This is a genomic window from Bradyrhizobium sp. BRP22, from assembly GCF_020194175.1.
GTDB lineage: Bacteria > Pseudomonadota > Alphaproteobacteria > Rhizobiales > Xanthobacteraceae > Bradyrhizobium.
This window is the reverse complement of sequence record NZ_JADYVX010000008.1, coordinates 57,672-115,342: the sequence shown is the minus strand read 5'-3', so window position 1 is coordinate 115,342 and position 57,671 is coordinate 57,672. Positions and strand designations below refer to the sequence as shown.

Here is a 57,671-nt window from a genome sequence, read left to right as displayed (position 1 = left end):
ATGCCATAGGCGCGAGCGAGAAACGCGATGCCGATCAGCAGCGTGCCGAGAATGACGACAATGGCCGTCAATGTACGGTGGCCGTATTTAATGGTCGGCTCATGAAAAGCGGTCATGCCGTTGGACACAGCCTCCACTCCCGTCATCGCCGTGCAGCCGCTTGCGAAGGCGCGCAGCAGCAACCAGAGACTCGCGGTTTCGATTGCTTCTCCCATTGGGGGCGGCGGGACAGCCGGCTGCGGCGATCCGCCGGAGGTCATGACTTTGTACACTCCGACAGCGAGAATGATGCCGAAGCTGACCACGAACAGATAAGTCGGCAAGGCAAACATCCGGCCAGCATCGAGCGTGCCGCGGAGGTTCACTATCGTCACGAGCGCAAGAATACCGAGACACAATGGGAGAATGTAGGCGTGCAAGGTCGGCACCGCCGAAACCAGAGCGCCAACTCCCGCGGCGATGCCGACGGCAACGTTCAAGACGTAGTCGACCATCAGAGCCGCCGCGGCGAGCAGACTAGGATTGGTGCCAAGGTTGTCCTTGGCAACGACATACGCACCACCGTTGTTCGGGTAGGCCCGGATGGTTTGCCAGTACGAGGCAAACAAGATCGCAAGGAGCACGACGATCGGCGCCATGACCCAGCCGACAAAGGACGTCGCGGCTGCGCCAAGCGGAATGAGGATTGTAAGGGCTGCTTCAGGACCGTAGGCAGAGGAGCCAAGACCATCGAGCCCCATTGCGGGAAGGCCCTCAAGGGCCCCGATCTTACGCTCCTTCAACTCCCGGTTGGCCAAGCGTCGTCCGAGAAGAAGATCAAACGCTCTCACACTCACGACCCCGGCCAACAAGATACATCACATCACCATTCTTCAGCCTACCCACTTCCGAGGAAGCAGCCGCAATCAACGGTAGGCCCGCGGCCCGCCGTATCCGCATGCTCGGGCGCTTCAAAACCAAGGCTTGTAAATTCCGTTAGTTCCTAATGGGTGGAAGATCGATCCGCGCCGGAGTTGCGCGGCAAAAACCGCATCGAGACGGGGGATATCCGGATCACCTTTCGTCGCGATCTTCTTCAAGCCCAGCGCCATTGACCAGCCGCGCGGATACTCCCAGGAACGGGCGAAACGCTGGTGTGTTGAGCTCCCATTATGAGAGGAGAGTCGCATGGCATACGAAGAACGCGAGACACGAGATCTAATCGGTAGCGACAAGGTCGAAGGAACCGCCGTCTATGGCGCCGAGAACCAGCGCATTGGCTCGATCGAACGGGTGATGATCGACAAGATCAGCGGCCATGTGGCTTATGCGGTGCTGGGGTTTGGAGGCTTTCTCGGAATTGGAGACGATCACTACCCGCTTCCATGGCAATCGCTTAAGTATGACACCGGCCTTGGCGGTTACGTCACGGGCATAACTGAAGACCAATTGAGAGGCGCACCTAAGTACAGCAGCGAGAGCAGCTGGAATTGGTCAAACCCCTCGGTCGCACGATCGATCGATGACTATTACGGCCGCATCCCGGCTCCGTGAACCCTGGAAATCAGGACGTTCCAACGGCAGAGCCTCAAGGGCACGGCTGGCTTGAAGAGTCGACAACGGACTGTCGGTTGGTTCGAGAGCGACCATATGCGTTCGTGCGGTGTTGTGCCGCGGGGAGGAGGACATGAGGCTGAGTTTTAGGACGCCTCTGGGGCTATGCCTCTTCATCGCAGCGCTGGTCGCTATCGTATTTCTTCGTGCCAAAGTGCGGGACGATGATGATCCAATGGCGCAGCCTTACGGCGACTGGCCGAGGATGCCGCCATGAGCGGCACCCTCAACGAAGAACGCTCGGCGAGGTCTAGGCCTCCATCTCAGCGTCCAATCCGTTTGCGTCTCTCGTCTACCAGTTCACGAAATTGCTCTTCCGTCAGATTGCCCGCGCCGACGATCTGATAGCGACTTTGCGGATCCTGAATCTGGCTGTGGCGGTCTTCGTTCTGCGGGCGCCGCCATTCTTCAGGATTGCTCCCATCATCGCCGCCGCCGAAGCCGAGGAATTCGACCATGATGAGCGACGGCTGCGCCTCAGTAGATCCCTGTTGAGGCGTCTTGGCCTGTTGCGCCGCCGCGCCAGCGGTGTTGGACGCACTCAATGCGCCGCTGACGTTCGGCGCCTGCACTGTCGGAATGCCGGTCGCGGAGCCCTGCACCTGAATATTGCCGGCATTGATGATCTGCAGCGCGGCAAGGTTGACGTTGCCCGAGACGCGAATACCCGCCTCGCCAGCGTCAATCGTGCCCAATGGCGCAATCAGATCGATGTCGCCTGGCCGTACCTCAGGGATCGGGTTCAGCGTGGCAATGCCGGCGCCTGAGCTCGGCGCCACCGGTGAGAGCGCCACACGACCGTACTTGTCGTAGACGCGCCGCGCTGGGGTGTACAGCACGGTGGTCTTGGCACCACGACCGGCGTTGATGTCGCCTTCGGCAGACCAGGCAAGGATATCGCCGCCGAAGGTCGTCATGATGCGCGAGAGGCCGAGCAGGATGCTGCCTTTCGTGTAGATCTGGATATCGCCGGAGCCCTGGGTCATCACCCCGGCGGCTGCCGGCGGCATCTGGCCCTCCACGCCAATGATGACCTGCCCGGCCGGCGCGACCAGCTGGATATCGCCACCGAAATTCGTTCGCGCGCCGGAGCCACCGAACATGATGATATCGCCCGCCCGGTCGATGGGCCTGCCGCTCTCGTCCCTTTCGGGAAACAGGGTCGCGATCATCTGGCGGCCGCGCAGGTAGGAACCGTGGCGCGTGCTCGATTGATCGTTGTATTCACGTCCGCCCTCACGCAACTCGGCGAAGTAGATCTGGCGCAGAAAGATGTTTTGCTGATCGGCGGTGAGTGTCGCGAAGAAGGCCAGTGCCTCCTCGGTCGTTCCCAAGAAGCCGTAATACTCCGAGAGCCACGCTGCAAGCTCGGCTGTGTAGACCTTGGCCACTTTGCCGGGCTGGTCGGCGAGCGGCAATCCGCTTTGCGCCAGGTTGGCTGGGTTCAGATAGTGCGCAGCAAGCGCAGCGTAGTCCGGCCCGGCGCCGCCGACGCCGGCCTGCACGACGATCCCGGCGCCAGGCCGCAGATCTCCCGGCACCAGAGGTCCGATGCTTGTCAGCGAACCATAGTCAGCCTGATAGACGTTGTGCCCGGCGGAGACGAGCAGCGTGCCGGGCCCAGCGATCTGATAGTTGGCGAAAATAATGTCGCGGCCGGCCGACACGATCGACACGTCAATGTCACGGTTGTTCAGGATCACTCCACCGGTGTTGAAGATGTCACGCCCGGCGCGCAACCAGGTTTGCTTGCCGGCGACGTGATAGGTAGTCTGACCCGCTTGCGTCTCGCTGTGGCCGGATTGGAAATTGGCGATGTCGCCCGTGACGGCGTAGAAGCGCATCGGCTCCGGGTCGTCGACATGCAGATTGCTGAACGGTGTCCCGACTCTCATGCCGACGTAACCCGGGACCTGGACGTATTTGTCACCCTGGCCATTGATGGAATTCCAGGCAAGGAATTCCAATTGCCCAGCCGGCGAGGGCAAGAGATCGATCGTGCCGGAAAGCAGGATGCTGCCACCTGCCGCTATCACGGAGAGCGAGGGAACGACCTCCTTCGAGGAAGGATTCTGCCCAGCCGGGTTGATGTCACCACCCGCCGAAAGCAGCGTTGCGCGCGTCGCATCCGTCCAGAGATCCCGGACAGCAAAAACATCGGCGACGAGATCGATCCGGCTGCTGGCCGTGACCGAACCGTCGCCGAGGTTGAAAGTCAACCTGCCATACATGGCCGACTTGTAAGACGCGAGCGGGTCGATCGGACGCGGATCGCCAGACCGCGGCAAGGGGAAGCCGGATTCGGGGATGCCATGGGATGCCGCAACGACGGTGCCGACTTTGCCGGCGCGCAAATCGATATCACCGCGAAGGTTGGTGAGGTCACCATACAATCTCTCGTCGAAGCTCAGATTCATTCCCGGATTGAGGCGGCCGGCGATGTCCACCGTCAATGTGCCGCCACCGCTGCGGACGACCGCTCCACTGGGGTCGACGCGCGCGCTGCTGCCGATCGCCGCCGACAGCCCTGTCGAGCTCATGACGAACGCATCGCCGATGCTGGTCTCTCCCGCGTCTCCACCGGCACGCAAGACCACATTGCCGCCGCCGAGCGCGCCGATACCAGCAAAAGCGCGCATCACGAGCGTCTCGGAGCCGATATCGTAAGTCCCGAAATTGATGCCCGAGCTTCCGTGCTGGCTCCACGACCAGTTTTCGACGTCGGAGGACAGCACAAGATCGTTCCAACTGTACTGGTTCAAGACCACACGACCGCTGAGCCCTCCTCTCGCTGTCAGCAACACGTCGCCGCCATGCTCGGTGAAGTAGATCCCGGTTGGGTTTAGCGCTGCCTCGTAGGCCGCATAGCCCGAGCCGAGCACGGTACCGTCGCTGCGGGTCTCGCGTGCCAGTCCGGCGACAGCGGTGCCGGCCGTATAGACGCCGAACAGCGATTCCTGACGGTAGTCGCCGGCGGCCAGCAGTTCGAGATAGCCGGTACCGGTGCGCAATACGCTCGGTGCTTCCTGAGCGCCGTCAATCCCGGTGCCGTGGGGATCCTTGAGCGCGAGGTTGCCGGCAGAGAGCATCGACTGGACCGCACGGGTGTCGGCAGCGCCAAGATCGGCGCCGGCCACGTAGCGCATCGACCAGGAGAGCGAGCCCGGCGCCAGCATCGGCGCCAGCGCCCACATCTTGCCCTGCCGGGCCGACGTATAGGTAATGTTCGCCTGGCTCGGGTCACCTGGAACCGACAAGATCGTGCCGGCAGAGATGTAAACCGTACCCCACAGCACGCCATCCCAGATCGGATCACCGGAATTGTAGACATAGAAATCATCGCGGATTTGGCCTGAGACCACGACCGGCTTAGCTCCAGGGAAAATAAAGCCATTCCAGCCCAGGGACTCGTCATACGGCGTCGTGAAAACGACGTCCTGGACGATCGGTTGGCCGCCGACGAGCGTGACCGTCTCGCCGGGGAAGCGGCCATCGTCGGGTGTCGCAAGCGGCGGCGCGAAACCATCGCTGATGCTGCCGTTGATATTGAGATTACCGCCCGCGCGCATCACCACGACGCCGGGCTCGCCCGAGCCTCGCCGCGCGGGATCAGCATTCGGACCGTAACGATAGCCGGAGAGATCGAGATCGCCGATGACGGTGATGTCGCCCGTAGCCGTCAGCTCGACGCCGGGCCGCAAATGGAAGGCATCGCCATAGGCCGTGAGGCCAGACAGCCTGCGCAGCAACGCATTGTTGGCCGAGGCTGCATTGATAAAGGCGGTGCTATCGCGGTGGATGGCATCGAGCAGGCTCTGGTTGACGACTCCGTCGGCCAGTTCGTAGCGGCGGAAACCATTGACCGCGATGCTGGCGGCGCCCCGGATGTTGAGCGGACCGGCAGCGTCGATCGCGATGTCGTTGGCGCCGGCACCCGTGCCGCCGGCCCCGCCGCGGCGCGGCGCGTTGATTTCGAGCTGCCCGCGCGCCACTGCATCGGCTGAACGCAACTCGATAGTGGCGCCTGCCGCAAGCCGCACCGCCCCTTGCGCAGACGTCAGCTCCACATGACCTCGGTTCGACGCTTCGATCGGCGCGCCGTGGCCGTCGACCTGCATCACGGAGCCGTGCGCGTCGAGAACAGCCGTGGAAGAAAGCACCAGATCGGCGCGCGCGGCCAGACGGATGATGCCGACTTTCTTGCCGCTGGCGTCGATCCGGCCGTTGACCGTGAGACTGCCACCATCAACGGAAATGTTCACCTCGCTGGCACGCACCTCATCGCCGATCACGAGGTTGCCAGCCTTGGTGACGAAACTGCGTGAGCCGAAGAAGCCACCATCATTCAATGTGGCGTTCAAGCCTGAAAAGTCAGCGAGAGTATGGGCGCGGCCATCGAAGCCGCCGGACTGGTAGCCATCCGTGCTGGTCCCGCGGAACGTGCCGCCAAGGACGAGCGCGCCATTCGCACCCAAGGCGACAGCCTCGATGGAGCCGGCCTGATTGCGAACCGCGGATACGTCGAGGACGGACCCGGCATGCTGTGTGATTGCGCCCCCGGCGCTCTCCATCACTAGATCGCCGCCCCAACTGTATTTGGTCACGTCGAAGAAGGTCACGGCGCGGCCAGACAGGTCGAGCGTCGCCCGTCCGCCCAGCGTAATATCGCCCGCAGCACTGAGCTGCAGCCGGCCGCTCGGCAATGCAACCGCGGTGTCGATCGTGATTGCGCCACCGTCGAAGCGAAGCTCGCCGCCCAGAGCGTTGACGGTCGCGGTGTTTGCGGCCCCGCCCCCCGGCACGCGCGCCACGATGACGCCGCCTGCGGTGTAAGACATGAATCCGCCGGCTTCCGCAGTCAGCAGCGGCGTTGCGATATTCAGATCACCGCCGGCATAGGTCTGCGCATTGGTGCCGGTGTGGTGGACCGAGAGTGTGCCACGGTCCTTCGCGGTGATGCGGTTCGAGGCCGCCATGTTGACGGTCGCGAAGCCGAACGCAAGACGGTCGAGTGCGGTATCGTTCTGGTTGCGCGCATAGGGATCGTAGCCGAACATGATGTCGCGCGCGTCCACCGTGAGCGTACCATGGCCTGTCCCCGGGCCACCGGGCCGCACCGCACCCGGCGGCAAACTGACGAACGGATTTGCGGACGTGCCCACGCCGGAGGACACGCCGTTCCAGATCAGCGTGTCGACCGCAAGCGTGGCGGCATCAGTCTGGCCACCCCAGCCATAAATGGCGGGCGTATTGAGCACCAGCACGGTGTTGCCGCCGTCCCGGCTGCGAGCGTCGAGTGTTACATCGCCGAAGAAATTGAGGGAGGAGCCGACTGTCAACGTCAGACGCTCGACCTTGGCAAGCGCCGAGTCGCCGGGTGTGAGCAGCCGATCGAGTGTAGATTGAGTCAATAGCCAGCCGGAACCGAGCGCGCCAGCGGCGCTGGCGGCAGCAAGGGACGCGTCCGTTCCAACATTGATCTCCGGCAGGCTGAGTGTGAGATAGCGCGCATTGAGCGCGACGTCGGCGCCGAGATTGAGTGCGCGGCTCGACGAGACCGCGATGGTGCCGAGCGTGCGAAGCGCTGCACCATCTTCAATCGTGACCGTACCCGTCGCGCTTGTCACCGGCGGCAGGAAATTCAGCCATCCATTGGCGACGGAGAGAATGGCATTGGCCGCGGCAATGCTTCCGTTGATCGAATTGGCGAAAATATAACCGTCGCTCGAGTCGAGGACATTGATGCTACCGCGGGTGGTGTCGAGCACGGCGCCATCTTGGACCTCGATGGTGTTCTTCGCCAGAATGAGGATCTGGCCGGCCTGCAGAACCGCGCCGGGGCGGACATAGACATTGTTCGCACTGGCGGAGAAAAATGTGCGCGCGCCCTGGCTGGTCGTATCCCCGGCGCCGGAATAATAGGTATATTGGCCACCGATCAGCAGCGTGCCGCCATTGAAGCGCGAGAGATCCTCGGCGTCGATCGACGCCATGCCGGGCGTTGCGGCAGCCCCCTCGGCCCTGAGCTCGATCGAGCCGGTTCCAACGACAGCGACAATGCCGGCATGGCCGTCTTTAGCGGGATCAAAGAGCGCAGTACCGTCGAAAGACAGAACATCACCCGAGGTGGCCCCGAGGTCGAGCTTGAGAACCTGGCCGTCGATGGGCAGGCGCGGCCGCGCCAAACCGAACGTCGCCGCATTGGCGATGACGAAATCGCTGTAGCTCGTCTCGTTGTAGTGAGAATAGGTCCGCACGCTGCTGGCCGGAGTAAGAACGATCTGGCGTGGCACGGCGGAGCGGTAGGCAGTATTGGCGATGCTGAGCGTAGCGGTGGTCACATACGAACCATTGCCCAAGGCTGCCGTCCCAAACGTGGCGGTGGTGCCTGCGCCGATCTCGACACGGTATGCGCCCGGAAGCAGGGCATAGGTCGACGGCAACAGTGTATACGTGCCCGCCGGCAGACTGCCGGTCGGCTGCGTTAGCGTGATTTGCTGGCCGACCAGCGGATCCCCCGCCCCGTTGTCGGGCGCTTGCGGCGCATAGCTACCGGCATAACTCGGGACAAGGGCGTAAACGCGATTTGATGACTTGCTATACGAGTTTGCGGGGTTGGCATTGACGAGCGGCGTCTCGCGCACATCTACCGAGCCGCCTCGCCCGCTGACGAACCCCGCGCCGGTGAGTTCTCCGCCACCGGAGAGGTCGAGCACCGAGCCAAGCTCGGCGACGATGCGATTGCCTTTCAGCGTGAGGCCCCGAACCTGCTGTCCTGCCGGGCCGACTGAACCGAGATCGTCGAAAACCACATCGGTCCCGTTATGTTTGTAGGACAGACCATCGGTGGTTCCGCCATACGGCACGATGAGGCCGGCCGCGCTGGTTGAGGTGATGCTGCCGCTACGCAGGGTGACGGTAATGGCAGGCTGGGTCGTATAGGGATCGGTACTGAAACATCCTGCGCAGAGTGCCGCAACATCGCCCAACACGACGCTTCCCAGCGGCGCGCGCACAATACCGCCCTGGTCGATTGTCGTCGCTATCAGGCCCAACACGCCAAAGACAGATTGGGGAAGCGCCGGCTTGGTGCCATTGCCACGAATGGTCAAAGTGCCTTCCGAATTGCGGACGATGCTCTGGAAATGCTTCGTCATGCCGGCGGCGATGGTGGCGGTGGCACCCGTGGTCGGATAGAGCTGCGCCGCCTCGATCGCGATATCCCCGCCGCTGCCAAGAGCTCCGCTGCCGAAGCGAACATCGCCACGGCCGAGGAGTTCGATTGAATCAAATCCGGGACCATCGATCGTGTGGTCGATGAACGGAGCCGGGTATGTACCCGTCTGATATTTTCCGAAGACGCCGGAGAAGACCCGATTGCGGATATCAATCAGATCGGCAGACACCGTAAGCGTGCCACGGTTGGTATCCGACGGCTGCCAGATGCCCGAGATCCCCGGATACGCCACGCCGGACTGGATCTCAATGTCTGTCGCGCCGTCCAGAAGGACATAGGGAGCCGACAGCGAAACACGCGCATCCGGAGTCGAGGGCGCTACCGACAATTCGCCGCGATAAAAGGCGAGGCTCTGGCGTGTGGACAGGCTGACATTGCCTTCAAAGCGGAAAATATCCCGGCTCCAAAGTGCGAGACTGTCGAAACCGCCTTCGCCCACTTGCGACATACTCACATATGCTTTGCCGTCGACGAGCGCGGCATCCGTGGCGCGCGAGTGGAGACCCGGTGGCAAGGGACTCGCAGTGCGGTCCTGGGTGATCGTGAAGATGCGCGGACCGGTCGCGGTCGCGGCATTGAAGTACAAGGGTGTTTCAAGGGCGAGAGTAAGCGTACCGCCGGCGGCGCCGACGCCGCCAGACGCCGCACGCATCGTGCCGTCGATATAAAGTCCGGTCTGCGAGGCAATCAGGATCGAGCCGCCATTGCTTGCCGCATAGACGGATTGCCAGACCGTAGTCTCATCACGGCCGCCCAACAGATCGATCGCCGCGTGCGTGCCGGACGCATCAAGCACGGCGCCCGGACGGATGATGACAAGCGACTGGGTGGCCGGCAGCGTACCCTTGCTGTCGCGCGTGAGCGACGCAATACCGATATTGATCGAGCCGCCATCGCGGACGATGCCGTAGCGGCGTCCTTGCGTATCGACACCGCTGACGGGCCGCGCGGCAACATCGAGCACCGCGTGATCGCCGATCCAGATCGACTCCCCGGCAAATCCGGTCTGTTGATAGTCCGCTGAGCCGAAATCACTGCCGATGGTGATCGTGCCGCCCGCTGCGGTGATCGCGCTGTCGATCGTCGTTTGCCGCAACGCGTTCAACGTGACCGAATGGCCGTCGTCCACCTTGACCACCGAACCCGCGGCAAGCACCATGCCTTCCGCCGACGTCAAGGACAGGTCGGCACCATCGCGCTGCGTGAAGCTGCCCTTGGCTGGGTTATCAAGGTAGAGGGGTGGTGTCCAAACCTCCATCGCAGTCGATGGATCTGTGCCGGTCGGCGCACTGAAGCTGGCCGATGACAGTCGATAGACCGGCATCCTGACATGGAGTTGCGCGCTGGGCGCGACGAGCAGACCTGTATTGCTACGGATGTCATACTTGGAAAACCCGGTCTGCAGCAGGTCCGGCTCGATATACTGAATCGGAGCCACTGCCACCGATCTGCCCATGACCGCACCGGCACGGATAATTGTCCCGGCAGAAAAGACTACGTCCACAGGCGCGGGGTTGCCGGCGCCCACCACCACCGTCGTCGGAACAATGGGCATCCCGTTGGGAAAGACGTTGGCCGGCACGATATAGTCCAGCGGGAAGAACTGCGTGCCATTGATAAAGCTTATCGTCGATCCAGCCCGGATCACAGGCTGGCTTTGCGCACTCACACCCACATACCCCCTACCCACGACGTAAATGGAGTAGCTGACCGTTGGCGATAGTGAGGGCGGAGGAGTCCAATCAGCCGCAAGGGTCAGAGGCGTCGTGATGTACGGAGCGGCGCCGACCGGCTGTCCGGGAGATGCCACCGTGAAGGTGCGGCTATAGTCGGCCGGCAGGATCTCGCCGGCGCGGACGCGGAATTCCCCCAGTGCCTTGAGATCGATCGGCGCCGTCTCGCCGGCGCTCAGTACGCCATTCGTCTCCAACACCTTGCCGCCGAGCACGATGGACGCGCCTGATCCCAGCGTCAGCGTCCCGCCTCCTTCGACGCCGTAGCCGCGAATGTCGCCGTCCAGCGTGAGCCTGCCGACCTTGGGCGCTACGCCGGTGACGACGGTGTCGGCTCGGAGCGTGACGTTTCCGCCGTGTCCACCCTTGGATTTGCCATTGGACAGGACAGCGCCGCCGGACGACACGTCGATCAGGCTGCTGGCGGCGACGATCACGTCGCCCGAAGACACCAGGTGAACGTCGCCGCCGTCGATGAAAGCCTGTTTGCCCTCGCTCGCTGGATCGTTGCTCGCATTCACCCACAGTCCGCGCGTATCGAGCGTCGCGCCCTGCGCAATGGTGATGGTCGAGGTGCCGCCGGATGTCAGCGCTTGCGTCAGCGTCCCACCGACAGGCAAGCGCGATGAAAAATGGTTGGTCGCTGTAATCTCGCCACTGCGGGCGGTGACATCGGCTTTGATGTCCACGATCGGCGCGGTCAGCGCGACCAAACCGCCATCCGCAACCGATAAGTGCGCGTCAATCGTGATCTTGCCGCCGGTCGCGAAATCGATGGCGCCGAGCCCCTGCCGGCTCAGGTATTCGGCATCGAACCACGCGGTGTCCGTGCGGTCTGCCGGCGGCGAGACGGCTGCCAGATCGGCGATCAGGACGTTCGTGTTGTAGACACCTGTGCGGCCAAGCGCCGTATACTGGCCGAGCGCGAGTGTCCCGGCCAACGGCGCGGTGTTCTGTGAAAACTTGTAGCCATCAGTGACGCCGTCGGGACGCGCCTCGGTCTGGCGTCGGCCGTGGACCACATCGGCCACAATTGTGCCCGCGAAGATCGATGTCGGCGTCGACAGAACGAGGCTGCCGGCATCGCGCCCCACCGTGTAGCCGTCTTCCCAGCGGACGCTGACCCCGCCTCTACCGAGCGGATTGGTCCAGGTCTCGGTGACGTTCCAACGCTCGTGCTTCCGCGTGAAGCCGCCCGCTACGCCGTCAAGCAGCATATCCGCGCGCGCGGTGCCGATGCTGTAGATTCCGCCGTCGGCACCATGGAAATTCGTCGTACGGATATAGCCTCTTTGATACGTGACGGCGCCGCCGGAGATGTTGAAGATGGAGCCCGACTGCGCCGTCACTTCCGCTGCAGAAAGCGTGATGGTCCCGCCAAGCGCGGTCCACTCCCCGATCGTGTGAGCGGTGTTGTTGAGATAGCCCGAGACTTCGAGCAGCCCGCCTGGCGTGTAGTACCGATCGGACGCGTAGCCGCCGGCTCCCGCCGGCACCAGCACCAGATCGCGCAGGTCGATCCACACATTGGCATTCATCAGCTTGCCGCTGTCACGATTGACGGGCGCGTCACGGAGCTCGTTACCCTGGACATTCACCTGGATGTTGTTCGCCGACATCGGCAGCAGCGCGGTGCGCACACCGGAGACGTCAATGGTGGCGCCAGTTTCGGTGACGATGCGCTGGCCCGCCGAAACGGCAACCTGCCCGCCCTGCGCCATCGTGACCGAGCCGCCCTTGAAGAAGACGTTGCCGCCGGTGACGATCTCGACACGCGACTGGTCCTGTCGATCCGCCAGCTTGGCAAGGTTGTCGAACTGCCCGAAATTCGCTTGCGCACGGAGGCGGTCCTGCGTTGCCGATGCCGCGATCAACGCATCGCGCTGGCTGTTGAGCGCGGTCTGGTCACTATCGAGTTCCGGCAGGATAGTGGTGACACTGGTACCGCCGAAGCTGATGCTGCCATTTCCGTCGGCCGCCGAATTCAGAAGATGAATAGTGCCTCGCATATTGACGGAGGTGGTCGAGACCAGAGTCCCGTCTTGTGCAATGATGCGCCCGGCCAGCGTGATGTCGCCCTGCTGGCTGAAGATCAGGCCCGCGTTGATGACGCTGCCGCCCGTGCCGCTGCCGGAAATCACCGGCGCTATCTCGCTGCCCCGGGTGGTGGAGAATTGATTGGCATCGGTGCCGTAGCCGGGCCGCAGGATGAAGTCGTTGCCGGCCGCGAGCAGCGCCTGCCCTTTCGGCGTCGAGATCGACCCTGCGTTTTGGACGTTGCTGCCCAGCAGCATGACGAAGCCGCCGCCTTCGGTCACCGATTCTGGCGCGCGCGTGGTCAGCTCGGCACCGGCCTCGACTGTTACCGATCCGGTCGCGCCAGTGAAGCTCGGCAGATAGACGCCCGAGGCCTGCTGCGAGTAGACGCCGCGATTCAGGAACTGGTCATCGGTGACGTTGGCGGTCGCGGCGATCAGCGCGCCCACATTCACCTGCGAGGTGCCGCCGAAGACAATGCCGTTGCGGTTGATGATGTAGACTTGTCCATCGGCCTTGATCTGCCCGGCGATCTGCGAGGGACGCGCGCTCGGGTCGACCACGCGGTTGAGCGCCGTCCACGAGCTGTTGCCCTGCTGATCGAAATTGACCGTGGTCTCCTTCCCGACATTGAACGTGGTCCAGTTGAGGATCGCCTTCTGCTGGGTCTGCCTGATGTCGACCTGCGTGCGGCCATTCACCTGCGCCTGCGTCGGCAACTGCGCGCCGGTCCAAACGCCGGGCAACGTACCGGCGCCCGGCGCGACGACCAGGCCACCAGGGGCAAGCCCGTTCGGGATTGCGCTTTGCGTCTGCGAGGCGAAATTGCGCGCGGCACTCTGGGCGGCCTGGATCGCCTGGATCGCCCGTGTGGCGCGTTGCAGGGCATCGCTCGCCTGCTGCGCCGCCTTTGCCGCGTCCTGCGACGCCGCTTGCGCGGCCGCGGCCGCCGCCGCGGACGGCGACGAGCCGCCGAGCGGGCGGGCGTCGGCTCCGGCCATGGCCCCGAGAAGAGCAGCGGCGCTGACGCCGGCAAGCAGTGCTGAATGAGCGCGGGTTCGGCGGTGACGAAGTCGAAAGGCCGTGATCTCGACAGGCATGGACACGCTTTCTCAGGCAATCATTTTCGGCGGGGACAACATGCGGATGCCCCTCTCGATTCCTGGATCCTCGTAAGGGCCCAAATCTGCAAAAAAAGTTGAAGGGTTTATCCGAGCAGCAGAATGCCCCCCGGCAGCGCGGTCGCGCGGGCACCGAATACCTCCTCGATCAGCGAAACGACGCGGCCGATGTTCTCGATCCTGAGCCTCGCGTTGAACAGGCGACGCCCCAGGTCCTTGTTCATCAAGATGATTCGCCCCGGTCGATATCGATTGACCTCCGCAATCACCTCGTCGATCGGCGTGGACTGGAAGATGACGATCCCATCTCGCCAGGCCGAAACCGTGGCAGGATCGACTGTGACGACTTGGCCCACCCTTTCGCTGGAATAAGCGATCTGCTGTCCGGGCGAGAGCGACAGCGCAGACATGCCCCGCTCGACCCGCACATCGCCTGTCACACAGGTGACACAAGCGACCCGGTGGTCGACCCGCACATTGAAACGTGCCGCTGTGGCGGCGATACGGGCACCAGCTGCGAGGACCGTGAAAGGATCGGCAGCGTCGGATCTGGTGGAGATCATCGCCTCGCCGGCTACGATCTCAGCCTCCGTGCCATCAGCGCGCAGCGACAGGCTGGTCCGCGTGTTCAGATCGATGGTGGCGCGATCCGTCAGCGAGATCTCGCGCTGCTCGCCGATTGCGGTCCTGTAGTCGGCAGCAAACTCAGACCATGACGGCCACAATCCGAGTGGAGGCCGGACAACGGGAATGGCGGCGCCGGCCGCAGAGGCCGCAAGCGCACCCCCCAGAAAGGCACGGCGCCCGATGCCAGCTTTCGGGGCTGCATCGTGGGCGGGCAAAGTCCGGTCGGCGGTCGCGTCGGCGGCCAGATCCTTGCCGACCGGCCCCAGCGATTTCCATGTGCGGCTGATCCGCCCGAACGCCTCACCGTGGGCAGGACTGCGGGCAATCCACTGTTTGAGCGCAGCAAGGTCCGCCCGGTTCGCCCGCCCTTCCGCGAACCGCATCACCCACTCATAAGCCTCCTCGTCGATCGACGGGACGCCGGACTGCGGAGCGCGAGAGCTATCCATGGCCATCCGCCGGTTCATCTGTTCGTTGGGCTCCCTCCCTATGAGATCCCTCGGACGGCCCCGAACTGAATCGGGAAACGACATTCCGCTTCAAGCGCTCGGCGCAATGCAGAACGGCCTGCTTGAGCTCCAAGGCGACTAGACGCTCGGAAATATCGTGCTTTGTCGCGACGTCACGGATCGACAAACCTTCAAGCCGCACCGCAAACAAGATATCCAGCCGGCGTGGCGTGAGCTCCTTGGCCGCCTGCGCCAGCAAGGCCCATTCGGCTCGGCCTTCCGTCACCTCTGCAGGTCCAGGCGCTTCATCAACCAGATCGAGTTCCTCGATCGCCTGGTCAAGCGTGACAACATCGCGCTCCCGGCGCAGGCGCTTGAGCGCGATATTATACGCGATCCGAAAGATATAGGATTGCGGCCGGAGCACCGGCCCAATGGGCGCGGCGCGTTCGAGGCTGATCCAGGCCTCCTGGAGAGAATCGCCCGCGAGTTCGATCGATCCGAGGCGCTTTGTCAGCCGCAGTTTCAGATCGTCGTAGCCTAGGAGAAACGCGCGGCGCAAAAGCGCGCGGCTCAGCTCAGTCATGCCCGCGAGCCCCTCGCATTGCGCCACTCACGTCCCGACACTAATTGATGGCCTGCCGCCGGCTGGTCGGACGGCATCCAGCATGCTCGCGGCTTGACGGAGGAAAGATCACCATCGCGAGTGGCTGAGGCAGCCCGGCCGGCACCGCCTGCCCGACGTCGAGGCCCTGCAGCCCTGCCAGAAGAACGCGTTGGCGGTCGGCCGAGAGTTCGGGATTCCACAGCTGCGCACTAAAAACGCGCCCCGACCGATCGAGCCAGAAGCTCATCATGATCTCTCCCTCGTCGGGCTTCGCCTCATCGGTTTTGCACAGAGCTTCCGTGACGCGGGCCTGAACGATGGCGAGATAAGGCTCGAAGCGGCCAAGCGCTGCAGTCTGTGAGACGCCAAGGTCGCGCGGCGTCTTGATGATGCTGATTGCATCGCCGTATCGTGACGCCTTGGGAACGTAGCCCGTACCACGCAATATCGCTTCCAGGGCACCAATCGGGGCGAACTCCCCTTTGATCGCAGTCGAGCGCTGACCGAGGGCGAGCGAGCCGTCGTAAAACACCTCAACACCGGTAGTCGCGCCGTAGGCCACCAGGGCTTCGGCGAGCGGCTGGGCTGGAATATCAAATTGGACCTTCGCGTGCGGAGACAACGGCTCGGCGTGAAGAGCCGAGCTAGCCGCCCCCCACGCCAACGCCGTAAGCAACAGATATAGAGCACCCCGCCCACGCAAGATATCGACAGCCGGTGTCACGGAACTATCCAAGCCACGGCTTGGAGCACTTCGGCGAGGGCTCAACCGTTTGAAGCATCACTGCTGCCCGACATACGCACCAGGCAGCAACATCAGCTTCACGAAGGTCTCCGCCAACTGACAATCGATTATGCGCCAGCAGATCCCCACGCCCACCTTCGAAAAACCCTAGTGACCGAAGATAACAGTTTCACGACAGCATGAGACGCGCGCCCCACGTAGGGCCGTAGCGCTCGGTGTTGTTCTCCACACCCCCGCTTTGACCAGAGTGCTCACCGCGCCAGGCGCCGTTTCTCCGGGCGTCGCCGGCAGCACTGTTGAGCACAATGCAAAAAGATGGGTTCGAAGATGCAGGAACTGCTCCAATCGCCGTCACGAGGGGGAAATTGGCGACGATTTCCGAATGGAAGAATTGGTTTACCGCAGGACGTCCCGCGTCAGGCGGCTTCGTCCCGCAGGTGATACCAGCCATAGAGCATCCGCTGGCCGAGGCGACGAAACGGCGCGAATGGATGGCCCGGCAGTGGCGAGGTGAAGATCGGCAGATCCTGGCCGGTGAATGTCTTCCCGGCGATCATCTGCGCCATGCGCCGGCCCGCCTGCGCCGAATAGGAAACGCCATTCCCGCCATAGCCGAGCGCGTAGACGAGCGCCTGCTTCGGGTCGGGGCGGAAAATACGTGGCATCATGTCGTGGCTGACATCGACCCAGCCCCACCATGAGTAATCGATTTCGATGCCGCGCAGCGATGGAAATTTCCGATTAAGCCCGTCGATGAGAAGGTGAAGGTGCTTTGGATGGGTGGCGTCGGCGCCGGTAATGGCGCTGCGGCTGCCGATCTGAATGCGATTGTCCGGCAGCAGGCGATAGTAGAAGCGCAGCGTTCTTGTGTCGGTGATGACCTGCCTGGTGCGAAAGCCGGTGGCTTCCAGTTCTGCGGCGGTCAGTGGCCGGGTAACGATCGAATTGGACAGGATCGGCATGCAGCGGCGCTGCAGCACCGGCGTCAGTCCGAGCGAGGTGTAGGCGCCCGTCGCGATCGCCACCGCGCGCGCCTGGACCGTGCCGTCCGGCGTCTTCAGGAAAAATCTTCCACCGCGCGGCTCGATGTGGAGAACGGGGCTTGCCGGATGTACGCTCGCTCCGAGTTCGCGGGCCATCTTGAGATAGCCGAATGCAAGTTTTGCCGGATGGACGCCGATGCCGCGCGGCTCGTGAACCGCGCCGACCGCTTCCGCATCAGCGACGAAATCGCGGCGCACCTCCTCCCGCGAAAGCACACGCGTCGCGTCACCGAAAACGTCGTTCAGGACTTTCGATTCGGCAGCAATCTTTTCCAGGCTGCGCCGGCGGTGCGCGACATAGAGATGCCCACCCGGTTGCGGCTCGCAATCGATCGGGCTCTGGCGAACCAATTCTTCGAATGTCGCAAACCCGTCCTCGATTTCGGCATGCATGCGGCGGGCGACGTCCACACCCCAGCGCGCGATCCACTGCGAGCGCGTCAGCCGGCCCGCAGCATTTTGTGCCTGGCCTCCATTGCGCGTGCTGCACCCCCAGGCGACGCGATTGGCCTCCAGCACGGTGGCCTTGATGCCGAATTCGCGGGCGAGAAAGATGGCGCAGGCAAGGCCGGTGTAGCCCGATCCGATGATCGCGACGTCGGCGTCGGTATCGGCGACGATCGGCCCGTCGGTTTCAGGCGGAACTCCGGCGGTCGCGATCCAGTACGTCGGCGCGTAATCCCGATTGCGCCCCGGACCGTCAGAGACCAAAGGATCATAGTGCGGATCATAGGCCACCGCGGGCGCGGCCATCTGCACGTTCATCGCTGTACTGCCTCGTCCGGCGCACGCGCAGGCAGCAGCGGCCGATCCTTGCGGAACGCGCTCTTGGCACAAATTCTGTCACCGCGGAAAGCGAACAGGTCGCAGCCTTCCGCTTCAATGCGCTGACCGTCCTTGGTGGTCGCGCGAAAGATCCATTCGGAAATGCCGCGATCGCCGAATACGGCGTGACGCGTGCACTGCCAGCTCACGTCGGGCATGCTCGTCCACGTACTCTCGAACGCGGCGCGGACCTCACTCGCCCCGCTCAGACGGCGGCCGCAGATATCGGGACCCGCGGCGGCATCGAATGCGATATCGTCCGTCATACAGGCCATGACGGCGGCACCATCGTGGCGGTTGAAGGCCGCGAACAATTCTTCAAGAAGATTTCGCCTGAGAGCTTCGAGCGTCGACATGCGGTTTTCCTGCGGGCCGGCAGACGCCAAGGCTTTGGCGTCAGGTGGCTCGCTCGCAGACTGTCGCAACCGAGACGGCGCCCTTAGAACCAGATCGGGCAATTCTCTGTGACCAGAACTGGCCTGATGTTACGGCCCCGGCTGGCTCCTTCGGGTGGCGCCGCATTCAAGCAGTCTGCGCTGACGAGCATCTCGACGCGAAACGCTCCAATTGAAAAGCGCTCGGCACCGGTGCGCGGTGATGGAAGGGCATGTTTGATCTCGCTGCGCGCCTGAGCGATCTGGCCGCGTCGGCTTCGCTGACGCCGGCTGTCCTCATGGCAACCGCGTTTTCCGTCTTGGCCGCGGCTTTGTTGCGCGGATTTACAGGCTTCGGTTTTGCACTGGCGGCAGTCCCCCTGCTCGGCATGTTCATGCCGCCATCGCAATCCGTCCCGATCGCGATCTGCCTGCAATTCATGGGCAGCGCACTGGACTTTCCGCGCGCCCGTCAGGATGGCCATTGGCCGTCGCTGCGCTGGCTGATCGTCGGCGCGGCCGCCGGATCGCCTGTCGGCGCGTTGGCTCTGAGCGTCGTACCTGCGTCGGTGGCACGCATCCTGATTGCGACCATCACCATTGCGGCTGTGATCGCGCTCAACGGAGGCGCCCGCGTCACGCAGACGCCGTCGAAGGCGATGACGATGCTGGTCGGCCTAATCTGCGGGCTTTTCAACGGACTGGCGGCAATGCCGGGCCCGCCTGTCGTCATGTACTATATGTCGGCCCCGTTCGGCCGCGTGGCGACGCGGGCTTCGCTCATGGTGTTTTTCCTGGCCACCTCAATCGCCGCGCTGATCAGCACCGCCCTGGTCGGCTTGCTCGACCAGCGGACCCTGTTTCTTTCGCTGTTGGCGCTGCCGATCATGCTTGCAGGCACCTGGATCGGCGAGCAGGCTTTCCGGCGCGGCAGCGACGCGCTGCACCGCCAGGTCTCGATCGCAAGCCTCGGGCTGATCGCAATCGGCAGCGCGATCAAGGGCGTGAGCGAATTGATGTGACGCCGCTCAGCGTCCGGCGACCACCGATCCAAGGCACTCCATACCGGGCTCGATCCGGTCGGTGCGGATCGATGAGAAACCGAGCCGGAAACAGTGGCGGGTTGCCGCCTCGTGCATCGAAAAGACATCGCCGGGCTCGATTACGACTCCTCTCGCACGGGCTTTTTCGGCAAGCTGCGTGGTGTCGGTGCCTTCGGGACAGGAAACCCAGTAGTTCGTACTGCCGGCTGCGCGCGTCCAACTGCAGTTCGGGAGGAATTGCGGCAGCATCCGGTCGAGCAGTTTCGCGCGCTCCAGCAGCACGCGGGCGACCTGTTGCAGGTGTGAACGGTAATGACCGAGGCCGATGAACAGTGCCGCGACGCGCTGATTATTCAGAGGCGGATGGCGAAGCATGAGGCGCCGGAGCGCCCGCAACTCGCGGATAACGGGCGCGGGCGCCACGACGTATCCGAGCCGCAGGCCGGGCGCCAGCGCCTTCGACAGGCTCCCGACATAGAGCACGCTCTGGTCGACATCGAGACTCATCAGCGGCGGCAGGCTGCTGACCTCGGGGATCAATTCGCTCTCGTAATCGTCCTCGATCAGCAGGATGTCCCGCGCCTTGGCGATCCTGAGCAGTTCGCGACGCCGCTCGAGCGACATGGACACGGCGGTCGGACATTGATGACTGGCGGTGACATAAGCGAGCCTGCATCGCTCGAATACCTCATCGGGAACCAGTCCCTGCTCGTCGATGCGTAGCGGCACCACATTTGACGTGAGCATGCCGAAAATATTGCGGGCGTCCGGATAGCCGGGATCTTCCATCCCGACAGGCGTGTCTGCAACGACGAACAGCTTGGCGATGAGATACAGCGCGTGCTGGGCTCCGATCGTCATCATGATCTCGTCGGAACGGGCACGGATGCCGCGGCGCGGAAGCACCTGGCATTGCAACTGCTCGATCAGGGCAGGATCATCGCCATCGATCATATCCCTTGCCCAATTATTGATTTCAGGAACGCTCAGCGCGGCCCGCGCGCTTTCACGCCAGTCGTTGGTCGGAAACAGGCTCGGATCGAACTGACCGAAAATGAATGGATAGGGATAGCTCTGCCAATCGAGCGGCTTGATGATGTTGCGAAACTGCGAGGGGCGCAGCGCAAAGCGTTCGGTCCAACGGCTCTCATCGCTGCCTGCCGCGGGGAGCCCATTGCTTCGCACTTGCTCAATCTGCTTGGGCAGGCCCGCGACGAAGTAGCCGCTGCGTTCCCGTGACACCAGGAAGTTCTGATCCACGAGCTGCTCATAGGCGATGACAATCGTGTTCCGCGATACCTTGAGCAGCGCGGCAAGATCGCGGCTCGACGGCATGCGGACGCCGAGCGGCAGGCGACCATCTTCGATGGCGGTCACGATCATTTGCCGTATCTGGAGCTGCAGGAATGCGCCGGACCGGTCCAGGCCCTGAAACAATGAATTCCAGAACAGAATATCGCTCGGCGGCAGGACGTTGACCTGTCCCGTCGCCTCACGTCGACGCAATGGCACCAACTTACCCATTGAAATCCCTTGCGGAAACCTCCGCAGTTGACCTGCAGTTGCGCCAAAAAGGAAGCAAAATCCACGCCATGGCGGGACCTGACGGCGACGATGCATGCCCTGGCCCCATTTGTGCATGGCATCTGGCGCTTATCTGAATCCGCCCTGCGCATCAGGCTCGCAGCATCGAGCTTGGGAGTGCAAGAGTGAGCCAGGACACCGTCGTCTTCGCGGCGCGCAAGATCGTGACCATGAATCCATCACGGCCGTTCGCAACCCATGTTGCGGTGGGCGACGGACGTATCGTGGCGGTCGGCGACAAGGCCGAGATCGCGCAGTTCGCCAAAGGCGCGGCGTTCGACGACCGTTTTGCCGACAAGGTCCTGCTTCCCGGCTTCGTGGAAGGCCATAGCCACATCATGGAAGGGATGATGTGGTCCTTGCCCTATGTCGGTGCCGGCGATCGCCGCTCGCCGGAGGGAAAACTGGTTGCCGGCGTCGGCTCGATCGATGCCATTGTCGCGCGGCTGAAGGAAGCGGACGCCGCCATTGGCGACGCCACCGCGCCGCTGTTCGCCTGGGGATTTGACCCGCTGCACATTGGCGGCCGCATGCTCACTCGGCAGGATCTCGACCGGGTCTCGACGACGCGGCCCGTCATGGTGATCCATGCCAGCTTCCACATCAGCAATGTCAACACCATCGTTCTGGAGCAGGCCGACCTGCTCCGCGCAACCGACATTTCCGGCGTGGTTGCCGGCGCCGATGGGCTGGCGAGCGGAGAACTGCAGGGCATTGCCGCGCGCTTTCGCGTTTTCCGCGCGCTCGGCGGCAATCCGTTATCCGGAAATCTGACGCTCGCCGACGTCATGCGCTATGCCAATTCGGCCTGCGTGCAGGGCGTGACCACGATCACCGACCTCCACAACGATCTGGTCGACCGGACCGTCGATCTCTACCGTGCAGCGACGACGCAACCCGATTTCGGCATCCGGCTGGTGCCGGCGCTCGCCTCGGTCTCGCATTCGCCCGAACAGGCCATCGCCAAGATCGCGGCCTTGCGCGAAAGCAACAACGACAAGCTCCACTATGGTATCGTCAAGCTCGTGGTCGACGGATCGATCCAGGGCTTCACCGCACGATTGCGCTGGCCGGGCTATCACAACGGCGCGCCCAACGGCCTTTGGTACATCGCCCCCGAACAACTGCCGCAGCTTGTCGAGGCCTATCACAGGGCGGGCATTCAGCTGCACATCCATACCAATGGCGATGAAGCGACCGAGCTGGCGCTGGACGCGATCGAGGCCGCTCAGACCGCGATGCCGCGTCCCGATCACCGCCACACCCTGCAGCACTGCCAGATGGCGGACGCTGCGCTGTTCCGCCGCATGAAGGCGCTCGGCGTCTGCGCCAACCTGTTCGCCAACCATCTCTATTACTGGGGTGATGCACATTACGAGTTGACGATGGGACCCGAGCGCGCCTCGCGGCTGGACGCGACGGGAATGGCACAACGGATCGGCGTGCCTTTCGCGATCCATTCCGACGCGCCGGTGACACCGCTCGGGCCGTTGTTCACTGCCTGGTGCGCTGTGAACCGCGTATCGTCTTCGGGACGCGAGCTCGGCTGCGAGACCGAGGCGCTTACGGTCGAGCAGGCGCTTGCGGCGATCACGATCGGACCTGCCTACACGCTGAAGCTCGACGGCATGATCGGCAGCATCGAGTGCGGCAAATATGCGGATTTCGCCGTTCTGGAGGACGACCCGCTTACGGTTGCGCCGGAGAAGCTGAAGGACGTCGCGGTCTGGGGAACGGTCGTGGGCGGCACAGTGAGAAAGGCCCCGCACGCATGAGGCGAGCGGCGCCCATTCCTGTCACAGTGATCGGCGGTTTCCTCGGCGCCGGCAAGACCACCTTCCTCAATCGGCTGCTCGCGACCGCGACCGCACGCTATGCCGTTCTGGTCAACGACTTCGGCGAGATCAATGTGGATGCCACGCTGATCGAACGTCATGACGGCACCACCTTGTCACTGTCTAATGGCTGTGTCTGCTGCAGCATCGGCTCGGGATTCCTCGAAACGCTCGGCTCGCTGCTGGACGGCGGCGAGCCATTCGAGCGCATCATCGTCGAAGCGAGCGGCGTCGGCGATCCCTGGCGGATTGCCGAAATCGCGCTGGTCGAGCCCGACCTGCGGCTCGACGGCGTCATCGTCCTCGCCGATGCAACGCGGATCACAGAACTGATCCATGATCGACGCGTCGGAGACACGGTCCGAGGTCAGTTCGCCAAGTGCGATGTCGTTTTGCTCAGCAAGAGTGACGTCGCAGACGAAGCTGCGCTGCAAGCGGCCCGAAGCGCAATCCAGACCGTTCGGCCGGATGTCGCCATCGAAGTCCTCTCCCGCAACACAACATCTGACCCGTTGCTGATCGCCAGAAGCCGAAGTTCGCGTTTCCGCGCCGAGGGCGTGGAGGAAGACTCGCTCGATCACGAAAAGAACTTCAAGCGCTGGACCTACCGACGGGACGGCGCGTTCGACCGGAGCCGGCTGGCCGCAGCAATCGAAGCACTGCCGCCGCAGCTATTGCGCCTCAAAGGCGCGTGTCGCGTCTCGGGCGAGGTCGCGCCGCTGGTATTTCAGATGGTCTCGAGCGACTGGTCATTGTTGCCCGCAGCCGGTGAAGATCTCGACCCGGCACCGATTGCGCTTGTCGGAATAGGAACGCCCGACCTGCCCTCCGACGCCGATCTCGAAGCCATACTCGATGGCGCGCTCGCGCGCTCGTTCGTCTCATGAGCCGCGAGGCAACCATATTTCTCATGGCACCGCAGAAGTGCCAGCTCTCGAATAGTCAACCATGAAAGCGGATTTAGCCATGTCGATCAGAAGATATCTTTTGCTTGGAGCGATAGGACTATTTGCGATCTGCACCACCCCTCACCGCTCGATCGCGCAGACGGCCGGCAGCAACGCGGTGGTGATCGCGACCACGCAAGTCCCCCGGCACTTCAACGGCGCGGTGCAATCCGGCCTCGCCACCGCCATGCCGAGCTCGCAGATCTTCGCAAGCCCTCTGCGCTATGACGATAAGTGGAATCCGCAGCCCTATCTCGCCCAATCCTGGGACGTCGCGCCGAACGGCCTGTCGGTGACGCTGCATCTGGTCAAGAACGCCGTATTCCATGACGGTCAACCGGTGACGTCCGAAGACGTCGCATTCTCGATCATGGCGATCAAGGCCAATCACCCGTTCCAGACAATGCTGGCGGCGGTTGAAAACGTCGACACTCCTGATCCGTCTACGGCGGTGATCCGGTTGTCGCATCCGAGCCCATCGCTGCTGCTCGCGATGTCGCCGGCATTGATGCCGATCCTTCCCAAGCACGTCTATGGTGACGGTCAGGACTTGAAGGCCCATCCCGCCAACCTCAAGCCGATCGGCTCCGGACCGTTCAAGCTGACGGAATACAAGCAGGGCGAGTACTACACGCTGGAGAAGTTCGACAAGTTCTTCATGGCGGGGCGGCCCAAACTGGACAAGATCGTGGTCCGCATCGTCTCCGACCCCAATGCCGCGCTGGTGTCGATGGAACGGGGCGATGCCAACATTCTGCCGTTCGTCGCCGGCGTCCGTGATATCGACCGCCTGCAGAAGGCCGCCAACGTCTTCGTGACGGACAAGGGCTTTGCCGGCGTCGGGCCGCTCAACTGGCTCGCTTTCAACACCAGGAAAAAGCCGCTCGATGATGTGCGGGTCCGCCAGGCGATCGCTTATGCGGCAAACCGCGAGTTCATCGTCGGCAAGCTGATGAGCGGCAAGGCCGCTCCCGCAACCGGACCGATCGCACCGGGATCCCCGCTCGAAGAGAAGGCCGTCGAGACCTACAAGGCGGATTATGCCAAAGCCGCCGAACTGCTCGACGCGACCGGCCACCCAAAAAGCGCCGATGGTTCGCGCTTCTCGCTCACGATCGATTATATTCCGGGAGCAGACGAACAGCAGCGCAACATCGCCGAATATCTTCGTTCCCAGTTGAAGCGCGTCGGCATCAATCTGGAAGTCAGGGCGGCGCCGGATTTCCCAACCTGGGCGCAGCGCGTGTCCAACTATGACTTCGACCTGACGATGGACACCGTGTTTAACTGGGGAGACCCGGTGATCGGCGTCAACCGGACCTATCTCAGCTCCAACATCCGCAAGGGCATCATCTGGTCCAACACGCAGCAATACAGCAATCCAAAGGTCGATGAACTGCTGCAGGCCGCCGCGGTGGAAACGTCTCCCGAAAAGCGGAAGGAGCTCTACTCGGAATTCCAGAAGATCGTGGTGAAGGACGTGCCGATCTATTTCATCAACGCCACGCCCTATTATAACGCCTTCAGCAAGGGCCTGGGCGGGCTGCCGACCTCGATCTGGGGCATGATGTCTCCTCTGGACGAGGTGCATTGGGAAATACCGCCCAAGACCTGAAGCCCGTAACTTGACACTCTTTCGGTGCGACCTGACTTATGGCCTTCGCGACTCATTTCCTCCGACAGATCGTGAACGCCCTGGCTCTGCTGCTCGCGGTGCTGGTGCTCAACTTCTGCCTGATCCATCTCGCCCCGGGTGACCCGGTGCAGGTCATCGCCGGGGAGATGGGTGGCGCATCAGCCGAAGTCGTGGCCGCCTTGCGGGCCAAATACGGGCTCGACCACAGCCTGCCGGAGCAACTCGCTACCTACCTGGGTAAGGTGGCGACCGGCGATTTCGGCTACTCTTATTATTTCAACCAGCCAGTGCTGGAGCTGATCGCACAGCGGCTGCCAGCGACGCTTTATCTCGCACTCTGCGCGCTGATCCTGGCGGTTCTCATTGGCACCTTGCTCGGCGTGATCAGCGCTCGCCGCCCGAACGGCATGCTCAGTCATGCCGTCACCTTGTTTTCGCTGGCCGGCTATGCGGCGCCGATCTTCTGGACCGGCTTGATGCTGCTATTGCTGTTCGGATCGATTTGGCCGGTGCTTCCCGTCGCGGGCATGAGCGACGTCGCACATCCCCGCCAGGGACTTGCCTATGCCATCGATGTCATGCGCCATCTGGTGTTACCTTCGCTGACGCTGGCGCTGGTGTTCATAGCGCAATACAGCCGGCTGGCGCGGGTCAACATGATCGACGCTCTGTCCGCAGACTATGTGCGTACCGCGCGCGCGAAAGGCCTGCCCGAATGGATTGTCATCGGCAAGCACGCCTTGCGGAACACGCTCATTCCGATCGTGACCGTCGTCGGACACCAGTTCGGTAATCTGTTCGCAGGCGCAGTCCTGGTCGAAACCGTGTTCAGCTGGCCGGGCATGGGACGCCTGGTATTCGATTCCATCTTGCGGCGCGACTATCCGACCCTCATGGCGGTGCTTTTCTTCTCGGCGGTGATGGTGATGGTTGCCAACATCGTCACCGACCTTGTCTACCGCCTCATCGATCCGCGCATTCGAACGGGACAATCATGACGACGATCGAGACGTCGACGCCTCTCGCCGTCGAATCCTCAAGCCCGCCGGTACGCCCCTCGGCATCGCCCGGACGCGTGGCATTCCGGCAGTTCCTGCGCAGCCCCTCGGGCGTGTGCGGGGCGTGCCTGCTCATCCTGATCGTGCTGGGGACCGCGATCGGCCCGGTTGTGTATCCGGTCGACCCGCTCGATCTGGTTGGCGGTCCCTTCACGGCGCCGTCAGCGGACGCATGGCTCGGCACTGACTATCTCGGCCGCGACGTGCTGGCCGGCTTGATCTACGGCGGACGCGCAAGCCTCGCCGTCGGTGCGGTGGCTGCGTTGATCACGATTGCGATCGGTTTGACGGTTGGCGCGTTGAGCGGTTTCTTCGGCGGCGCGATCGATGCCGCCCTGGTGAAGATCACCGAGTTCTTCCAGATCCTGCCGCCACTCTTGTTTGCGATGGTGCTCGTCACCCTGTTCGGACAAAAGCTCACGACAATTACTCTCGCCATCGGCGCGGTCAGTTGGACCTCGGCGGCTCGCCTCACTCGGGCCGAGTTCATGCGGCTGCGCAATCTGGATTTCGTCAAGGCCTCGCGCGCGGCCGGCGCCGGCGACGCCTATCTGATCCTGCGCGTACTGCTGCCGAACGCCCTGCCTCCCGTCATCGTCTCGGCGACGCTCGCCATCGGCGTCGCGATCCTGTTCGAAGGAGGCCTGAGCTTCCTGGGCCTTGGCGATCCCAACACCATGAGTTGGGGATTAATGCTCGGCCAGAACCGCAACTATGTGCTCGACGCCTGGTGGGCGGTGATCTTTCCCGGCGCCGCGATTTTTCTCGCGGTGCTGTCGATCAGTCTGGTCGGCGACGGCGTGAACGACGCCATCAACCCACGTCTGCGCCGGAGAATGTGATGAGCACGTTGCTCAAGGTGGAAAATCTCAGCGTCGGCATGCGCGGCAGCACCGGTGTAGTGGTGCCCGTGCTCGAGAACCTGTCGTTTGCGGTCGAGGCGGGGCGGACGATGGCGCTGGTCGGGGAGTCGGGCTGCGGCAAGAGCATGACGGCGCTGGCCATCATGCGGCTATTGCCGGAGGATTTCGTGGTCACGAGCGGCCGGATCCTCCTGGAGGGCGAGGACATCCTGTCGGCATCGCCCAAGCGGATGCGCAGCTTGCGCGGCAATGGCATTTCGATGATTTTCCAGGAGCCGATGACCGCGCTCAATCCGCTGTTCACGGTCGGCGATCAGATCGGCGAAGTATTGCGCTGGCACAGCGGCGTGGGCCTGGCCGAAGCGGAGCAGCAAGCCATTGCCTTGCTCCGCGCGGTGCAGATTCCCGCTCCCGAGCAGCGTGTGAAGGCCTATCCGCATCAGCTCTCGGGCGGTATGCGCCAGCGCGTGATGATCGCAATGGCGCTCGCCGGCCGGCCGAAGCTGCTGATCGCCGATGAGCCCACCACAGCGCTGGACGTGACCGTGCAGGCGCAGATCTTCGACTTGCTGGCCGATCTGCAGAAGGAAACCAAAACGGCTATCGTCCTCATCACCCACGATCTCGGCGCCGTTGCAGAACTCGCCGACGATATCTCGGTGCTTTATGCGGGGCGCTGCATCGAATCCGGTGACGCCGACAGCGTGGTGAGCCATCCGTGCCATCCCTACACCAGGGGTTTGCTGGACTGCGTGCCGCAGCTCAAGCTGGGACCGCGACCGCCGCAAGCCTGGTCAGACCTCGCCGAGATCGCAGGAATGGTGCCGCCGTTGGGCGCGCGGGGACCGGACTGTGCCTTCCTGGCAAGATGCCGGGAGGCAAGCGAGCTTTGCAGGTCGCGTCTGCAACCGGCGCTGGAGCCGATTACAGATGACCATGCCGTGTCCTGCTGGCGAAAATCGGAGCTGGCTGCATGACGACACTCCAAGCCGCCGCGCCGCCTGATTCGTCGGAGTTTGTCCTCAACGTGAACGATCTCGTCGTTCATTTCGAGGCCGGCAGAAAGCGCCCTCTGCAAGCCCCCTCGTTCGTACATGCCGTCGACGGTGTCAGCTTCCGCGTCAGGCGCGGCACCAGCTTCGGCATTGTCGGCGAGAGCGGTTCCGGAAAGTCCACGACGGCGCAAGCGATCATGAGGCTCGTTCCCGCGACCTCCGGCCAGATCGTATTCGGCGAACGAAACATCCTGGACTTGACGGGTAAAGGCCTGCGCGAGGTGCGCAAGCATCTGCAGATCGTGTTCCAGGATCCATTCTCCGCGCTTAATCCACGACGGCGCGCCGGCGAGCAAATCCGCGAGCCACTCGATCTGTTGGGAATCGGCACGCCCGGCGAACGCGACGAGCGGGTGCGCAGGCTGCTTGCCGAGGTCGGGCTTCCGCCGAACGCGGCCAATCTCTTCCCTCACCAATTCTCGGGCGGCCAGCGCCAACGGCTGTGCATCGCCCGCGCGCTCGCACCGGAACCCGATCTGATCGTCTGCGATGAAGCAGTATCCGCACTCGACGTCGCCATCCAGGCTCAGATCCTCAACCTGCTGAAGCGGCTGCAGCGCGAACGGCAGCTGACCTATATCTTCATCTCGCATGATCTCGGCGTGATCCAGCAATTCTGCGATGAGATTGCGGTGATGTATCTTGGCAAGATCGTCGAACAGGCGCCTGCCGCAACCATCTTTGCCGAACCGCGCCACCCCTACACGTGGTCGCTCATTGCGGCCGCCGCCCCGCCCGGCCCGACCCGGGAGGCGCTGAAGCAACACTATCTCGTCAAGGGCGATCCGCCGAGCCCGGTCGACCCGCCACCAGGCTGCCGGTTCGCCCAGCGCTGTCCATCGGCCGTCGACCAATGCCGCAAAAGCTTGCCGCTGCAGGAATCAATCGGGACAAATCACTACGTCGCCTGCCATCGCGCGGCCGAGCTCCTGCCGCCGAGCTTTGACGGTTAACCTCGCCGTCGGGAAGGTTGGATCCGCTACGAAGCCACGCCACGGACTACCTTTTCATACTTCTGATGGCCGCTCGAACGCCCGACCCGAACCATCCGATTCTGGTTCTGCAGAAAACTGCACCCGAGGCGATTGTCCGTTTTTTCGCCCTAGTATCCTATTCTACGACGAGCATGGAATCGACCTGTACCGTCAGATCTACGCGCTGTACCGAATGGGGTGAAGATACACAAACAAAGGAGAAGTCGTACAGCAATCCAGCCGCACGACGTACGACCGCGTCGCACGAGACTCGTTTTGTTCTCGGCCATCGTTCCCCTAATTTCTTGAAGAAGGCCTTTTATATGGTGGGCGCACCAGGGCTCGAACCTGGGACCCGCTGATTAAGAGGCGTATGATTTGCCAGGAAAATCAATGGCTATTCCGACAAACAGATCGTTCAACCTGTATTGAACCCGCAACAGGTTTTCTCGTCGTCGGAATGAATCGTCCCGGACATCAAGAGCGATCACCTCGCAGCGGTCCGCGATCTCGGCTTGTACAAACGGCGGCGATTCATGCGCAATCCATATGGCCTGCGCAGATTCAACCTGGAGGGGCAACCACCGACACGACGAAAAGTATACCGAGCCTTGCAGATTACGCGGTCTTTCCGGAAACATGTCGTAAAGCCATAGCTACGTCGAAGGTCTAAAGGGGGCGATAGCTGCAGTGGATATGGCTTCCCCCGACTGAAGTTATTTCACGTCCTCAGCCTAAATTAGGTCCAGTGCATTGGGCCGGGACTTAGCGAACGAAATGGTCTTTCTGGAAGATTTGCCACCGCAATGCCCACCGGCGAAAGCTAAGGGCATGGAGCTTGAGGGCGCCTATCGGGTGGTCAGCTGTGATAAGCCAACAATTAAGGATTTCTGGTCGCAGGCGGCCCTAGGAGTGCCACTCCGCCCGACCGCAGATGCGTGCGAGTGCTCCCTGTCCTTAGAGCGCGACCAAGCTGTAGATATCGCAGGTAAGTTACCGAGCGAATAAGGAACCCACATCTTGCACTGTTAGTGATTGAGCCCGATGACGGAAAGGCTCTCATAAGCAAGAAGAGTTAGCATGTCGATCTCTGGCTTTCACAGAGTTTCGATCCAACCGTAGCCATCGTAAAGGTTGAGAAGGTGCAGGATGGCTCATCGGCGATCAGCGACATACGTCCGCACATTGGTGTACATGGACGAGCCGCATCTAATTCTCATGAAGACGTTCAAGACGCATGTCGTCGCGCTGGCCATTCCCTCGCCGCCAGACGAGGCGTGGTTCATCGCCACTACCGTGTCATCGCGCGAAATGGAGGCATACAGGGACGGCCATGTTGATCTGAGATATCTGTTCACTTACCCGATCCGCTCCATTTACACCTTCGATTTGATGAAGATGGTCGACAACAAAGTGATGATGGAGCCTTTCGAGGACCATGTGCCAGAACAGTACCTGCCATCTCCTAGGTTCTTCTCAAGCAGTCATACAGACGACGAGGAGGATACGGTCGGCCCGACTCATATTCAGTCGCTAGTGGTTGATGGCGAGTGGGATATGCCGGACTTTGGCCAATTTTACAGTCTCTATTCTGACGTCTACTACTTCCTTTCCGCTGTTCACGCGTTCGCAGATGAAAGCGTTGAGATCGAAAAGAAAAAGACAATCAAGCAGACATTCGTCCACACACCATTCAAGGGCGGGTTTAGCTATGTGCACTTCTATACCGCTCTCCCTGCTATTGTACCACGTAACGAACGCCTGCGTATGGACAAGATCAAATATGAGTCACCCGGATATGTTGATGTGAGTGGTGACTCGGAGACATTTGCAGAGACGGAGTCAATTATTCTATCTTTCCTAAATAATCGCGCGCCGCTTCGGGAACTATACAACACGCTTCATTCTTTTCTGTCGAAGAAACGATATCTGGTCATGGCTGCGGAAGAGTTTTCCGAGAACGCTCCTGCGTCTGAATACATCAATCAGGCCGCTGCCACTCGCGCCGAGACACGTCAAATCCGGAATACTGAAACGGTGAGGTCTCTAGTAAAGAATAATCCATTAGCCTTCGCTAAGATCGTGCTTTCACTATATCGACGACTTGATGAAGCCTCTCGCTTCTTTGCGCAGGGGCGCGTCAACTTCACTTAAAAATTGCAGTGGCGCCGGTGCAAAAACTTTCGCCCAGTGCTCGCGATGCTTAAACTTGGTGTCAGCTTCAGGGCTGAAAGGTAACGTGATCAGCGAACTTAGTGCCGTAGCGAACTACGACGAAAGTATCAGAGCCTAACCGTTAGGGATTGATCACGATGCTCAAGTTGAGCATGATGTTGTATGGTGGCGTCAGAAATGGCGACTCTTCCGCTCCTCGCGAAGATTCCGTCCCCTCTAAAAAGACGTCCGGCATGAGCCGACGTTCCGTCAAATCGTCACCTCGTGTCATGGCGACCCTGGAGCTTGACGGAAGCAGGTGTAATTACAAGGGGATTCCGTCCGAGTCATATCGCGGCTTGGACTGTGGTCGTGAGGGTACCCTTCCAATCAGACTTTGCCTCAAATGATCACCTGTAGCTCGCCTCGTCATCCGCAGGGTATGCTTCAATGGATAGTGGCCAGTCACTCGATGACGGTTAAGAGCACTGGGGCTTCAAAGAGCCAATCCGCGCGCTATTCTTTCTGCTGTGAGTGTGGACCTTCGGGTGCTTCGTATTCATGTCGCATCAGCTTGCAGCTCGGCAAAGGAAAGACAACGGCTAAGCTTGGATATCAGCGCGGGTAAGCTAGGCTGTTGTCGCGCAGGGGAATAAAATTATTACTTGGCTGACAAGAGAACCTCTTCTTGAGCCCTCCCACTCAGCGGCCAGGTCCAAGCGCCTCTGCATCGCGTGAGACAGACGATCTGATGCTATGCGGAACGGCGTTGCAATGTTAAGAACAGGATCGTTTCGGCAATCTTGATCTCGAAGGTTCTGTTAGCCCCATCTGCATTTCGGGGATGTATATTTGAATGTCGACCGATTAGGGAGGTCATGATGCGTCGGCTTGCTCTTATCTTGCTTGGCTGGGTTGCTCTTATCGACGCTGATGCCGCCGACTTCCGACGAACCCCTTCTCAAACAACAGAAGCTGAGCTCGGCAGGGCGGGCGCGCTGGACGGGGTTTGGCAGTGGACCTTACCTGACACGCCCAACGGGCTTCGGCCGACACAGAGTTGGCACGCCACCGGTTCGTCGCCCGACGGCGATATATACGTGGCCGCGATGGATCATGTGACAAATGCGGCTCTATACCGCCTGGATTGGCGAGTAGGTAAGCTTCAGTTCGTGGGCGATGCTCGGTCGGCCTCCGAGCTCGTTCACAATTGGATGCCGGGCGAGACAGCCCAGAAATTCCATACGCGACCGCTCTGGCACCGAGGCAAGATCTACGTTGCAACCATGGATCGCTCGACTCTGGATGATGCATATCTCACTCGACGTGGCTTCCACTGGTATGCCCACGATCCAGTCCTAAACACTTTCACCGACCTGAGCGCCTCGGAACCCGGTGGTGTCGCGGTGACCCACGGAAATGTAGTGACGATCGCCCCTGACCCCGTGCGAAACATCATCTACGGCGCGAGTGTCCCTACCGGCGAAATCTACCGCTACGACATAGGTCGTGGCCGAACGGATGTTCTAGGCAGACCGAGCTCATTCGACCAACCATACGCCTATACTGGACGAATAATGTGGGTAGATTCCGGAGGGCGTCTTTACTTCACAGCGAGCAGCTCAAAAAACCCATCTGTTTACGGGCACGTCCATTACTACGATCCGGAAACTGGATTCGGCGAACGAAAAGACTGGATCCTGCAGGAGGAACAGGCCTTGGAGGTCGGTGAATGCCTGGCGAACGGAAAGCAATGCATCTTCTCGGACGATAAAGGCCATGTTTACCGCTTCGATGACGAGGGACCTTCCTGGTCGTATCTTGGCCAGATTGAGACTGGTCAACAGCTCAAATATATATGGATGTTCGATGTCACGCGCGACATGAGCAAAGTTTACGCCGCCACCAGTTCATCGCCGCAGCCAAGCGATTTCACATCACTGTATGAGTTTGATCTAACGACGGGAAAGACGGAGCGGCTGTGCACTTTAGCAAAGCTAGGCCCTGCGCTGCGCGATCTCCACATTCACACAGGTTATGACGCGTGGGATCCCGCGGGCCGGTTCTACTTCGCAAGTTTCAACGGCCGTCCCGATCAGTCGGTCATTGTAACCCGTATCGATCCAGCCCGCCTAAAGGATGCATTGAATAAGTAGATTTAGCAAAACGTTTGAGAGGCATTCGATAGAGGCCACTAACTCGAGTATTGACAACGATGCAATCCGCTACGGATGTGTGCCAGTTTCGGCGTAGCGGGATGGTAATGCCTTAGAGCGAACGCGCAAGCTGGCGTATAGCAATCGCAGGTCTGACAACGCCATGCTCAAGGATGTCGCATCAAAAAGTGGTGACGCACGCCGCCAAGCGCGAGGCCGTTGCTCACCTTCAGATCGCCTATGAGGTCAGCATGTTCGGCGATTGGAGTCGATGGCACCTCGGCTCTAGAAGACGCACAGCGACCCTGGCAATCTCACGCCGGCCGCTTACGCCGATGGCGGTGCCCCCGACATCCAACGGGACGGGACGCTGCGCTGAACCGGCGTCTCCGCCCCCGTTCCGTTGCTTCACCGAGCCAAATGGGCTCAAATCAATCCGGGACTCTGCCCATCACTAACAAGGGACTCAGACCACAGCCTGCCGCCCTGAGCGAGGGGGAGCCGGGGAATGAAGCGCAGCGACTAGACCAACGTGCGCGGCGTGTGCTTAGATGCATCTCTAGAGTGAAGCGAGTTTTTTCGAATGATCTCTAAGGTAGTTCGCCGCGCCGCGAACATGATCGGCATCGATGTTTTCCCTCGCAAGCCGGGCGGATGGCATTGGAGCCATACGGCGGACTCCTACTATCCCGTCTCCCCGAGATCGCGATGGGGATATGGGAAGCCCCCTCACGCCAAACTCGAAGCGTTATTTTGTGGCCAGCGCGGTCAATTTTCTGCTCTTCTGGAACAGATGTTGTCGGCCAAGTTCATTCTCGACGAAGTGCCGGCCGGAACAGCGGATGCCGGTATGCCCTCGTGGGATAACAACTTCTTTTCAAGCTTAGATGCCTGCGCGCTCGTGGGCATGCTTCATTTAAAGGTGCCAAAGCGCTACCTGGAGATCGGATCTGGAAACTCTACTAAGTTCGCCCGATTTGCGATCGATAGGGCGAATATCGAGACAGATGTCATCGCCATCGATCCGCATCCGCGCGCCGAAATCGATGGAATATGTGACAAGCTCATCAGAAAGCCATTCGAAGAATGCAGTTCGATAGTGCTGGATGAGATCGGATCTGGCGATATTCTTTTCTTCGATGGATCACATCGTGTTTTCCAAAACTCAGACGTCACGGTTTTCTTTTTGGAAATCCTCCCGAACCTCCCGAGCGGCGTAACGGTACAAATCCATGATATTGTCTTACCCGCGGACTACCCGCCGGAATGGCATACTCGGCTATACTCAGAGCAGTATCTCTTGGCCGCGATGTTGCTCGCCAAAGAGCCGCCGTTTCGAACCCTGCTTCCTAACTGTTTCGCGTGCCTTGATCCAGTTCTTCGCCCGAAGGCCGATGCACTGGTTACTCCTCACATGAGCCATGTGGCCGGCGGCTCGTTTTGGCTGGAGACGCTCTAACACAAGGGGTCTAGGCCGTTCCGAGCGTCGTGGGCAAACCACTGTTGCAATGCAATCAGTCGGAGGCTTTGCGATGAAGAATCGGGTCAAAGGAGCACTTGATCACGTTGGATTGCTGGACGCAGTTCGACGAACAAAATGGAACATTAAGCGCGGATTCGGTCGAACAGATCGTGCCCTGATCGAGAGGCATCTGGCGTCAAGCCCTGTCCGAAAACTTCAACTGGGTTGCGGATCCAACAAACTACCCGGCTGGCTGAATTCCGATCTTTTCCCGTCAGCAGCGGACGTTTTGCATCTCGATGCAACCTCCGTTTTCCCGCTTCCCTCAAACACCTTCCATTTTGTCTTTAGCGAACACATGATCGAGCATATCCCGTACACAGCGGGACAGATGATGCTTGAAGAATGTTACCGCGTTCTCAAGCCAGGCGGAACAATTCGTGTCTCGACGCCAGATCTCAATTTCGTCGTCGGGCTTTACCAAGGCGAGAAATCGGACCTGCAAAAGGCCTACATCAAGTGGTCAACTGATAACTTCGTGAAGTGGGCTCCGGACGCCAGCGGCTCGTATGTAGTCAATAATTTCGTTCGAGATTGGGGCCATCAGTTTATCTACGACGAGAAGTCGCTATCGCGGTCCCTCGGCTCTGCTCGATTCTCAAACATCAAGCGTTGCAGCTTGAATATCAGCGACCATGATGAACTGTCAGGCCTTGAAAACGAGACCCGGATGCCGGTAGGCTTCCTCAAGCTCGAGACTATCACGATGGAAGCTACGAAACCGTTGTAATCGGTAGGTATCCGCCCGACTTGCAGGAGGAATGCGGTCCAAAGCGTGTTACAGCAGACCGAGACTCTATCGGCGGAGTGGAGAGCATGAGCGTGGGATCAGCGCAACCTGCGCTAGGAGCCAACGAAAGACCGCGTCGATGTTAGGTTGATTGAAAGTGTGCTGGAACAGGTTCCTGTCGCAGAAATCGCCAGTGGCAAATTTCGGTCCGTTCGTCGGCTGGAGATATCGACGATCACCTCAACGAACGATTTGCACATTGGGTCAGATTCGTTGAAATTGAAATCTCCCATCTGAACATTTTTGCGTGCCGTCAGCTTTCGATTGAAGCCGATCGTTCGGCTTGCCGTTGCAGAGAGACGAACATTCGTCTGGCGCGACAGCAGCCGGGTAGTCTTATCTGTCATTCTCCTCAGTTCCACCGTATTTCCGGTATCCAAATAAGGCAATTTTTGAGCCACTTGGTTCGACCGGATTGCTCGTCAGAGCATTGAGCGAGTTTTCCAATGAAACGCCTACTGATGGCAACCATCGCAATTGTGAGCGCCGCAGCTCTTGCTCAGACGCTTAGCATGGCGCAGGAGAACAATGCTCCACGCCCGGTCGTTGAAGATGTGCCACCTGGCGGCTGCATGCCGATCGGTCTAACTGCCTCTGGAGAGATCGTTTTCCCCATCCAATGCAAGGAGCTTATTGAACGGCATCGCGCGGCGGCGGCAGGGCAGAATTCTGAAGACAAGAACGCCGCAAAACCACCTGACAACGCTGCCCCCGGCGAGGCGCCAGACCAGAAATCAACTGGATCAGTTCCGCCGCCAAACAAGTCATCCCTCCGCACCAAGAAGTCGGGCGACTGCACTCAGAACAGAACCTACGACCCATCATCCCGAACGTACACGGGCTACGATGGACGGCGTCGTTCCTGCAGCTGACGGAGCGCGTGAGAAGGTAGGCGTCAACAAGAACAACCGGTATGCGAATATTTCGGCATTGCAACCTCGCGCAATTTGACGGTCGCCGGACCTAGATCGTGAGGCAGAAGTGGGTTACACTTTCAAAGCAGCTGCCGGGTCATGTCCAGTAGGCACGGTTGTCAAACCGCATCTCACTGATCAGGCTTGAGCGGATGGAGCAATACAGCAAGTTCGATGATCCGGCCGCGAGCAAATCAGCCGATCCCTCGTGTGGCATCCCGCGCTGTCGCCGGCCGGGTCACCGTTGATCACGCGCCGGATCAGTCAGGTACGTCGACGCACCCCAGCTCCTCGATACAAGCAGAGTTACTGCACAGCATCGGTCGCGATCTGCTATTCGAAGTCCCTGCAGCCCAATGATGCGCGCGTACGATCAGCCATCAACTCGCTCAACGGTGCGCAGGCGGATCGCTTCGCTAGCGGCTCGTGTCACGTTAACTCCAAGCGCACGAAACGATCCCGCTGTGGCTTGAAGACCGTCGCATGGCGCAGAGCCTGTCCCAGATCATGGTGTCATCCCGGAGCAAACCTGCTGCGGGAGTTCTCGCAGCGCCCGACAGAGCAGAGGCATTTCCGAACCAGTTGCTGCCGGGCGCCAACAGAGGAAATTTAATTGTGAATGCACAAGAAACCATCTCATCCTTTCTCAATTTCGGCTAAAGTGTGGTGACAGTAAGAACATTTAGAGAACAACACAAATACGAAAGCGGTGGCGGTAAGGCAGACGAGACATGGTGAAGTCCGAGCATAGGTATCGTGATACCAGCTCCGATGAGGATAGGGTCACTACCCAAGCTTTCACGGCAGAGAGCGCTACGCCTGCGGGGTCGCCGTTAAGATACTCGTCGCCTTGGCCATGGATTCGAGCTCTCGCGATTGGCATCGCATTGTGGTCCGGCATTTTGTGGCTAGTCTGGCATTTTATCGCTTAGAATTGACGATCAAGCCTAGGTGGCACCGCCATCATGTGGCTGCGCTTCGCGCACTGGCCTCCGTCGCGGGCGAGAGTGAACTTCAAGCTGGATAAGGCCGTCGAGCAAGGCTAGTCCTAAAGGCGATATGACACCGCGCCTGGAGCGCGAGCCATCGCCTTGCAATCTACTTGGGCAAAAGGCGCTCGATTTCGTCAAGATAGACTTGTGCGCTACGCCTCCATGAAAACAGCCTTGCCCTGCTTCGACCCTTATCCGACATTGTCGCGCGAAGACTTTCGTTTTGCGAGAGAGCGACGATTGTCTCTACCCAGCGGTCACCATCATCTGGGTCGGCGTACAGAGCCACATCGCCCCCTACTTCGACCAGACTTGCCACACTGGACGAAACGACCGGACAACCTCTCGCCATCGCTTCCAGTGGTGGAAGTCCGAAGCCTTCTGTCCTGGACGGAAAAGCCAGACAAAGTGCCCCCTCATACAAAGCAGCCAAATCGTCCTCGCCGGCGTAGCCAACACAATGAACATTTGATCGGTTCAGGTCGATCGCGCCCAAAGAAAAAATGCTGAACGCGCCTCCGGCAACGATGATATTGATTCCCGCCGCTTCCAACCTTTCTGCCTGCTGAAGAATAACGTCGAGGTTCTTGTGCTTGGCTGTGCTGCCAAGCAGGAGGACATACGGATGTTTGAGATTGTGGATTTCCGCTCTGGCGCGGCTCGCGTTCCATCGCAGTGCGTGTTCATGGCCGTTGGGAGCGATGAAGATCTGTTCTCGCCGGCAGACACTGTACTTGACAAGCATATCGGCCGAAAACTGCGATACGGTGGCGACCCTTCTCGCGCGCTTGCCCACCAGTGGCATCACGCTTCGATAGGCAAGACCAAAGGTGCGAGAATAGCTTTCCGGCTCAATAAAGACGTTCGCATCGTGAATGCACACGATGTGATTTCGTGCGAGAAGCGGACCGAAATTTCCGAGGCTCAGTACCTCCGCTCCCCCGTACAGCGGCAAAACGAGCTGATCCCAGGCGTGGCCCGATCCGAAGCCAGTGCGGCAAATGGTGATATCTGAAAGTTCGGGTTCAGATTCCACGGCAGGCGGCAGTACCAACCGTAACGCCAGTCGTGCGGCGACATGTGGATCTTGCGCAAGCAAATCATTGAGCGCCCGTACAATCTCGTACGCGTAGCGTTGAACACCCGTGACGCGCTGAGTTACGAATCGACCGTTGATTGTCCAGGTTCTCCTGTCTTCAATGCTATCGGTCCCAGGTTGCATGCCAGACTTCCGAATGCAGCAAGCGCTTCGCCGACGCGCCAGGCGACACGTAGTCACCGCGGATTCAATATTCGTCCACAGCGCTCCTCGCTGAAGGCGAGCGCCCGCAACTTTCGTTAGTCGCACAACCTGATAGAACAACGATGCGAGGATCGTCATTCTGGTCTTCGTCGCTCGCGATCTTGCGCTTCCGGGGTACCCCTTGTCAAACCGAGCTTCAAGTCTCGTAAGGTGCTCCGACCATTTTAGAAAACCGGAGTATCGTACGTTCCCAGATCAAATTTTGCCTCCTTTAAGATGCCCTGCCCCGCCGAAGGGGACATGGCGCTCGCTCCGCTCGCTGGCCCGCAAACCGTGCCGCTCGCCGTTCCTGCATTGAACATCGGGAGAGCGGTTGGACAACAACCGCGAATTTCGCCAAGTGAGGCGGCAAGAATGGATTGACAATCAAAGCTCATGGTTGGACGTCTATCGCTTGGAACAGGTTTGCTGGTGCACCACCATATTCTCGGCAAGCTATCCCCCCTGCCAGGAATTGGGCTAGACTGCGGTGCCAAACCGTCGGTGGAGGTGAAGGATGTACGACTTTTCCTGGCACCAGTCCCATGGCGATCTCACGCTGTCGTCGGCCAGTTTTGTTGCTCCAGTTCTGCATTCGCTCTTTGGACTCGAGTCCGTACTCGACGTGGGCTGCGGTGATGGGCGATGGCTTGTATCGTTCAAGGAATGCGGGGTAGCGGTGATCGCTGGCATTGACGGTCCATGGACCGATGCAGCGAAGCTTCAGATAGAGCCGACCAACTTTAGCATTCGGGATCTTTCACAGCCGTTCGACCTTCAACACAAGTTTTCATTGGCAGTGAGCCTTGAGGTCGCCGAACACGTCGAGCCGCAGTTCTCGAAAGTGTTCGTGCAGAACATGGTCCGCCACAGCGATGTGGTTCTCTTTGGTGCGGCCATTCCGTTTCAGGGCGGATTTCGGCATGTAAACGAGCGGTGGCAATCTTATTGGGCGGATCTCTTCGCAGGTGAGGGCTTCGACTTATTCGATATTTTTAGATCGCAGCTTTGGAACCGGACCGATGTTGCGGTTTGGTACAAACAAAACATGCTACTTTACGTGAACCATGATCGTCGCGATCTCATCGCTCGCGTTGGCGACTACATAGAAGTCAACGGCATTACTCAACTGCCGTGCAACATCGTGCATCCCGACCGATACGAGCCGATCGCGTCGTACTCACAGATTGCCTTTAAACCTCTCCTCCACAAGCTTCCGCGCGCTACGATGCAAAAGTTTGCGGCTGTGATCTTAGGACGGACCTGACTTCGGCTTCTTCGGACTCTTGTAACAATGGCGAGAAAGGAACCATCACGGTTTTCACCACCACTTCGCTGCTCGTTCTGCGTCCTCCCGTTGAGACACCGGATTGAGGAGCGATCGGGTGAACGGGAATACGAAGGCCAAAGCATGGTGTCTGGCGCGCCCGCTTTCCGCCTTGGGAGGGATCCAGTCAGACAGGTGATGCGGCTTGTTGAAGGGTACCGGACTGTGTGGCGGACGACGTTGGGCTTTGCATGCTCAGCTGCGAGGACTCAGCCAACAACCAGAACTGCAAACGGCGACACTTACTCAACACCCATCTTCTTACATTGCCGAGGGATAAATGCGATTCCCCAGCAAAAATCTGGCCAGCGCATTGCGCGGATTGGTTCGGCGTAAGCTGTTCCTGCAAGACCCGATACCTACCCGCTATCTGCTCCTCCGAGCACTGGACCGACGATACGGGATTGTAAAATCCTACCAACGCAAGCTCGATTACGGCTTGGTGGAGCGCGCACATTACGGACACTGCATGCTGCATGCGGCGATCCTGGCACGCAAACTCCAGCATTCCCGCATCTCGTGTATCGAGTTCGGCGTCGCCGGCGGTGCGGGGCTGATAGCGATGGAGCAACATGCCGAGGCCGTCCGCGCTGAGACCGGAGTGGAGATCGTGGTCTTCGGCTTCGATACCGGAAAGGGCATGCCAGCGCCGGTAGACTACCGCGACTTACCTTATCTCTGGCAATCCGGCTATTTTGCCATGGACATCCCCAAATTGAGCGGGCGGCTCAAAATAGCCAGACTACTCCTCGGCGATGTTGCGGAAACCTTGCAAGACTTTACCGAGCGAGAGAAGCCTCCGCCGATTGGTTTTATAGCCTTCGATCTTGACTACTATTCATCGACGGTCACGGCGCTAAAGATCTTTGAGGCTAACCATCGATATCTGTTGCCGCGAGTCGCCTGCTACTTCGATGATATGGTCGGTGACATTGATTGGGCCTACAACGAATTCACCGGCGAATTGCTCGCCATCAAGGAGTTCAACGCGCAGCACCACGATATCAAAATCGCGCCTGTCAGCGGATTACGGTTCTCAGGCAGGCGCATTCCGCAAGCGTGGCACGAACAGATTTTCGTGGCCCATCTGTTCGCTCATCCTGATTATCGCACACCCATCTCCGAGCTAACCCAGCTTCCACTCGACGCGAATTAGGGCGTGTACTCATAAATCCGCGATGTCCGCTTACCCCCAACAGCGGCGTAGGAGCCGACATTGCATGAGGTCCGAGAAGGGCCAGAGGACTAAACCGCTCGCGCGGTAGGCGCCAGCGGCTGGCGGCGGAGCCAAGAGGATAGCGCAACGCGCGTCCTATCTTGAGATGAGGGGTTCGCAACCTTCACCCAAGACAGGAGCATCCCCATGACCGACGAGGCAGTAAGCCCGTTGCGCCGGCGCATGATCGAAGACATGACGATCCGCAAGTTCGCGCCGAAGACCCAACATGACTACGTGCAGAGGGTCAAGAACTTCGCCGCGTTTCTCGGGCGATCACCCGACACGCGAGCGCGCGCCTTGTTAATCACGGCCGGGAACCTCCACGATCTCGAGGGGGGCGCGCAGCCTGCTGGCGATGGGGCATCAGCCCAAGCGGCTTCTCGCCGATCGCGCTTATGACGCCAGGAGTCTGAGGGAGATCCATGCCGGACGGCGGATCAAGGCTGTTATCCCATCAAACCCCACCCGCAAGCATCCTTACCGCCACGACAAAACCGCCTACAAGGGACGCAATGTCATCGAGAGGATGTTCTGCCGCCTCAAGGATTTCCGACGCATCGCAACTCGCTATGACAAGCGGGCCGATATCTTCCTCTCCACAATCCTCCTCGCTGCTGCCCTGACCTGGTGGATCAATTGAGTCCAGACCCTAGATCGCACGTGCACGTCGGCGAGCTAATCCAAAATTCGTGAGACCAGAAATACTCGTGCATTCTCGGAATAGGATGGCATCGGATCCGCTTTCAGATGTGGGAAGGCACCGAGAAACTCATCAAAAGCTTCGATCTGACCTATTCGGTTCTTCTGTGGTCCCGAGCCCCAATCATCGAAGAAAATGATTGCGTGGTCGCCGATGAGACTCTCGCTGAACCACAAGGCGGCTCGGCTCGCCGAATAGATATCGCAATCGACCATAATTAGACTGGCGCGTTCGATATTATACTGCTGGATAGTCTCGTCGTTCAGGGTGTCCTTAAACCACCCCTTGATGAGAGTTGACCGAGTCCAGTCGATCCCCCGCTCGTTCAAATACTTCCGCGTGGCAGAAATGCTGGAGTAGAAGTCGCCCGGCTTCCAGCCCTCCCGTTCGGCTTCGGGCGGCAAGCCTTCGAAAGAATCGAAACCGAAAAGCCGGACAGTGTTCAGTTCTTTTTTGGCCAACACATCGTGCATTGCGGCAAATGAGGTCCCGCGGCTAACCCCGAATTCCAGATAATCTCCAAACTCATGGCCGTGTTTTCCTAGTTCATCGATTGCCACCCCGCAATACGCCGCAAATTGTTCTGGCGGAACAAGCGGGGTCCAGTCCTTGCGCCGCCCTTGGCGCCAACGTCGCAACTGACGCAAAGGCTTACCGGCGCCTGTCTGATCGAGTAGCCCCACCAACACCTTGCGCGCAGATGACATGTTGTCTATGCCCGCGACGTGGCGGAGTAGACTAAGACCGACTTGTCCTGCCAACGCACACTCATTGCCTAGCTCCTTTGACGGCTTTCAATGGGAAAACGGCAATTAAACATCGCAGTTTGCATCAGTCTGCCTGGCCTGCGCAGCTTCCTCGTTCCCTCTGGCACGCTGATCACCGGCTGGCGGACGCCAAACCCTCATCGAAGCAGCTTTCAAACAGCCCGGTTCCTAAATGTTCAGAGAAGCGGTGATTTCACCGTTACCCGTACAACAGAAAAGAGTGTGTGTCGAGGCTGCGACGTTATCTGGCGGATGGGCGGCCAGAAGCACCACCTGGAATTTCACCAGGTCCATGTTTCTGAGATGATGATGCAAATCTTCGAGATGCATACAATGCGGCGATCCATCGCAGCCGATGAGAGCGCATTAAAGCAAGACTCGCTACGGGTACAGTTGCGGCGGTGACCCAACTCAGCGAAAGCAAAAAAATTCCGCTTGGAGTCAATGGACTAAACCGCTCGCGCGGTAGGCGCCAGCGGCTGGCGGCGGAGCCAAGAGGATATCGCAACGCGCGTCCTGTCTTGAGATGAGGGGTTCGCAACCTTCACCCAAGACAGGAGCATCCCCATGACCGACGAGGCAGTAAGCCCGTTGCGCCGGCGCATGATCGAAGACATGACGATCCGCAAGTTCGCGCCGAAGACCCAACATGACTACGTGCAGAGGGTCAAGAACTTCGCCGCGTTTCTCGGGTGATCACCCGACACGGCGAGCTTCTTTAGGCAGGGAAGACCGCCTCCTGCTCCGAGCGAAGCTCGTCGATGAGCCGTCCGGTGGGGCGCTCAACATCATCATAGGTCAGCACCGCGTCCTTCGGCACGTCGCGGAGCAGCCGGCAACCCTCTGCCAGCCCCATCGGCAGCAGCTTCTCGGCGCGCGAAACAGCATAATTTTCACATTGGCCGTAGGTGAGATAGCCACCCAACCCGTCGATAAGGTCGCCGGCCTTCAGATCTGTCTTGGCGAGCGTGATCACATCCACCTTCGGCCCTCCAATCGGCTGAAGTACAGGGTCCTGCAGAAGGACGGCGCGGGCGATGGAGATGGGCACCTCGAAATGGCACAGGTGATAGGGAGTATAGAAACTGTAGAGCGGTCCCTCCCCGAGCTTGTAGAGATTGAGGAAGTGCTTCTGTTTTGGATCGTCATGGGTAGCGAGCACAAACACCCCGGGACTTGGGCGCGAGCCGACTACGTACTCCACTATCCCGCCGCGTTCCCGCAGCATTTCGACGTCATAGCGGGTCACGAGTTCATCCACATGGCCGGAATGGTCATAGCCAAGCATGCCGCGCTTTGCCACACTCATGCCCGTCGCATTGGCTACGATTGCCTGTTCAAAGCTGATCTTGGTGCCATCGGCGAAACTCGTCACCATATAGGGATTCTGACCCCACCGCTTCGCAAATTCCGCCTGGGTGGTGGGCGTGCGGTAACGATCCTGAAGTCCCTTGATATTGCCGCAGACGAGCGGCGTTAGACCGATCTGTCTGACGAAGCGGTAGAGATTCATCTGGACGCCCGGCTGGTCGCCATCGCATCCGGTCAGGAACGTGCCGACCTTCTCGGCGTGACGCTTGAGGATCGGGCCGACGGTCGCATCAAGCTCGGCGTTCATGGAGACGAGCGTCCTGCCGTTCTCAATCGCGCTCATCGTCAGTTGGGCACCGAATTCCAGCGCACCGGTTACGTCGACCAGACAATCGATGAGATCGCAGCCGGTCAGCAGCTCGGCGTTCTCGGTGATCGCTGCATGGTTCCCCGTGATCGCGGCTTCGAGCGCGCGCCCGTTCGTGACCGTTTCGATATGTTCGATCCCTGCCAGCCGAAAGGCGCGTTCGGCATTGGCGAGCGTCCGGTTGGCGATCGCGACAAGCCTCATGCCCGGGGTCGAATTGACAATCTGGTTCGCGATGCCGCGCGCCAGGAAACCGGCACCAACCATGCCAACGCGAATAGGGGCACCTTCGCTCTCTCTTTTTTTGAGCAGATGGTCGACAATGATCATAGCATCAGCCTGCCATTTCCACCTGACTTCCGGGATACGGCTGGGGGCCAGCGCCATACCGGCAAGGCTGCCTGCCCGGCATGTTACGACAGATCGCGAAGCTTTGTCGCATCTGTTGAATCGGGATCGAAACGCGGCCAGCGCTGATCCTTCTCGGACAGTTCCTTCAACTCAACCGGCCACTCGATGCCGAGCCATGGATCGTCGTAGCGAATGCCGCGCTCATGCTCCGGCGAGTAGAAGGCGCTGACCATATAGAGCGTCTCTGCATCGTCCGTGAGCGTGACGAAGCCATGCGCGAATCCTTGCGGCACATACATCGTCAGTCGGTTCTCGGCCGATAGCTCCGCCCCAAACCACTGTCCGTAAGTCGGCGATTGCGGGCGCAGATCGGCAATGACGTCATAGAGCGCACCCTGGATGCAACGCACGACCTTCGCTTCGGCTGCCGGCGGCAGCTGATAGTGCAAGCCCCGCAGCGTGCCGCGCCGGGCGGTGAAGGAAGTATTCACCTGCACGAAGCTCGCGATGACGCCGGCAGCCTCGAATTCCCTCTGGCAGTAGAACCGCGCGAAAAAACCGCGATCGTCTCCCCGTTTCTCGAGCTCGATGAGATGCGCGCCGGCGAGCGTCGTTTCGTGAAAAATCATGCGACCTTCTCGTTTGGCAGAACGGCCTCGTTCGGGCGGCTTCGTGAGGACTACCAGACCTTCCAGGGGGCTTCCCCACTGGCCCAAAGGCTCTCAAGTAAATGGCGATCGCGTAACGTGTCCATCGGTTGCCAGAAACCGTCGTGGTGGTAAGCGCCGAGCTGACCTTCCTGGGCCAGCCGTTCCAGCGGTTCGCGCTCCCAGACGGTCATATCCCCTTCGATATATCCGCCGACCTTGGGGCTCATCACAAAAAAACCGCCGTTGATCCATCCCTCATTGGCTGGCTTTTCACGGAAGGACACGACACACGCCCCGTCTGTCCGCAGGTTGCCGAAACGCCCCGAAGGCTGGGTTGCGCAGAGCGTAACCAGCCGGCCATCCCGCTTATGAAGCGCTATCGTCGCTGTGATGTCGACATTCGACAGGCCGTCACCATAGGTTAGGCAAAAGGCTTCTTCGTCCGCCACATAGGGCAGGATGCGCTTGATGCGCCCGCCGGTTTCACTCCTCTCCCCGGTATCGATCAGCGTGACAAGCCAGGGTTCTGCCCGCCGCCCATGGATTTCATATGTATTGTTCCTGAGGTCGAAAGACACATCGGATGAATGCATGAAATAGTTGAAAAAATAGTCTTTAATGACATTGCCCTTGTGGCCTAGGCAAACGATGAAATCATTTATGCCATGGGCGCTGTATATCTTCATGATATGCCAAAGGATGGGCTTCCCGCCGATCTCGACCATGGGCTTGGGTCGCGTCGAGGTCTCCTCGGACAACCGCGTCCCCAATCCCCCCGCAAGAAACACTGCCTTCATCGCCAATCACCTGAGGCGTCGTTCAATAAGCCCGGAGACGCGTTGAATTTAAAGATGGTGGACTTGAGAAACCCAGTAAGTTCTACTTTAGACTACTGAAATTGATGCTGCTTCGCAACAACTATCATGCGTGCAAATGCTTCCTTGATCCTTCATGCTTCGAGATTGTCTTTTATTCTTCAGGATGAATCCCACACCTTCCCTTCGCCCAAGTATTTTCCAACACAACTTTGGCTCTCAGCGAATCCATACTCTGCCAATATCGGTGTGAAGAAAGCTCGCGAGCCTGCCTCCTAAACCAATCGCGCCATCGGCTCTCATCCCCAGTTATGATGATCCCAGCGATGAAATCGAAAATTTCCGGCTGACAAACGAAGAACCCTCCATTTGTTTGTCCGCCATCTGTTTTGCCTTTTTCCCATGGCAGGATCCCCCAGCAATTTTTGCACGATGCGAAGCCGCCGGTTCACAAATTCCATTCTAGCTCCCGGTTCAGCCGATTGTTATCGACGTGGCTCTGCAACACCTTCAATCGCATCAGTTCGGATGAGCGAAAATCCGTGTCCTTGAAGTTCATCCTCTTCAAGCCCGACATCAAATTCCGGATCGATTGATCTAGATCCACAACCGGCTGATGATCGGGAGCGAGCGAGCGGTAAAGACTGAAATCAACCCGATAGGAGCGACTGTCCGCTGGCGCCGATGTGTTGATCGAAACCATCGTTCCAGGATTGGCGGCGGCGACGGCGTAGGCGAGGTCACGGACCTGGTAGTTACGATTGTCCGACCCGGTATTGACGGCCAGACACCGACCACCATTCCCCGCGGGGCGATCAAGTGCCCAATCGATGGCGCGAGCCATGTCGGCTACGTCAATCAGAGGACGCCATGGCGAGCCATCAGAAAGCACAGTGATCTCGCCCCGACTGATCGCGCAGGCCACGAAATCGTTCAGCACCAAGTCAAGCCGGAGACGGTCCGACATACCGCAGGCTGTCGCAAAGCGAAGACTGGTCACCACCATATCGGTGTCTATTTTTGCCAGCGCCTGCTCAGCACCAATTTTGGACCGGGCATATGCCGTAATCGGATTAAGCGGATCAGTCTCCCTTCGCGGCGGTCCCTGGGCGATCCCGTAAACACTGCAGCTTGACGCGAACACAAAGTTCTTGACGCCGGCCTTGGCGGCCGCCTTTGCGATTGAGACCGTTGTGTTCTGATTAATATCGATAGTCACATCCTCGAACTGATTTCCCATCGGATCGTTCGAAACGGCTGCAAGCTGGACAACCGCATCGTAACCGGACGTCATTTCAAGGGGGATAGTACGGACATCGCCAAAAAACTGTTGGTCCAGATCGCGCTCCGGGAAGACCGCAGCGCCCGTAAGGCAATGGGCGAAATATGCGTTGTCGAAGCCGTGCAGGATCGCGCCGGGCCGCGACCTCCGCAAATATTTGGCCACCGAAGGCCCCACATAGCCCATGTTTCCCGTGATCAATATCTTCACAATCCGCCCTTCTCTAAGGTCGGCCGGCCTGGGCCAGGAAATCACACTCTGATCTTAGAGTATCTAGAAACTGCGTCAAACCAGAACCATCGGCCTACAGGCTAATGGGAGCCGGCGCCACGTAGGAACCCAGGCAACATCAGCAAATTGCCGCCAGCAAGCCACCGCCGGCCTTCCTCGCAAAGTAAGTATTTGATCCTGCACACTTGACGCTGCTATGTTATCCTCTTTCAACGCTCTCGCGAACGCGCACCACTGCGATTGGAAGGTGCCTCAATGGTTGTGGATGCAGCCTGCTATTCGAGGAGCATAGATGGACCAAAGCCGCGTTCTCATCGCTTCACATTACAATGCGACGCGCTTCGTATATGATACCAGCTGCTACGACATGGTGGCTGGATTTGCGGAATGCGATGACGTGGATGTTCTCGCTCCGAGCACCCCAAAGAGCTCCGGGCAAATCCGCGTCGATAGGGTAAAGCGCCGTCTCAAGTCCCTGACCGGGCTCGGTACCTGCTATCGCATCGAACCTGTCGAGGTGAAGCAGGATTATGAACTCTTTGTATATATCGGCACCGGATTGCCAGATCTCGTGGATATAGCTCGCATTCGGCACTGGCGCCGACGGGCTAAGAGGGCCGTCTGCGTCGTGCTGAAGGCTTATGGCGGCGAGCTCAAGCAATTTGAAGATAACCTTGCCATCCTGAACTCGTTCGACATCGTCTATAGCGGCACCTGGACTTCAATAGCGTTCTTTCAATCGCTCGTGCGGCCGCCGGTGCGTTATCTCGCTTACGGCATTCCTGCACTTGAAATGATGCCGGCGTCAATTAATCGCGAGCGCACAATAGACGTTTATGCAATGGGTCGACGGCTTCCAGCATTGCATGACCAGATGCTGCGGGAGATGCGATCGGGTTCAGTAAACTATGTCTTCGATTCCTTCGACAATTCAGTGCCCTTCATCAAGGACTTCGCGGGTCACTGCTCATCCAGAGCGCAGTTTCTGAAGCAAACGAAATTCTTCGCCAACTTTGGCGTCAGATCGTTTCAAAGCAGAGAGCTCGAGCTTGCTGGCGATGACGATTTGATCACCTATCGATGCTATGAGGGAGCTGCGGCCGGAACCGTGATGTTCGGCTCGGCGCCCACGTCGCCAGACTACGCCCTTCTCTTTGATTGGGAAGACGCGATCATCCCCGCCCCGGCCAGCGGGTGCGACTACCTCGATTTTCTGCATGGTTTGGAAGCGCAGACGGATCGCATGAACGCAATTCGGCGCAGAAACGTATCGAATGCGCTCCTCAAGCACGATCTCGCCTATCGCTATGAGGCAATTCTCAAGGACCTGGGAGTGGCTACCCATGAAAAGCTCGAAGAACGCAAACAGGGCCTGTTGCATGCCGCCGATAGGGTTGGTCGTCCAACTCAACTTGGCGAGACGACGGTGGCGACGAGCATGGTCGGCAATCGCGCGCCGCGCATAGCGTGAATCGGTTGAAGAGCTTCGAGAACGAAGGTCGCAGGAACGCCCCCTCAGCGGGCGATTTACGACTGGGCTATGCCGCTCCCGCTTGCAGCCGTGAATGCTGTGGATAGGCGAGATCGAGCACAATATAATGCAGGCTGCTAGGACTTGATGCCTTGATGTGCAGGCTTTGTCGATGGCGCAGATATCGATCATCGTATGCACCCACAATCGGGCCGAAAGCCTGCGAGTATGCCTGAATTCCATAGAACATGCGGCAACCACCACTCCCGCGATCGATGTGGAGTTGGTGGTCGTAGACAACGCATCGACCGACGCCACCGCAGCGTTACTTCGGGACTGGCAACGATCAACTTCAATACCTTGCAGGGTGGTGTTTGCCGCACAGCGTGGCCTGAGTCAGGCCAGGAACTGCGGGGTTGACCATGCAACCGGCAAAATAATTGCCTTTACGGATGACGACTGCACGCTCGCCTCGGACTATTTCGAGCGGCTCGAACAAGCCTACGCCGAAGATGCGACGCCATCACTTAGAGGCGGTCGTGTTGAACTGGGCGATCCACGCGATCTGCCCTTCACGATCAAGACCGATCGAGTGTTGCAGAAATTTCTTGGCGGACATCCGGGCGGATTCATACACGGCTGCAATCTGACAATGACACGATCGGTCTTGGACCTCGTAGGGCGTTTCGACGTCCGCTTGGGAGCCGGGCAGCCGATTGGGGCGGCGGAGGACTCGGACTTCGTCTACCGTGCACACCGTCGCGGCGTGACGGTTTTGTACGATCCTTCAATTGTGGTGTTTCACCATCATGGCCGGCGGGATCCGGCAGTGGTAAGCCAGCTGCAGGGCGTGTACAATATTGGCAACGGGGCGCTGTATGCAAAGCACGGATTGAGGGATTGGAGGTTGTTGCTTCGGATCGTTCGGGAGATTCGAAACGCCCTCCGGGAGTCTCTCGGCGGCCCGCGTGCAGATGCGGAATTTGGTCTCAGTCACCGGGACAATCTTCGAGGTAACCTTAAAGGCGCCCTGCGATTTTGGTTCGGAGCACGTCACTAGAGCGAAAATCGATCCGCGAGCAAGCGTTGATGCACACGCGAAATCCGGCGGCATTTCCTGACGTCAACGATGGCGACCGTCCTACCTCGGCCGTTGACCAACCCGTGAGCAGGCAGGTCGTCATCTATTATAATGGAACGTTCATCCACCTGCACAATGGTGCTCACGCCAGGGTGACTTCCCTGCTGGAATATCTGTTGAATGCCGGTTACTCCATTACGCTGTTCAGTTTTGAAAATCACCCCACCGAGCCGTGGACCGACGCCGCTCAAGCCGCGTTCAAAGCCAGATTCCCGACTGTCCAATTGGTGTTGGACAGGAAAACAGCGTTGCTTGGTTGCATGACCTACATCAAGAATGCACTCACATCTTTTTTTCCGTCAAAGGCGAACAAGATTATCGGACGACGTATCCGCGGAGCGAGCCCGAACTACGAAGCCCTAATGGCCGAAAGAACCGAAGCGGTTTGGATCGTGAACTATGCCGATGGCCTGACCCAGCTCAATGGCATGCCGCGAGCGCCGATCGTCGAAACGCATGACATGAAATTCATTCAGGTCGCGAAGAAGAACTCCATTCCACCCTTCAGTTTTCGCTCGCTGCTCAGAATGCGGAGCGAGTTCGGCGTACTCAATTGCACGGCGGCAATAATTGCAATTTCTCCCGTCGAGGCTGGCCTTTTTCGTGCCGCTTTGGCCGATGCCAACGTTTTCTACATCCCGCAATATCCGTCGGTCATACCGATGCGGCGCGCAGACAAGCCGAAAAGTGGATACCTTTACGACCTTGTCTTCGTGGGTTCCGATATGTTCCAGAACGCCCGCGGTCTGCTGGCATTCTTCGAGGACAACAAGACATGGCTCTCATCGCTGCGTGTCGCGGTGGTTGGTCGGGTCGGTGAGAACGCATCCGTCCAAGCGTTTGCGCAAGGAAGGCCACAAGTCCAATTGCTCGGCTTCGTCGACGATCTTTCGCCGGTCTATGCTGCTTCCAAAGCTGCCATCTCACCTGTTGATGGTACTGGCCTCAAAATCAAGGCTGTCGAAGCACTCGGTCACGGACGGCCGGTGTTTGCCTCGCGCCACTCGATGGAAGGGCTGGCGCCAGGATACGATCGCTGCGTGTTTCCCATCGCACGCTCTCATATTGAGCGGATTCTCTGGAACGACCCAGAGCTCGAGGCGGCGCAAGCGAGCGCCCTGGCCTACTGGGAGAGTCTCGCCGTTGCTGGCGACTTGGCGCAGTTTCAAGACTTCCTCGATCACGCAACTAATAGGGCGAAACTCGTTTGAGTTCACTTCTGACAACTCGAGGAACGACCGGATCGCTGGGCAACAACCGGCTCCGCCACCGCGCCATTGGGGATTGCGACCGACTAACGCACGGGGACGGATCGCCAGCGGATAGCGTAATCTCTGTGGGTTCCCGAGCATGAAGGTAGATTACTATAGCACGTATAGATCGTTCCAAGGCTGGTCCGAGACCCCTGACGCCTCCCACGACCTATACTACAAGCTGGAAACGGCTGATCTGCATCTGGAACCGGGCTCAAAAATCATCGAACTCGGCTTCGGCGACGGACGATTTCTGGATTTCGCCAGACGCTCACGTTACGACGTGAGAGGCAGAGAAATTATTCCGGAGCTCGTACAACAAGCCGAGGCGCGGGGGCATAATGTCAAGACTGGAAGCATTCGCGATTTTCGCAGCGAGGCGGGCAGCTTCGACCTTGTCGTAGCGATCGACGTGGTGGAACATTTTTCGCTCGACGAGATAAGGGAGTTTTTTGAAGAGGTGGGACACCTCCTGAGGGTGGGCGGGCATGTCCTCTTGCGCTTCCCTAATGGAAACAGCCCGTTCAGCATGCCGCTTTACAACTCTGATGTAACCCATCGCATGCATCTCAACGGCTCCAGTCTATCGCAAATTTGCGTGCCGCTTGGATTTGAAGTCGTCCGCGTTGGTAACCAAAAGAGAGCTATCATCGGAGGTATCGGAATTCAGATCCGTCGAAGAATCCAGTTCGCACTACGTTCGTGCATTGAACTGTTAATCAGCGCTGCCTATTTCGGACACCGCGTTCCGTTGGACTCCAACTTGGTAGCGGTGTTTCGGAAGGCGCGATAACACTATTGGTCTCTGGCATCTGGAACTATTTTCGATGAGATCGACCTCGCTCACGCATCAGGGAAACCCTTCTGTAATGACGCCTGCGCATGAGGCGGGTAGCGCCGGGGCCTGACTGATCGTCAGCTGCGGCTGAACCAAGGCGGCTACCTGATGTGGGACGATTATCTTTGGACCAATGCCAAAGCACTCGATCTCAGCCCGAAGCAAGCCATAGATGCGTGGATCTATTCCCGCCGCAACATCGTCGAGCACATCTTCCGATTTATCAGGTCTACGCGAGAAAGACGGCATCAGATCCGGAATTGATCGATATGGCCTACTTTGCCGATCCGAGACAAATAACCGGGGATTAGGATCAAAGGGCTCGTTGCTATAAGGGGCACTCCAAGCTCGATCGAACGCTCGCGCGACTAGATATTCGTATTCCCGATCACACTTCTTGAGACGGTTTTAGCGTGCTCTGCAAAAACTGATGTACCGCTCCCACCACTCTTGATTCAAGCCCATCTGGGCACCCAGTGGCGCGCCACAGCAGAAGCATAGAAATCATGTAGACCAGCGCGGAGGCACCAACGACGGTTGAAAGTCCGCCCACTAACGAACCATAATCTTCCCTTCCGGATAGCCAGTCGCCAAAGGATACAACCGTCAGCGACATAAAGATGCAGCTAAGTATTGAGCGCCACGGACCGAACACCTGAACACGCAATGGCAAACCGATCAGTTCGCGGACCGTAAGCATCGAAAATCCGGCCATCAGCACCGAAATTGTCAGACGTACCGCGAGAAGGCCTGCAAGGCCGTAGTAGTAGACCCCGAGCAAGATGATCGGCATCTTCAGGCAAAATTCAATCAAGCTAAGCCGAAACAGAATGTTGGGTTTGGCAAGCGCCATGGATAATGGCGCAACGGGCGCGACGAACAGCGAAGGCACCAGGGCAAGAGCGAGCAATCGCAGAATCCAGCCTGCGTCGATCCATTGTCCACCGAGGACGAGGCGAATGATGGGTTCAGCCATCAAGCTCATCCCAATCATGATGGGCAGTCCGATCGCGACCACCGTCGCCGCACTGTTCCGATAGGCCGCCGTCAATCTCTGGTGGTTTCCCCTTATCATCGAAAAAGCGACCATCAGCGGATTGAGAGCCTGCAGAACAATCACCTGTGTTGGAAGTGCAGCAAGGTTCGCGGCCATCGAGAACCGGCCGAGTTCGGGTCGACTGATCAAACGGCCGAGTATCAGTTGGTCCATCTGCCAGTTGAGCGCGTTGACCGTCTGAGCAGCTGTTGACCAGCCGATAAAGCCAGAAAACAGGCGCCATTCCCGAACTGTAAACGCAGGTCGGTAAGGCGCAACGATGTAGGAGACAATGGCGACAACGACTGGGAAAGCGACCGTGCCTGCCGCTATGGCCCAATAGCTTCTGGTCTCCCAAGCAAAACTGACCGCAAAAACAAAGCTTGCGCACTTGCCGACGAATTCACAGAAGGAAAAGCGCTTGAAGTCCAAGTTCCTCGTGAATTCGATCATCCCCGCGCTAAGCAGGCTGCGTGCTGCCGGCGAGATAGCAAGCACGCAAACCAATCCGATCAATCGCTCGTCGTCATAGAAATGGGCCAACGGCCACGCCATGGCGAACAGAACGAGCGCCACCGCTGCCCCGCGCAGGAAACTGATTGTAAAGGCGGTATCGTAGTGGGATTTGGTGGGTGCTGAAAGCCGAACGATCGCCTGCCCGATGGGCAAGTCCAACACAGCCTCGACAACCACAACAACTGACATCGCAATCGCGACGAGACCAAAGTCCGCCGGCGATAACAATCGTCCAAGTACGACTATGGTCGCCAGATCGAAACAACGCGCTACTAGTCGAGAGGCAATGAGGACCGTCGCGCCCGCGGCTGCCCGACCACTTACCTTTTGAGAAGACTGCACCACCTACATTTCCTTGTCTCGCAGCAGACAGGACTTCGGGGAACTTCCAAATACAAGTGCATCGCTCGCCGCCAAACTACCCAATGACCAACAGCTATGGCGTTTCGGTCGTTGAGGCTACGGCCTATCAACACAGCAGCAAATGGTTATGCCGCGCTTCTCCCAACGAAATCGGCCAAACCAATTTTGCTCGCCATCCGTCATTCAACCGGTTGCGCCGCTGAGACATTCGGATACAATAGTCTCCAACGAAGCAGTGCACAATATTCCAGAACTCAGCATAAATCAGACGCGTCGTGCAAACCGAGTTGCCTCTCGGGCGAAAGCGAGCACCACGTGCAAGCTCCAAGACCTGATAGCGGATCAAAAGTCCCGTCCGCCAAGCGATCCAACAGCTGATCAAGCGACTGCTGAAAAGAGGGCCGAACCCGGATCGAGCGAACCGCGATTTGCCAGTCACATGCACGGTGTCGTCACCAGGGCTGAGCTGATGCCAACATCTACCGCAGCGATGGCACGCGCATTGATTAAAAGCCGTGAGACGCGCAACCGTTCGAACTCCCAAACAGGGCGTGAGGTCAGCCCGGTTCCAGGCGCATCAGACTAGATTTTCCAAATAGAAGCTATACTGCTTGACCGATCGACGAGGATTTTGTGGCTGATCCCACTCACGCCTTGGATTGTGAATTCACGCTGGCGCTTAACAACCGCACAGGGAAATACTTTTTCTGTAGGGACATGATCGAGGCATCTCGAGACCTCATCAGAAACTGCTATTACTGGAGAGTATCGCGCACCGATTTGCCGCCCAAGACTGTCGCACGGGTCCTTGGCAGACTAGCCCGCATTGAAGTCGACATCCGGGTGCAGAGGCCTTTCAGCTACCGCATAGTGCCGCCTATTTCTCACCCTCGTCCGATGGTTTTTACGGATCCGCGGGAGTGCGTCCTCTACCGAGTGAAGCCGCACGATGTCGTGTTGTGTCACGACATGGGTCCTTTGACGCATCCGCACCTCTATAGCCCGGGAGTCGAACAACTGTATGCGCTCGCCTTCAATAGGATCAAGGCCGCAAAGCCATTGATGCTATTCGTTAGCGACGCCTCGCGCAAGGATTTCGTTCGACTTTGCGGTGGGGACTTTCCTCTGATGGAGATCGTCCACCCTCCGATTCGAACCGGGATGGAGCGCGGTTGTGAGCAACCAGTGCGCAATATTCCCACCAAGTTCTTTCTTACAGTCGGAAGCGTCGGCGCACGCAAAAATCAGCTACGCGCAATCGAGGCGTTCAGGGCTTCAAAGCTTGCCGATAATGGTTACGGGTACGTCATCTGTGGTGGCGCCGAACCGGGAGCCGAAGACGTGTTAGAGCTAGCGCGTCGGACGTCCGGTGTTGTCCTCCCCGGTTACGTGAACGACGAAGAACTGAGGTGGCTCTATAAGAATGCTGCCGGCTTCGTCCTGCCCAGCTTGCTGGAGGGCTTCGGCCTACCTGCCGCCGAAGCGATCGGCCATAGCCTCGTACCGCTACTGGCGCGGGGAGGCGCGCTCGAAGAGGTGGCCGGCGATGCGGCGATCTACGTCAATCCCCTCGATGTTGCGGAGATCAGTCAAGGGATGAAATCCCTTGCCAGCTTAAGCGAGGAACAGCGCAAGATTCGGCTGGATCGACTTCGTATAAGCATCGGACGCTTCTCGCTGGAACGCGCTGTACGAACGTGGCGCTCGGCCCTCATGCTTGCAGCAATTTCCGCCTCCAGGGCTGCGCACGCCTAAATTCTCCGGGACGAAAAAGCCAACGGCGCCTCGCAGCGTGTACCCAGCCATGCCCAAGCAGCTGGCTTTTGCCGCTCGCGGATGCTTCTTCGGCTAGCGCCGCAATGCCAAAATGTTCTTCGGATGGTCACGGCGCAAGATTACGTCGAAAATGGCGAGCCAATTGCCTTTACAGCGGCCGAGGCGATCGATCCACGGTTCCGGAAAGCAACACCTCGCATGATTCATGAGCATGTTCTTGAAGATCAGCTTGGCTGCTTCCGGTCCGGAAAGCGTTCCCTTGCGCTTCAAGTAGATTGGATTCACGACCTGCGAATATCCAAGCCGTACGCCAGGGAGCCGCGCGCCCTTGACTCCTTGATGTACCCCACAAAACGCGTTGGTCTTTACGACGCGGCCACGCCGGCCGACGCGCGCAGCGAAATCGATATCCTCCTGCCATGCATATAGCGGAAGCTCTTCATCGAAACGCTCTTCACCGATGGCGGCCACGCGATAGACCATATTGCATCCATACAGGCCACCGAGTTCGCCTAGTACGACGGGCTTCCCCCTTGGACGCTTGTCGTGCTGGCTCACCAGCTCGATAGCTTCTCCAAATCCAATTCCAGCAGAATTAATGCCGTCAGCTAAAATCGTGCCATTCGCCGCTACCACATCCGAATACAAACGAAAAAAGCTATCGATCCCTTCAATACAAAATGATGAAGGGACAAAATCATCATCGAAAAAGGCTACGATATCACAGGCGTGCATGACTGCTTTCAGCGCAGCGTTGCGCTGGATTGGCAGGCCGGGCTCCGAACAGATCACCATGACTTCCTCTGGGACGTCGTCCGGCAAGTCCGTCGACTTCACGACGGCATAAACCAGCTTGGAGGGAGGCAGTGTCTGGCGCCTCACGTGATCCATCCACCTTCCGAGTTCTTTTGATCGCCCGGTGCTGGCTATCACAACAGCAATTCGGCTTGGCGGCTGTGTCGACATTCCAAGCTAATGCCTTTCCGAAAGCAAGCGCGTTGCGGTTTCCCGAATTACCTCGACGAGCTTCTGGCCTGCCCGTCTCCAGGTAAAAAGGGCCG

43 protein-coding genes and 1 other annotated feature (2 of these 44 cut by a window edge) are annotated in these 57,671 nt (G+C 59.4%); of the genes, 25 read left to right on the top strand and 18 right to left on the bottom strand.

Features of this window, described 5'->3' with window-relative positions; translation table 11 throughout:
- Positions 1-797, bottom strand: the start of a protein-coding gene (locus I6F35_RS13340) for an APC family permease (protein WP_225118127.1). It extends 1,294 nt beyond the left edge of the window; 797 of the gene's 2,091 nt are visible here — the first part of the coding sequence; it begins with the start codon at positions 795-797; the stop codon falls past the left edge of the window.
- 370 nt (positions 798-1,167) lie between these two features.
- On the opposite strand from I6F35_RS13340, the gene I6F35_RS13335 reads away from it, so the two are divergent.
- Positions 1,168-1,533 (top strand): PRC-barrel domain-containing protein, encoded by a 366-nt coding sequence (locus I6F35_RS13335; RefSeq protein WP_225118126.1) that lies wholly within the window; start codon positions 1,168-1,170, stop codon positions 1,531-1,533.
- A gap of 323 nt (positions 1,534-1,856) precedes the next feature.
- Here the strand turns inward: I6F35_RS13335 and I6F35_RS13330 are convergent, their stop codons facing one another.
- The 6 genes from I6F35_RS13330 to I6F35_RS13305 form a co-directional block, all read right to left on the bottom strand.
- A complete protein-coding gene (locus I6F35_RS13330) occupies positions 1,857-13,601 on the bottom strand; it encodes a filamentous haemagglutinin family protein (protein WP_225118125.1) in 11,745 nt (3,914 codons plus the stop codon).
- A 206-nt stretch (positions 13,602-13,807) separates the two neighbouring features.
- Positions 13,808-14,815 (bottom strand): FecR domain-containing protein, encoded by a 1,008-nt coding sequence (locus tag I6F35_RS13325; RefSeq protein ID WP_225118124.1) that lies wholly within the window; start codon positions 14,813-14,815, stop codon positions 13,808-13,810.
- A complete protein-coding gene (locus I6F35_RS13320; RefSeq protein ID WP_225118123.1) occupies positions 14,790-15,359 on the bottom strand; it encodes a sigma-70 family RNA polymerase sigma factor in 570 nt (189 codons plus the stop codon). The genes I6F35_RS13325 and I6F35_RS13320 overlap by 26 nt, the downstream gene beginning before the upstream one ends.
- 64 nt (positions 15,360-15,423) lie before the next feature.
- Positions 15,424-16,128, bottom strand: coding sequence for an STN domain-containing protein (locus I6F35_RS13315; RefSeq protein ID WP_225118122.1), 705 nt, complete (start codon positions 16,126-16,128; stop codon positions 15,424-15,426).
- 437 nt (positions 16,129-16,565) lie between these two features.
- Positions 16,566-17,957, bottom strand: coding sequence for an FAD-binding oxidoreductase (locus tag I6F35_RS13310; protein WP_225118121.1), 1,392 nt, complete (start codon positions 17,955-17,957; stop codon positions 16,566-16,568).
- The gene (locus tag I6F35_RS13305; RefSeq protein ID WP_225118120.1) at positions 17,954-18,373 is read right to left on the bottom strand and encodes a nuclear transport factor 2 family protein; all 420 of its coding nucleotides are present in this window, start codon (positions 18,371-18,373) and stop codon (positions 17,954-17,956) included. The genes I6F35_RS13310 and I6F35_RS13305 overlap by 4 nt, the downstream gene beginning before the upstream one ends.
- 251 nt (positions 18,374-18,624) lie before the next feature.
- Here I6F35_RS13305 and I6F35_RS13300 point away from each other — a divergent pair, with 251 nt between their 5' ends.
- Positions 18,625-19,413, top strand: a complete 789-nt coding sequence (locus I6F35_RS13300) for a sulfite exporter TauE/SafE family protein (protein ID WP_225118119.1) — start codon at positions 18,625-18,627, stop codon at positions 19,411-19,413.
- A gap of 6 nt (positions 19,414-19,419) precedes the next feature.
- Here I6F35_RS13300 and I6F35_RS13295 read toward each other — a convergent pair whose 3' ends face one another.
- Positions 19,420-20,958 carry a PLP-dependent aminotransferase family protein gene (locus I6F35_RS13295; RefSeq protein WP_225118118.1) on the bottom strand — a complete coding sequence of 513 codons (1,539 nt, stop codon included), beginning with the start codon at positions 20,956-20,958 and terminating at the stop codon, positions 19,420-19,422.
- A 185-nt stretch (positions 20,959-21,143) separates the two neighbouring features.
- On the opposite strand from I6F35_RS13295, the gene I6F35_RS13290 reads away from it, so the two are divergent.
- From I6F35_RS13290 to I6F35_RS13240, 11 genes are all read left to right on the top strand, one after another.
- Complete coding sequence (locus I6F35_RS13290; protein WP_225118117.1) at positions 21,144-22,793, top strand: amidohydrolase; 1,650 nt, start codon at positions 21,144-21,146, stop codon at positions 22,791-22,793.
- On the top strand, positions 22,790-23,740 hold the full coding sequence (locus I6F35_RS13285; RefSeq protein WP_225118116.1) for a CobW family GTP-binding protein: 951 nt from the start codon (positions 22,790-22,792) through the stop codon (positions 23,738-23,740). Before I6F35_RS13290 ends, I6F35_RS13285 begins: the two co-directional genes overlap by 4 nt.
- A gap of 79 nt (positions 23,741-23,819) precedes the next feature.
- The gene (locus I6F35_RS13280; RefSeq protein WP_225118115.1) at positions 23,820-25,415 is read left to right on the top strand and encodes an ABC transporter substrate-binding protein; all 1,596 of its coding nucleotides are present in this window, start codon (positions 23,820-23,822) and stop codon (positions 25,413-25,415) included.
- Positions 25,416-25,453: 38 nt separating this feature from the next.
- Positions 25,454-26,434, top strand: a complete 981-nt coding sequence (locus tag I6F35_RS13275; protein WP_225118114.1) for an ABC transporter permease — start codon at positions 25,454-25,456, stop codon at positions 26,432-26,434.
- Positions 26,431-27,336: an ABC transporter permease gene (locus tag I6F35_RS13270; RefSeq protein ID WP_225118113.1), complete on the top strand. Its 906-nt coding sequence runs from the start codon at positions 26,431-26,433 to the stop codon at positions 27,334-27,336. Before I6F35_RS13275 ends, I6F35_RS13270 begins: the two co-directional genes overlap by 4 nt.
- On the top strand, positions 27,336-28,334 hold the full coding sequence (locus tag I6F35_RS13265; protein ID WP_225118264.1) for an ABC transporter ATP-binding protein: 999 nt from the start codon (positions 27,336-27,338) through the stop codon (positions 28,332-28,334). The genes I6F35_RS13270 and I6F35_RS13265 overlap by 1 nt, the downstream gene beginning before the upstream one ends.
- A complete protein-coding gene (locus I6F35_RS13260) occupies positions 28,331-29,365 on the top strand; it encodes an ABC transporter ATP-binding protein (RefSeq protein ID WP_225118112.1) in 1,035 nt (344 codons plus the stop codon). Before I6F35_RS13265 ends, I6F35_RS13260 begins: the two co-directional genes overlap by 4 nt.
- A 1,239-nt stretch (positions 29,366-30,604) precedes the next feature.
- Positions 30,605-31,540, top strand: coding sequence for a hypothetical protein (locus I6F35_RS13255; RefSeq protein WP_225118111.1), 936 nt, complete (start codon positions 30,605-30,607; stop codon positions 31,538-31,540).
- 881 nt (positions 31,541-32,421) lie between these two features.
- Entirely contained in the window at positions 32,422-33,696 is a 1,275-nt protein-coding gene (locus tag I6F35_RS13250) for a hypothetical protein (protein ID WP_225118110.1), read from the top strand.
- A 616-nt stretch (positions 33,697-34,312) separates the two neighbouring features.
- Positions 34,313-35,155 (top strand): class I SAM-dependent methyltransferase, encoded by an 843-nt coding sequence (locus tag I6F35_RS13245; protein ID WP_225118109.1) that lies wholly within the window; start codon positions 34,313-34,315, stop codon positions 35,153-35,155.
- Between the two features lie 73 nt (positions 35,156-35,228).
- Positions 35,229-35,948 (top strand): methyltransferase domain-containing protein, encoded by a 720-nt coding sequence (locus I6F35_RS13240; RefSeq protein ID WP_225118108.1) that lies wholly within the window; start codon positions 35,229-35,231, stop codon positions 35,946-35,948.
- 113 nt (positions 35,949-36,061) lie between these two features.
- On the opposite strand, the gene I6F35_RS13235 is transcribed toward I6F35_RS13240, so the two are convergent.
- Complete coding sequence (locus tag I6F35_RS13235; protein ID WP_225118107.1) at positions 36,062-36,355, bottom strand: hypothetical protein; 294 nt, start codon at positions 36,353-36,355, stop codon at positions 36,062-36,064.
- Positions 36,356-36,454: 99 nt separating this feature from the next.
- On the opposite strand from I6F35_RS13235, the gene I6F35_RS13230 reads away from it, so the two are divergent.
- Positions 36,455-36,880, top strand: coding sequence for a BA14K family protein (locus I6F35_RS13230; RefSeq protein WP_225118106.1), 426 nt, complete (start codon positions 36,455-36,457; stop codon positions 36,878-36,880).
- A gap of 525 nt (positions 36,881-37,405) precedes the next feature.
- On the top strand, positions 37,406-37,582 hold the full coding sequence (locus tag I6F35_RS13225) for a hypothetical protein (RefSeq protein ID WP_225118105.1): 177 nt from the start codon (positions 37,406-37,408) through the stop codon (positions 37,580-37,582).
- Positions 37,583-38,020: 438 nt separating this feature from the next.
- Here the strand turns inward: I6F35_RS13225 and I6F35_RS13220 are convergent, their stop codons facing one another.
- Positions 38,021-39,136, bottom strand: a complete 1,116-nt coding sequence (locus tag I6F35_RS13220; RefSeq protein ID WP_225118104.1) for a glycosyltransferase family 1 protein — start codon at positions 39,134-39,136, stop codon at positions 38,021-38,023.
- Between the two features lie 577 nt (positions 39,137-39,713).
- Here I6F35_RS13220 and I6F35_RS13215 point away from each other — a divergent pair.
- The 4 genes from I6F35_RS13215 to I6F35_RS13200 all read left to right on the top strand — a co-directional run bounded on the left by I6F35_RS13215 (position 39,714) and on the right by I6F35_RS13200 (position 42,382).
- Positions 39,714-40,463 (top strand): methyltransferase domain-containing protein, encoded by a 750-nt coding sequence (locus I6F35_RS13215; RefSeq protein WP_225118103.1) that lies wholly within the window; start codon positions 39,714-39,716, stop codon positions 40,461-40,463.
- Between the two features lie 340 nt (positions 40,464-40,803).
- Positions 40,804-41,679, top strand: a complete 876-nt coding sequence (locus tag I6F35_RS13210; protein ID WP_225118102.1) for a hypothetical protein — start codon at positions 40,804-40,806, stop codon at positions 41,677-41,679.
- 207 nt (positions 41,680-41,886) lie between these two features.
- Positions 41,887-42,141, top strand: coding sequence for a hypothetical protein (locus I6F35_RS13205; protein WP_225118101.1), 255 nt, complete (start codon positions 41,887-41,889; stop codon positions 42,139-42,141).
- On the top strand, positions 42,098-42,382 hold the full coding sequence (locus I6F35_RS13200; RefSeq protein ID WP_249792510.1) for a transposase: 285 nt from the start codon (positions 42,098-42,100) through the stop codon (positions 42,380-42,382). Before I6F35_RS13205 ends, I6F35_RS13200 begins: the two co-directional genes overlap by 44 nt.
- Before the next feature lie 35 nt (positions 42,383-42,417).
- On the opposite strand, the gene I6F35_RS13195 is transcribed toward I6F35_RS13200, so the two are convergent.
- Positions 42,418-43,149, bottom strand: coding sequence for a TylF/MycF family methyltransferase (locus tag I6F35_RS13195; protein ID WP_225118100.1), 732 nt, complete (start codon positions 43,147-43,149; stop codon positions 42,418-42,420).
- A 299-nt stretch (positions 43,150-43,448) separates the two neighbouring features.
- Positions 43,449-43,504: a sequence feature (sul1 is cis-regulatory element that is thought to sense ions involved in sulfur or methionine metabolism; They are found in Alphaproteobacteria), on the bottom strand.
- A 272-nt stretch (positions 43,505-43,776) separates the two neighbouring features.
- On the opposite strand from I6F35_RS13195, the gene I6F35_RS40170 reads away from it, so the two are divergent.
- A complete protein-coding gene (locus tag I6F35_RS40170) occupies positions 43,777-43,905 on the top strand; it encodes a hypothetical protein (protein ID WP_275945455.1) in 129 nt (42 codons plus the stop codon).
- Between the two features lie 22 nt (positions 43,906-43,927).
- On the opposite strand, the gene I6F35_RS13190 is transcribed toward I6F35_RS40170, so the two are convergent.
- The 4 genes from I6F35_RS13190 to I6F35_RS13175 all read right to left on the bottom strand — a co-directional run bounded on the left by I6F35_RS13190 (position 43,928) and on the right by I6F35_RS13175 (position 48,195).
- On the bottom strand, positions 43,928-45,217 hold the full coding sequence (locus tag I6F35_RS13190; protein ID WP_225118099.1) for an NAD(P)-dependent oxidoreductase: 1,290 nt from the start codon (positions 45,215-45,217) through the stop codon (positions 43,928-43,930).
- Between the two features lie 83 nt (positions 45,218-45,300).
- Entirely contained in the window at positions 45,301-45,867 is a 567-nt protein-coding gene (gene rfbC / locus I6F35_RS13185; protein WP_225118098.1) for a dTDP-4-dehydrorhamnose 3,5-epimerase, read from the bottom strand.
- 50 nt (positions 45,868-45,917) lie between these two features.
- Positions 45,918-46,685, bottom strand: coding sequence for a glucose-1-phosphate cytidylyltransferase (gene rfbF / locus I6F35_RS13180; RefSeq protein ID WP_225118097.1), 768 nt, complete (start codon positions 46,683-46,685; stop codon positions 45,918-45,920).
- 466 nt (positions 46,686-47,151) lie between these two features.
- Entirely contained in the window at positions 47,152-48,195 is a 1,044-nt protein-coding gene (locus I6F35_RS13175) for an SDR family oxidoreductase (RefSeq protein WP_225118096.1), read from the bottom strand.
- 313 nt (positions 48,196-48,508) lie between these two features.
- Here I6F35_RS13175 and I6F35_RS13170 point away from each other — a divergent pair, with 313 nt between their 5' ends.
- The 4 genes from I6F35_RS13170 to I6F35_RS13155 all read left to right on the top strand — a co-directional run bounded on the left by I6F35_RS13170 (position 48,509) and on the right by I6F35_RS13155 (position 52,874).
- Positions 48,509-49,687, top strand: a complete 1,179-nt coding sequence (locus tag I6F35_RS13170) for a glycosyltransferase (RefSeq protein ID WP_225118095.1) — start codon at positions 48,509-48,511, stop codon at positions 49,685-49,687.
- Positions 49,688-49,859: 172 nt separating this feature from the next.
- Complete coding sequence (locus I6F35_RS13165; RefSeq protein WP_225118094.1) at positions 49,860-50,747, top strand: glycosyltransferase family 2 protein; 888 nt, start codon at positions 49,860-49,862, stop codon at positions 50,745-50,747.
- Between the two features lie 29 nt (positions 50,748-50,776).
- Positions 50,777-52,039: a glycosyltransferase family 4 protein gene (locus tag I6F35_RS13160; RefSeq protein ID WP_225118093.1), complete on the top strand. Its 1,263-nt coding sequence runs from the start codon at positions 50,777-50,779 to the stop codon at positions 52,037-52,039.
- A gap of 139 nt (positions 52,040-52,178) precedes the next feature.
- Positions 52,179-52,874, top strand: coding sequence for a class I SAM-dependent methyltransferase (locus I6F35_RS13155; RefSeq protein ID WP_225118092.1), 696 nt, complete (start codon positions 52,179-52,181; stop codon positions 52,872-52,874).
- Positions 52,875-53,307: 433 nt separating this feature from the next.
- On the opposite strand, the gene I6F35_RS40485 is transcribed toward I6F35_RS13155, so the two are convergent.
- Positions 53,308-54,816: a lipopolysaccharide biosynthesis protein gene (locus tag I6F35_RS40485; RefSeq protein ID WP_225118091.1), complete on the bottom strand. Its 1,509-nt coding sequence runs from the start codon at positions 54,814-54,816 to the stop codon at positions 53,308-53,310.
- Positions 54,817-55,467: 651 nt separating this feature from the next.
- Between I6F35_RS40485 and I6F35_RS13145 the strand changes: the two genes are divergently transcribed.
- Positions 55,468-56,589 carry a glycosyltransferase family 1 protein gene (locus I6F35_RS13145; protein ID WP_225118090.1) on the top strand — a complete coding sequence of 374 codons (1,122 nt, stop codon included), beginning with the start codon at positions 55,468-55,470 and terminating at the stop codon, positions 56,587-56,589.
- A gap of 93 nt (positions 56,590-56,682) precedes the next feature.
- Here the strand turns inward: I6F35_RS13145 and I6F35_RS13140 are convergent, their stop codons facing one another.
- On the bottom strand, positions 56,683-57,501 hold the full coding sequence (locus I6F35_RS13140; protein WP_225118089.1) for a glycosyltransferase family 2 protein: 819 nt from the start codon (positions 57,499-57,501) through the stop codon (positions 56,683-56,685).
- A gap of 81 nt (positions 57,502-57,582) precedes the next feature.
- Positions 57,583-57,671 carry the 3' end of a glycosyltransferase family 1 protein gene (locus I6F35_RS13135; protein ID WP_225118088.1) on the bottom strand. The gene runs 1,021 nt beyond the window's last position, so 89 of the gene's 1,110 nt are visible here — the last part of the coding sequence; its start codon lies off the right edge, out of view; its stop codon occupies positions 57,583-57,585.

What these genes read in the sequence shown, in the direction of transcription:
- I6F35_RS13335 (WP_225118126.1), top strand. Translation starts at nt 1,168, where the DNA reads ATGGCATACGAAGAACGCGAGACACGAGATCTAATCGGTAGCGACAAG.
- I6F35_RS13330 (WP_225118125.1), bottom strand. Translation starts at nt 13,601, where the DNA reads ATGGCCGGAGCCGACGCCCGCCCGCTCGGCGGCTCGTCGCCGTCCGCG.
- I6F35_RS13325 (WP_225118124.1), bottom strand. Translation starts at nt 14,815, where the DNA reads ATGAACCGGCGGATGGCCATGGATAGCTCTCGCGCTCCGCAGTCCGGC.
- I6F35_RS13310 (WP_225118121.1), bottom strand. Translation starts at nt 17,957, where the DNA reads ATGAACGTGCAGATGGCCGCGCCCGCGGTGGCCTATGATCCGCACTAT.
- I6F35_RS13305 (WP_225118120.1), bottom strand. Translation starts at nt 18,373, where the DNA reads ATGTCGACGCTCGAAGCTCTCAGGCGAAATCTTCTTGAAGAATTGTTC.
- I6F35_RS13300 (WP_225118119.1), top strand. Translation starts at nt 18,625, where the DNA reads ATGTTTGATCTCGCTGCGCGCCTGAGCGATCTGGCCGCGTCGGCTTCG.
- I6F35_RS13295 (WP_225118118.1), bottom strand. Translation starts at nt 20,958, where the DNA reads ATGGGTAAGTTGGTGCCATTGCGTCGACGTGAGGCGACGGGACAGGTC.
- I6F35_RS13285 (WP_225118116.1), top strand. Translation starts at nt 22,790, where the DNA reads ATGAGGCGAGCGGCGCCCATTCCTGTCACAGTGATCGGCGGTTTCCTC.
- I6F35_RS13280 (WP_225118115.1), top strand. Translation starts at nt 23,820, where the DNA reads ATGTCGATCAGAAGATATCTTTTGCTTGGAGCGATAGGACTATTTGCG.
- I6F35_RS13275 (WP_225118114.1), top strand. Translation starts at nt 25,454, where the DNA reads ATGGCCTTCGCGACTCATTTCCTCCGACAGATCGTGAACGCCCTGGCT.
- I6F35_RS13270 (WP_225118113.1), top strand. Translation starts at nt 26,431, where the DNA reads ATGACGACGATCGAGACGTCGACGCCTCTCGCCGTCGAATCCTCAAGC.
- I6F35_RS13265 (WP_225118264.1), top strand. Translation starts at nt 27,336, where the DNA reads ATGAGCACGTTGCTCAAGGTGGAAAATCTCAGCGTCGGCATGCGCGGC.
- I6F35_RS13260 (WP_225118112.1), top strand. Translation starts at nt 28,331, where the DNA reads ATGACGACACTCCAAGCCGCCGCGCCGCCTGATTCGTCGGAGTTTGTC.
- I6F35_RS13255 (WP_225118111.1), top strand. Translation starts at nt 30,605, where the DNA reads ATGAAGACGTTCAAGACGCATGTCGTCGCGCTGGCCATTCCCTCGCCG.
- I6F35_RS13250 (WP_225118110.1), top strand. Translation starts at nt 32,422, where the DNA reads ATGCGTCGGCTTGCTCTTATCTTGCTTGGCTGGGTTGCTCTTATCGAC.
- I6F35_RS13245 (WP_225118109.1), top strand. Translation starts at nt 34,313, where the DNA reads ATGATCGGCATCGATGTTTTCCCTCGCAAGCCGGGCGGATGGCATTGG.
- I6F35_RS13240 (WP_225118108.1), top strand. Translation starts at nt 35,229, where the DNA reads ATGAAGAATCGGGTCAAAGGAGCACTTGATCACGTTGGATTGCTGGAC.
- I6F35_RS13235 (WP_225118107.1), bottom strand. Translation starts at nt 36,355, where the DNA reads ATGACAGATAAGACTACCCGGCTGCTGTCGCGCCAGACGAATGTTCGT.
- I6F35_RS13230 (WP_225118106.1), top strand. Translation starts at nt 36,455, where the DNA reads ATGAAACGCCTACTGATGGCAACCATCGCAATTGTGAGCGCCGCAGCT.
- I6F35_RS13225 (WP_225118105.1), top strand. Translation starts at nt 37,406, where the DNA reads ATGGCGCAGAGCCTGTCCCAGATCATGGTGTCATCCCGGAGCAAACCT.
- I6F35_RS13220 (WP_225118104.1), bottom strand. Translation starts at nt 39,136, where the DNA reads ATGCAACCTGGGACCGATAGCATTGAAGACAGGAGAACCTGGACAATC.
- I6F35_RS13215 (WP_225118103.1), top strand. Translation starts at nt 39,714, where the DNA reads ATGTACGACTTTTCCTGGCACCAGTCCCATGGCGATCTCACGCTGTCG.
- I6F35_RS13210 (WP_225118102.1), top strand. Translation starts at nt 40,804, where the DNA reads ATGCGATTCCCCAGCAAAAATCTGGCCAGCGCATTGCGCGGATTGGTT.
- I6F35_RS13205 (WP_225118101.1), top strand. Translation starts at nt 41,887, where the DNA reads ATGACCGACGAGGCAGTAAGCCCGTTGCGCCGGCGCATGATCGAAGAC.
- I6F35_RS13200 (WP_249792510.1), top strand. Translation starts at nt 42,098, where the DNA reads ATGGGGCATCAGCCCAAGCGGCTTCTCGCCGATCGCGCTTATGACGCC.
- I6F35_RS13195 (WP_225118100.1), bottom strand. Translation starts at nt 43,149, where the DNA reads ATGTCATCTGCGCGCAAGGTGTTGGTGGGGCTACTCGATCAGACAGGC.
- I6F35_RS40170 (WP_275945455.1), top strand. Translation starts at nt 43,777, where the DNA reads ATGACCGACGAGGCAGTAAGCCCGTTGCGCCGGCGCATGATCGAAGAC.
- I6F35_RS13190 (WP_225118099.1), bottom strand. Translation starts at nt 45,217, where the DNA reads ATGATCATTGTCGACCATCTGCTCAAAAAAAGAGAGAGCGAAGGTGCC.
- rfbC (WP_225118098.1), bottom strand. Translation starts at nt 45,867, where the DNA reads ATGATTTTTCACGAAACGACGCTCGCCGGCGCGCATCTCATCGAGCTC.
- rfbF (WP_225118097.1), bottom strand. Translation starts at nt 46,685, where the DNA reads ATGAAGGCAGTGTTTCTTGCGGGGGGATTGGGGACGCGGTTGTCCGAG.
- I6F35_RS13170 (WP_225118095.1), top strand. Translation starts at nt 48,509, where the DNA reads ATGGACCAAAGCCGCGTTCTCATCGCTTCACATTACAATGCGACGCGC.
- I6F35_RS13165 (WP_225118094.1), top strand. Translation starts at nt 49,860, where the DNA reads ATGGCGCAGATATCGATCATCGTATGCACCCACAATCGGGCCGAAAGC.
- I6F35_RS13160 (WP_225118093.1), top strand. Translation starts at nt 50,777, where the DNA reads ATGCACACGCGAAATCCGGCGGCATTTCCTGACGTCAACGATGGCGAC.
- I6F35_RS13155 (WP_225118092.1), top strand. Translation starts at nt 52,179, where the DNA reads ATGAAGGTAGATTACTATAGCACGTATAGATCGTTCCAAGGCTGGTCC.
- I6F35_RS13140 (WP_225118089.1), bottom strand. Translation starts at nt 57,501, where the DNA reads ATGGATCACGTGAGGCGCCAGACACTGCCTCCCTCCAAGCTGGTTTAT.